The sequence below is a fragment of the Chromobacterium vaccinii genome, from assembly GCF_001855275.1.
Classification (GTDB): Bacteria; Pseudomonadota; Gammaproteobacteria; order Burkholderiales; family Chromobacteriaceae; genus Chromobacterium; species Chromobacterium vaccinii.
Window position 1 is genome coordinate 2470387 of record NZ_CP017707.1, and the last position, 55588, is coordinate 2525974.

The following is a 55588-nucleotide window of genomic DNA, read 5'->3' on the forward strand; positions in this document are numbered from 1 at the left end:
AAACAAGACATCTGGAGCATCGCCGGACTGGCGCTGGCGGTGGCTTTCTTCTCCGCCAGCCAGGACATCGTGCTGGACGCCTTCCGCCGCGAGATCCTCAGCGACGTCCAGCTGGGCCTGGGCAACACCGTACACATCAACGCCTACCGGCTGGCCGGCCTGGTGCCAGGCTCGCTGTCGCTGATCCTGGCTGACCACCTGGACTGGGGCAGCGTGTTCGTGGTCACCGCGCTGTTCATGCTGCCCGGCGCGCTGATGACGCTGATGGTGAAAGAGCCCGCCCAGGCTCCCGGCAGCCCGAAAACGCTGCGCGAAGCGGTGGTGGAGCCCTTCCACGAATTCCTCACCCGCCAGGGCTGGCAGGGCGCGCTGTGGATACTGGGCTTCATCTTCCTGTACAAGCTGGGCGACAGCATGGCCACCTCGCTGGCGACGCCGTTCTACCTCGACATGGGTTACGCCAAGTCGCAGATCGGCCTGGTGGCCAAGCACGCGGCGCTGTGGCCGGCGGTGATAGGCGGCCTGCTGGGCGGCCTGTGGATGATCAAGCTGGGCATCAACCGCGCGCTGTGGGCCTTCGGCGTGGTGCAGGTGGTGTCGATTCTGGGCTTCGCCTGGCTGTCCAGCTACGGACGCTTCGGCAGCGTCGGCGCGACGGAGCTGTCCATGCTGGCGGTGGTGATCGCCTTTGAGGCGCTGGGCGTCGGCCTCGGCACCGCGGCCTTCGTCGCCTTCATCGCCCGCAGCACCCATCCGGCCTACACTGCCACCCAGTTCGCGCTGTTCACCAGCCTGGCGGCGGTGCCGCGCACGCTGGCCAACGCCGCCACCGGCTACATCGTCGACTCGGTGGGCTGGACCTCGTTCTTCTTCCTGTGCACGGCGCTGGCGCTGCCCGGGATGATGCTGCTGGTGCGGGTGGCGCCGTGGGGCGACGACCCCGCGCCGGAAAAAGCCTGAGCCGCCGGGCTACAGCCGGCAATTCTCGACGCCATCCTCCTGCCGGCACTGGCGGATGTTGCCGTCCTGGTCCAGCTTCAGCATCCACTCCTCCAGGCCCGATCCGGTTTTGGCCCTGGCCTCGATGATGAAGCTGGCTTGATCGATATTGTCCGAGGACGGTCCGGCGCTGCTGAAGCCGATCACGAAGGCGCCGGTTTCCAGCACCGGCAGCGGCGGCCAGGACAGCGGTCCTTCCTGATGGTAAACGCCGCGCAGTTGGTACCAGCGCTGCATGAAGTGGCCGTTTTCCATCAGGGCTGCCCTGGCCTCCTCCATCCGCGCCCGCTGCAGGTACTGCCGATAGCTCGGCACCGCCAGCGCCAGCAGGATGGCCAGAATGGCCATGCAGCCGGCCAGCTCCATCAGGCTGAATCCCTGTCCCAGGCCCCGCCTCACTCCGCCACCTCGCGCCAGTCCAGCCGCCGCCCTTCGTCCGCATCCTGGCCCACCCGGTACCAGCTTTGCAGCGTCACCACGCTGAGCGGATGATGGCCCCAGGCGCGCACCGTGATCCGGTACAGCCTGTCCTTGGCCGCCTCGCCGAAACGCGGGTCGACCAGTTCCACCACGTAGCGCGGATTGGCCCAGCTGAGCGCGCCGCCGCGCACCCGCTGCGGGCAGCCGGTCTGCGGCAATCCCGGCTCCAGCGCGTATTCGCGACTGTTGCCGCAGGGATGCAGCAGCAGCTGGCCTCCGACGCGGCGCCGGTGAGGCGGAGCCATCGGTTCGCACAGGCCCTTGCCTTCGGTCCCCTCGCAACTGGGCGGGAACAGCCTGCCCTCCCCATATAGCTTCGCCGGATCCGCGGCATCCAGCCCCAGGCGGCGGTCCATCCGCCACACCCACTGCTCCGCGCCCGACAAGGCCTGGCGGGCCAGCATCTCGGCTCGCTGCCTGTCCTGGGCATTGGCCGCCAACCGGCCCGCGCCGGTCAGCTGGCGCGACGAAGTCAGCACCAGCAAGCCCAACACGGCCAGCAGCGACATCACCAGCGGCAGCGCGCCGCCGCCCTGGCACCGCGCGTTCACGGCGACACCCCGCAAGGCGGAACCGGCTCCAACGCCAGATCCAGACTCAACAGACTCACCTCGTTCTCCTTGTCGTCGGGATACCATGCCAAACTCACGCGGGCGGCCTGCGGCGATAGCCCGGAAGGCCACTGCGACGCTTCCCGCCAGCTCCAGCGGGCGGACTCGCCGCAACCGTCCCGCGCCAACAGCTGCAAACCCAGGCGCTGCACGCCGTCCAGCAAAACCCTCTCCTCGCCATCGGCCAAACCGCCCTCGGCGTCCCGCGCCAGCAACCGATGGCCGCGCGCGGCCGCTTCCAGACGGTAGCGCCGCTCCCGCGGCAGCCACAGCTGCAACGAGGACAGGTGCACACCCTCCGCCCGCGGCGACACCGGCAACGGCGGCGTCAGCGCCAGTTCCGGCGCGCCGGCTTCGCCCCTCCAGTGGGCGCGGCTTCCCTGCAGCGCATAGCCGCCGCCGCAACTGCCCAGCCAGACGCTGGACCACGGCCGCCAGGCCTCTGACGGCTGCGGCGCCAAGCTCACGCCGGCCAAGTCGTCTCCGGACCGGTTGACGCGGACGATCTCCAGCTCCCGCCCCGGCAATTGCAGCCGCCATTCTCCGGCGGAGAAATCGCCGGCCCGCCACGGCCGCGACCTGCACCCCGAACGCCCATGGCCGGCCAGATCCCTCGCCAGTTGCCGCAACGCCCAGCGCGCGTCCTGGCTCCGGCCCAGCCTTTGCTCGGCCGCGCTCACCCCGCGCTGCACCGCGGCCAGCGCGGTCAGCGACAAAACCAGCACCAGCGACGTCAGCGCCGCCGCCAGCAACACGCTCAGCAGCAGGGCGCCGCGTTGCCGCTCAGGGCCGCAGCGGCCAGACACCCGCATGCTCCCGCCAGCCGCCGTCCAGCCGGGTGCGCCATGCCACCCGTATCGCCAACTCGCCTTTGCCGTCGCAGCCCGGCTTGTCCAGCGTCGGCCGCACCCGGCTGTCGCCGCGGCAAACAACGCCGCGCGCCTGTTCGCTCCGGCCTGCCTGGCGCAGCTCATGCTTGAAGCGAACAAGATTGGCGTCGGCGAGCTGCTGCGCCGAGCAACCGACCGCGCACCCGCCGCCGGCGCGATGGTCGTCGTAGCCCTGCTCCAGATACAGCGGCCACAAGCTTTCCGGACTGGCCAGGATGGCGCTGGAGAGGTTGACGGCCGCGTCGCCGATGCGGCTGCCCAGTTCGGTTTCCCGCGCATGCAGCAAGGCGCGCGCCTGAACGCCGCTGAAGGCCAGCACCGCCGCCATCCAGATCAGCAATGCGACCAGCGCCTCGATCAGGCTGAATCCCCGCTCAGGCGCAGGCATCGCCCGCCTCCCCCAGCCGGGCCCGGCCGTTGGCCGTCACGGTCAGCGTTAGACACTGGCTGCGGCCGTTCAGATAGAAACGCATCGCCTTCGATGCCTGCAGCCGTCCCTCGGCCGTCAGCGCCAGTTGCCTGGCGTCCGCGCGCACCGCCACCCGGTCGCCGTCGAACATCGCCAGGCGCAGGCGCTCGCCGCTGTCGTAATAGCCGTTGGCCGCGCCCTGATCCGCATACACCAGCGCCCCCTCGGGCCAGGATTGTCCGCTGCCTCCCTGCTGCGGCAGGCAGCCCTGCAACTCGCGGTTCACTTTCAGATTGGCCGCGCACAGATACACCGGCCGGTTGAGCCGCAAGGCCTCGGCGCGCGCATACTCCAGGCAGCCCATCAACGCCATCGCCTGGCCGCGCAGCCGTTGCCGCTCCACAGCCTGTCCCAGCGCGGGCAGCGCCAGGCAGGCGCCGATGGCGGCGATCGCCAGCGCGGCCATCATTTCCAGCAAGCTCAATCCAGCCTGACACGGCTTGTCCATCGCGTGCCCCGTTCCGATATGGGAAGTCGCCAGTCTGAGAGCGCCGACGCCGACGCTCAGCGCCGCCTGTACCAAAGCCGGAGCCGCCGCGCGGCGCTCATATCCGAAAGTGCAGGTCGACGCTGACGCAAAAACAAAACGGCGCCGAATGGCGCCGTTCCGGACGGATGCGATGGATGCGTCAGTGCGCGGCTTCCCAGCTGTCGCCGGCGCCGACCTCGGCCAGCAGCGGCACCTTCAGTTCAGCCGCGCCAGCCATGATTTCCGGCAGACGGCGCTTGACCAGTTCCAGCTCGGCCTGCGGCACTTCCAGCACCAGCTCATCATGCACCTGCATGATCAGCTTGCTCTGCAAACCGTCGCTCTCCAGCCAGCCCTGCACCGCGATCATCGCCAGCTTGATCAGATCGGCGGCGGTGCCCTGCATCGGCGCGTTGATCGCCGCGCGCTCGGCGCCTGCGCGCCGGCCCGGGTTGCTAAGCTTGATGTCCGGCAAATACAGGCGGCGGCCGAACACGGTTTCGACATAGCCCTGCTCGCGCGCCTTCTCGCGCGTGGTCTGCATGTACTCGGCCACGCCCGGGTAGCGCATGAAGTAGCGATCGATGTACTGCTGGGCGGCGCTGCGCTCGATGTCCAGCTGAGCGGCCAAACCAAACGCGCTCATGCCGTAGATCAGGCCGAAGTTGATCGCCTTGGCGGCGCGGCGCTGGTCAGACGTCACCGCCGCCAGCTCCACGCCGAACACCTCGGCCGCGGTGGCGCGGTGGATGTCCTCGCCGCTGGCGAACGCCTTCAACATGCCCTCGTCGTCGGACAGGTGGGCCATGATGCGCAGCTCGATCTGCGAATAGTCGGCCGACACGATCTGCCAGCCGGCCGGCGCGATGAAGGCCTCGCGCACGCGGCGGCCCTCGGCGGTGCGCACCGGGATGTTCTGCAGGTTCGGGTCATTGCTGGCCAGGCGGCCGGTGATCGCCACCGCCTGTGCATAAGTCGTATGCACGCGGCCGGTCTGTGGATAAATCAGCGTCGGCAGCTTGTCGGTATAGGTGGACTTCAGCTTGGCCAGCCCGCGGTATTCCAGGATGCACTTCGGCAGCGGGTGGTCCAGCGCCAGCTGCTCCAGCACCGACTCGTCGGTGGAATAGCCGCCGCTCGGCGTTTTCTTGACGCCCTTGGTCGGGATCGCCAGCTTGCCGAACAGGATTTCCTGCAGCTGCTTCGGCGAGTTCAGGTTGAACGGCTGGCCGGCCAGTTCGTAAGCCCGCTGCTCCAGCTCCAGCATCTGGCTGCCCAGCTGGTGGCTCTGCGCGACCAGCTTGTCGCGGTCGATCAGCACGCCGTGGCGTTCCATCTTGAACAGCACCTCGGCCACCGGCAGCTCGATATCGCGGTAGACCTTTTCCAGGTCGCCGCGAAGCTCGCCGGCGAAGAACTGGTTCAAGCGCAGCGTGATGTCGGCGTCTTCGGCAGAATAATTGGCCGCAGTGGCGACATCCACTTCGGCAAAGCCGATCTGCTTGGCGCCCTTGCCGCAGATATCCTCGTAGCTGACGGTGTTCTCGCCCAGATGGCGGCGCGCCAGGTCGTCCATATTGTGGCGCTGGTGGCTTTCCAGCACGTAGGAGGCCAGCATCGAATCATCGATGATCCCGCGCAGCGCGATGCCGTGGTTGGCCAGCACGTGGCAGTCGTACTTCAGGTTCTGGCCGCACTTCTTCCGGCTGGCGTCCTCCAACCACGGCTTGAGTTTGGCAAGGGTGGCGTCCAGCGGCAACTGCTCCGGCGCGCCGGCGTAATGGTGTTCCAGCGGCAAGTAGGCGGCATGGCCGGCCTCCACCGAGAAGCTGACGCCGACGATGCGCGCCTGCATCGGATCCAGGCTGGTGGTCTCGGTGTCGAACGACACCACCTGGGCCGCCGCCAGCTTGGCCAGCCAGGCGTCCAGCTGCGCGTCGGTGAGAATGGTTTCGTAATGGCGCGCCAGCGCGCCTTCAGCCGGGGCTGCCTTGTCCGACGACACGGCCGCCGGTTCGGCGAACATGTCGCCCTGGGCCTGATCGCCGCGCGGCGCGGCGGGCGCGTCCTCTCCGCGCTGGGCGACAGCCGGCATCTCTTCGCCCGCGGTCACCTCGCGGTAGAAGGTGCGGAAGCCCAGGTCCTGGAACAGCTCGGCCAGCCGCGGCTTGTCCTTCTGGCCGTGCTGCAGGCCCGGCAGGCCGTGCGGCAGATCGGTCTCCAGATTCACCTCGCAATCGATGGTGATCAGCCGCTTGCCCATCGGCAGCCAGTCCAGCGCGGCGCGCAGGTTCTCGCCCACCTTGCCGCCGACGCTGCCTGCCTGGGCGACGATGGCGTCCAGGCTGCCGTATTCCTCCAACCACTTCACCGCAGTCTTCGGCCCGCACTTGTCGACGCCGGGCACGTTGTCCACCTTGTCGCCGATCAGGGTCAGGTAGTCGATGATCCGGTTCGGCGGCACGCCGAACTTCTCCTTCACTCCGGCCTCGTCCAGCAGCTCGTTGGTCATGGTGTTGACCAGGGTGACGTCCTGCGTCACCAGCTGCGCCATGTCCTTGTCGCCGGTGGAAACGATCACCTTCATGCCGGCCGCCGCCCCCAGGCGCGCCAGCGTGCCGATCACGTCGTCGGCCTCCACTCCCGGCACCACCAGCATCGGCCAGCCGGATGCTTGCACCACGTCGTGGACCGCCGTAATCTGGGAAGCAAGCTCCTCGGGCATCGACGGGCGATTGGCCTTGTATTCGGGGTACAGGTCGTCGCGGAAGGTCTTGCCCTTCGCGTCGAAGACGCAGGCGCTATAATCGAATTCAACTTCTTTCTCCAGCCGCCTGAGCATGTTCACCATGCCATAGACAGCCCCCACCGGGCGGCCATCCGGGGAACGCAAATCGGGCATCGCGTGAAAGGCGCGGTACAAGTAAGAAGAGCCGTCGATCAATAACAATGTTTTCATAAAGAGGCAGAAGTATGAGCTTGTCCGATAAGTTGCCGCAGACCAGTGACCGTCACGCCATGATGCAGCGCTTCCGTTCCCGCGAGGCCTGGCACGTGATGAAGATATTGTCGGAGTTTGTCGAGTCGGCCGAGGAACTGCAAGGCATTACCCCGGCGGTGAGCATATTCGGCAGCGCGCGCACGCCGCGCGATCATAAATACTACAAATTGACCGAAGACGTGGCGCGCCGCCTCTCCGACTCCGGTTTCTCGGTGATATCCGGCGGCGGCCCCGGCATCATGGAAGCCGCCAACAAGGGGGCATTTTACGGCAGAAGTCCGTCAGTGGCGCTCAACATCGTGCTGCCGCACGAACAAAAACCCAACGATTACCAGGATCTGTCGGTCAAATTCAACCACTTCTTCAGCCGCAAGGTGATGTTCGTCAAACACGCCATCGCCTACGTGGTGATGCCCGGCGGCTTCGGCACGCTGGACGAGATGTTCGAGGCGCTGACGCTGATCCAGACCGGCAAGAGCCGCAAAATTCCGATCATCCTGTGCTGCCACGAGTTCTGGACCGGCCTGCTGGACTGGGTGAAAGACCGCCTGGTCAGCGAAGGCATGATCAACCCGGACGACCTCAACCTGATCCAGCTGATCGACGACCCGCAGCAAATCGTCGACACCATTTTCAAACACTACGAAACCCGCGGCTTCGACGCGCTGCCCGAAGAACGCGAACAGTTGCTCAACCTGTAGTCTGCTTGCGGTCTTTTTCCGGCGGCCGCCGTTTTCCGCCGGACGCAGGGCTCGAAAACGCCTCTCCGCAGTATCATGGGCGTCCGACCAAGCCATGCGCCGGCGGAAAACCGCCACTGAAGGCCGCCCAGCCATCAGGCCGTCGGACGAGACTTGGTGTCTCCCTGCCGGGGCGCTCCGTCTCCATCCAACCTGGAGGAGGCCGCGCCGCTTGCAAAAGCATCGTAAACAGACGCTTAAAACCACATACGAAAAAGGACAAACCATGCGCCGCCTCACCGCCCTGCTTCTTCTCTTGCCATTGGCCTCCGCAGTGGCCGCCGAAGCGACCACCATCCCACCCAAGGCCGTGGTGCCTCCGCCGCCTGCGATCAGCCCGTCCAACGCCGCCGAGGCTGAACCGGAAGTGCGCCTGATCCAGAAGGGCGACGAGAAAATCGAGGAATACCGCCTGAACGGCCAGCTGTACATGGTCAAGGTCACGCCGGCCCACGGGGTGCCTTACTACCTGATAGACGACAATGGCTCCGGCAACATGAGGCAGATCGACCCCGCCACCCGCATCGTGATCCCGCGCTGGGTTCTGGTGCGATTCTGACGGAGGCGGCATGTCGGTTTACACCACGGTCGGCCAGGAATCGCTGCGACACTGGCTTCAAGGCTACGCGCTGGGACAATTGCAGGAGCTGCAAGGCATCGCGGCGGGCATCACCAACACCAATTACTTCGTCACCACCTCCCACGGCCGCTACGTGCTGACGCTGTTCGAAACCCTGCGGCTCGACGAACTGCCCTACTACCTGACGCTGATGAGCCATCTGGCCAGGCACGGCGTCGCCTGCCCGGCGCCGATCGCCGACCACACCGACAGCTTCGCCTCGATGCTGGCCGGCAAGCCTGCCTGCCTGGTCAGCTGCCTGTCAGGAAAAGACGTCAGCCATCCCAACCCCGATCAATGCCGCGCGGTCGGCGAGATGCTGGCCCAGATGCACAAGGCTGGCGCCACCTTCCCGCTGCAGATGGCGAATCCGCGCGGCCCGCGCTGGTGGAGCCGGACCGCCCGGCAGCTGTATCCCCAGATGCCAGCCGACCAAGCCGCGCTGCTGAGCGAGGAAATCCAGTTCCAGGATGGCCATCGCTTCGACCACCTGCCCAGCGGCGTGATCCACGCCGACCTGTTCCGCGACAATGTTTTGTTGGATGAAAACCACATCAGCGGCTTCATCGACTTTTATTACGCCTGCAACGACATCCTGCTGTACGACGTGGCCATCGCCGTCAATGACTGGGCCCGGCGCGACGATGGCGAACTGGACGACGAATTGGCGCTAGCCTTCCTGGAAGGTTATCAGTCCGAACGGACGCTGGAAGCCGCCGAACGCGACTGCTGGCCTGTCATGCTAAGGGCCGCCGCGCTTCGCTTCTGGGTATCGCGGCTGCAGGACCAATACCAGCCGGCAAGCGGAGAACTCACCTACACCAAGGATCCGGCCGTGTTCCAACGCTTGCTGCTGGCCCATCGCCAGAGGCAGGATTTCTGGTTGGCGTAACCCTGTCCAAACGCAGTATTGCGCGAGGCGAGCATGGGATTCACGATAACGTCATCAGATCTGCCTTGAAAAATGTGAAGATTCACATATCATCAAAAGCGAGTAGTAGCCTGATAACTGAATTTCTGTGAGTCAACTTTTGAGCAAAGGGTTCACCATGCTGCTGAAAAAAATCGTCATCCTCGCCCTCGCCTCCATGCTGGCTACTTCCGCCTTTGCGGCTGAGGAAGCCGGCGCTACTTCCGCTGCGGGCTCGTCGGCTGCAGGCACCACCAGCGCCGCCGCCGCAGGCGCTGCCGGCACCACTGCCGGCATCGCCGGTCTCAGCGTAGGCACCATCGCCGCCATCGGCGCAGCCGTCGCCGCAGCTGTTGCCGTCTCCAGCAACAGCAACTCTTCGTCAAGCCACTCGGCGGCGACCCACCACTAAGCAGCCCAGCAGTATCGGCAAGCCAAGCGGCCCGACTTAAAAAGTTGGATCGCTTGGCTTAGCTTGGCTTTCGCTTTAAAGCCCCTGTCCATTACGGGCTTGTCTTGCAAAAAATTAATGCCTTTGTCATTTAATTAAATAAAAAATTAACCGTACCCATAAAACAGCAAAAACCTTGCACCTAGCTTCACTTGACATTAGGGGGCCGCCTTTGGGCGCGCATATTAAGTAGCACCAGCTACATCCAAGCTTGGACCGCGGTACATGCATAATAAATCCAGGTCTTATCTGGTCACGGGGGCTTTATGGGGGGGACTGCCGTTGTTCCTCGCCTGCAACGCATTTGCCCAGCCATCGCTGACAGGGCAAATCGGTTATATCAACATGCCGTCGGCTCGCGTCGGCGAAGACGGCACCTTCAGCCTAGGCTATGGCTACGACAAGCCATACGGCATTCTCTGGACCTCGACTACCGTACTGCCATGGCTTGAGGTATCTGGACGCTACACATCGATCTCCGGCGTGCCCGGCTTCACCGACTCTCAATATGGCGGGGGCTATGGTCGCTTTAAAGACAAAGCGATCGATTTGAAATTCCGCTTGCTGGAAGAGTCGTCTTTTCTGCCGGAAATTGGACTCGGCATGACCGACATACAGGGAACCCGGCTGTGGAAAGGTTCTTATCTCGTAGCTAGCAAAAATGTGCTGCCCGGGCTTGAGACTTCTGTTGGCGTGGGTTCAGGCCGTATTCAAGGCGCATTCGGCGGCATCCGTTACACGCCAGCCGTTCTGCCCAATTGGTCGCTGGTTGCCGAGTATGACGCCAACAACTATCGCCAAGATCCTTTTTCAAGCCAGACCTCCGCTGCGCAAAGAAATAAAGGACCTGCAATTGGCCTGGAATACCAGTGGGGCTGGCTGGGGCTTCAAGTCGCCCGGCAGAAAACCCACACCAGCGTCAACGCCAGGCTGGACATTCCGCTCAACCTGAAAGAATTTGTCCCCAAGATACAAGAGCCAGCCTATTTCACCGGGGCTCCGGATCTGCCATCCCGTCCCACCCTGGCGCAATGGCAAAGCGATTCGGACCGGGCGCAGCAACTGGCCACCGCCCTCGGCAAACAGGACTTCAAGAACATTCGAATCGCGATGCAGCGCGACAGCCTGGTCATGGAACTGGGCAACGGTCGCATCTCCAATGTCGGCAGGGCAGTCGGCCGGGCCGTGCGTACCGCCCTCTATTTCGCTCCGCTGGAAACCCGCGAAATCAAGGTGGTTTACACCGAACAGGAACAGCCCGTCGCAACTTACAGTTTCTATGATCTCGCCACGCTTAACGATTATCTGCTGGGAAAGGTCAACCGTAGCCGCTTCCTGCAAACGGTCAATATCAAGCCCGGCCGCGACGAAGAAGTTCAGCCTCTGGACAGCCGAACGCTGGCGCAGACACTCCGCGAAGGCATAGATGTCAATCTGCTGACCAACCCGGAAGGAGACTTGATCCAAGTCACCAGCGACGATACCGAAGACAATCGCTTCCATCTCGCGCCCAAAATGGGTGCCTATTTCAACGACCCCAGCGGCGCCCTCCATTACGACATCATGGCGGAAGCCACCTACAAGCGCCGCATGGGCAAGGGCCTGTATCTGGACAGCGCGCTGAGCGCCAACCTGTACAACACCATCACCGAGGTCAAGCAGCCTTCGAACAGCCTGCTGCCCCATGTCCGTTCCGACATCGCCGATTACAAACGCGTCAAAACCCCGAAGCTGAACCGCCTGCTGCTCAATCAGTACATGAACATGTCGCCGAGCACATACGCCCGCGTTTCAGTCGGACTGTACGAGGAAATGTTCCGCGGCGCCGGCGGACAAATTCTGTACTACCCCAACGCCAACAAGAACTGGGCGGTGGACCTAGCGGTCGACGCGCTGCAGCAACGCGACGTCCAAGGCTGGTTCGGCAAACGCGACTACCAAACCGTCACCGCGCTGGCCTCGCTGCATTACCAACTGCCGATGGGCATCACGGCGACGATGCGCGGCGGCCGCTTCCTGGCCAAGGACGATGGCGTCCGACTGGAAATCAAACGCCGTTTCCGTTCCGGCATCGAGGCGGGCTTCTGGTACACCAAAACCAATGGCAACGACATCACCAGTCCCGGCACGCCGGCGAAGCCGTATAGCGACAAGGGCCTGTTCTTTTCCATTCCGCTGAACAGCCTGCTGACTCTGGACAATCGCACAGTCGGAAACTTTTCCCTTGCCCCATGGACCCGCGACGTAGGGCAAATGGTGATGTCGCCGGGCGATCTCTATGAAATGCTGAGCGATCCCAAACGCGACATCGACAGCTACGACGGTCTTGGCAATTTCGCCGAGAGGCCGGACGAGCAGAACCTGCCGCAAGTCACGCCGCCTCAACCCAGCTACCATCCCTGGCCTGTGATCCGCCTGCGCCTGGAGGACAGCGGCAATCGCTGGCTGGAGTTGGATGACAAGGGCGCAGCGCTGGCCGCCGCCGCCGTCGCCACGTTCGCCGCAGCAGGTCTGGATCGTCCGGTAGACCGGTTTTTCAGCAAACGTCAGGACAACCGCCTGATCCGGAACTGGGGCAAGCTGGGCAAGGATCTTCCCATCGCCGCGGCCGCTCTGTCCGGCGCCGCGTTCGCGCTGGGCGACGACAGGCTGAGCAATACCGGGCTGATCGCGCTGGAGTCGAGCGTCGCCGCCGTCGCCGGCAACTCGGTTCTGAAACTAGCCGTCAATCGCGCCCGTCCTGGCAGCGGCGGCGACAGCACATGGCGCACCCAGGAGCCGGGAGAATCGCGGCTGCAAAGCAGCTTCACCTCCAACCACTCCGCCGTGCTGTTCGCCTCCGTCACGCCGTTCGCCAAGGAATACGATCAACCCTGGCTATATGGCGTGGCCGCGCTGGGCGCTGCGGGGCGAGCGGCCAGCCGCGACCACTGGCTGTCCGACGTCACGGCAGGCGGCCTGCTTGGCTACGCGATGGGTAATTGGCTGTGGCAAGCCCAACGCAACGACAGCCGATACCGCAGCAGCCTGATCGCCACGCCCAAACAGCTGGGCATGCAAATAGAAGTCCCTCTCCGATAAGTCTGAACAATAGGAACCCCGACCATGACTGCGCGTATCCTGAAATCGAGTGGAAAATCCCTTCTGGCGCTCTGCCTGCTGAGCAGCAGCATCCATCTGCATGCGGCGGGATCCGGAACCGTCAATTATCCGAACCCCAGCATGCCCAGCTACGAGGCCGACAACCTAAATGGTCTTCCATCGATAAATAACATGCCATCGTCCGCCCAGGCGCCGGACAAGAAGTCCGGCGACAGCCGGTCGCAATACTTGTCAGGCTACCAGGTGGACGACAACGGTTATGCAATCAATGCGCTTGATGGAAAACCCAAGCTCCCCCCCTTCACCGACTACGTGCGAAAAGCCACGGAACAGACGCTGCCGCTATTCGGCAGCCGCTTGTTCCGCAACCCCGGCAACGCCTTCGAGGCAGCGGACGGCGTGCAGGTCAATCCGGACTACGTGATCGGCAGCGGCGACCAATTGCAGGTCAAGGGCTGGGGCATGGTGGATATCGACCTGACTTTGACAGTCGATCGCAACGGCGCTATTTACCTTCCGCGGGTAGGCAGCGTCGCCGTGGCGGGCGTGCGCTACCGGGATCTTCAGGCGACGCTCAAGAAGAGCGTCAGCCGCGTCTTCAACAATTTCGACCTCAGCGTCAGCCTGCTGCAAAGCCGGGCGGTCCAGGTCTATGTCGTCGGCCACGCGCGCCAGCCCGGCAGCTATACGCTGAACGCGATGAGCACCCTGTTCAACGCCGTGCTGAAGGCAGGGGGACCGGACGACAGCGGCAGCCTGCGCAACGTGACCCTGATGCGGGATGGCCGCGCCGTCGCCAAGGTCGACCTGTACGGCATCCTGGTGAACGGCGACAAATCCGCCGATCAGACCTTGCGCGACGGCGACGTGGTCCAGATTCCCGCAGCCGGCCCGCGCGTCGCCCTGCTGGGCGACGTCAAGACGCCGGCCATCTACGAATTCCGCCCCGGCGAAACCGCCAGCGACCTGCTGCACTGGGCCGGCGGCCTGGAGTCCGCCGCCGAAGGCAAGGAGCTGCTGCTGGAAAAAAGCGTGGACAACCGCTTCGTCAACCTCGTTCGCAACCAGAGCTCCACCCAGGGGCTGAGCGCCGTCGCGCTGAACGCGGGTGACATCTTCCGCCTGCATGTCCCGGGCGCGCAGGCAGTCGGCGTGCTGCGGGGGGATGAGTTCGTCACCGTAGGCGGAGAGGTCAAGCAGACCGGCACCTTCCAGATCCGCCGCGGAGAGACGTTGCGCCAGCTGATCATGCGCTTGGGCGGCGTGGATGAAGACGGCTACGTCTTCGCGACCATCATGAAGCGGGAAAGCATACGCCTGATGCAACAGCAAAAACTGGACGAGGTCGCCAATCGTTTTGAAAAGGAACTGGAGCAAACCGCGTCCTTGAGGCTGGCGAAACTCACAGACAAGGACACCATCGCTGCCGTCAATGCAGAAGTCGAAGGCCAGCGCCAGATCGCGAAGAAAATGCGCGCGGTCAAATCGGAAGGGCGCGTGGTACTGGAACTGAAAGACGCGGACGCTCAGGCCAAGGACTTGCCTGATCTGGAGCTGCAGGATGGCGACCAAATCGAGATTCCCCGCCGCCCGGGCACCGTCTACGTACTGGGCGCCGTCTACCAGAACAATGCCTTCATCTACCGTCCCCAGCGTTCGGTTGGCGATTATGTGTCGCTAGCCGGAGGCGTGATGAACTCCGGCGACAAGTCGTCCACCTATGTATTGCGCGCCGACGGCACCGTCGCCAGCAGCGACAGCGGCGGCTGGTTCTCCGGCGTCAGCGGCAAGCGGGTCAATCCGGGCGACACCATCGTAGTTCCGGAAGAGCTCAATAGCGGCAGTTGGACCCAATCCCTGAAGGAATGGACCAGCATTCTGTACCAGTTCGGCCTCGGCGCTGCCGGCCTGAAGGTATTGAAATAAGCTCCGATCTCCAGCATGAGGGAATGAATCATGACAAGCCAGACACATAACCAGGCAGGCGACGAAGTCAATCTGCTGGCACTGCTGTCCATGCTGCAGAAGTACAAGCGCTGGATCGCCATCAGCACCGTGCTGTTCGGCAGCGCCGCATTAGCTTACGGCCTGCTGGCCAAGCCCATCTTCACCGCCAGCAGCTCCATCATGCCTCCCCAGCAGCAGAGCAGCGGCATGGGCGCGCTGCTGGGACAACTGGGAGGGCTGGCCGGCATGGCGGGAGGGATCAGCGGCTTGAAAAATCCCAACGATCTCTATATCGGCATGCTGCAAAGCCGCACCATCGCCGACCGCCTGATCAAGCGCCTCCAGTTGAAGGAGCGTTATCAGCAGAAAACGCTGGACGGGGCCCGTCAAGCCCTGAAAAGCCGGACAGTCATCATCAATGGCAAAGATGGACTGATCAACATCAATGTCGACGACCCCGATCCTCGATTCGCGGCCCAGCTCGCCAACGCCTACATCGACGAACTGAAACAGTTGAATCAGGTTCTGGCCATGACGGATGCCGCCAAACGGCGTCTATTCTTCGAGCAACAGCTGAAACAAGCCAAAGAGCAATTGACCAGCGCGGAAACCGCCCTGCGCCAAACCCAGGAAAAAACCGGCCTGATCCAACCGGAAGGCCAGCTGCCCGCCATTGTCGGCTCAGTGACTCAGCTGCGCGCCAGCATCGCCGCCAAGGAGGTTCAACTGGAGGCGATGCGCAGCTACGCCACGCAGCAGAATCCGCTATACATCCGCACGGAGCAGGAGTTGAGCGGGCTGCGCGAACAACTGACAAAACTGGAAACGGGAAAAGAGGGGCGCGGCGACCTGATGGTCCCCACCGGAAAAATGGCGCAAAGCGGCCTGGAATACCTGCGCCGCCTGAGAGAAGTCAAATATCAGGAAACCATTTTCGAGCTATTGGCCAAGCAATACGAGCTGGCCAAGATGGATGAAGCCAAGGATTCGTCGTTGATCCAGGTGTTGGACAGCGCTGTGCCCCCGGAACTGAAAAGCAAGCCCAGCCGCAGCCTGATCCTGGCCACCGGATTGCTGCTGGGCTTTCTGTTTGGCGCCGTGGGCTCCTTGCTGCACGCCAAGTTCTTCGGGGACAGGCAAACCCTCAAACGGCCCGAGCCGGCTCCCGCTCTCGCGCTGCGCAACGAGCATTGAAAAACCCGGCCGACCTTCCCGTCGGCTCACGCCCTCTCCGCCGCCTGAATCCGCCGCCGATACCCCATCCGGCAGATGAATCCCAATACCAGCAGCAGATTCATCACCAGGGCCAGCCTCAAGGGGCTGGCCCAAGCCAGGGGCGCGATCGCGCCGGCCACCAGACTGGACACCATGGTCTGGCAAAAGCCCTGCAGCGACGACGCGGTCCCGCGCAGCGCCGGAAACTGATCCATCAGGTTCAACGTGATAGACGGCGCCGCCAGCGACATGCCGGTGGTGTACAGCGCCAGCGGCAGCACCGCCCACGGCAGCGTCTGCTCGGCGGCAAACAGGTTGTACGCCAGATTGGCCAGCGCCGCGGCGAACATCAGCAGATAAGCGCGCGACACCACCTCCCGCGGCGAGAAATGTCCGGCCATGCGCCCTGACAGATAAGCGCCGAACATGATCCCCGACACCGCCGGCCCGAACAGCCACAGAAACTCGGTCGGCCCCAGATGCAGGTGCTGCATCAAAAAGACCGGCGCCGACGGCACATACAGGAAGAAGCCGGCGAAATTGAACGACACCGCCGCGGTCAGCAACTGGAAATTGACCGTGCGCCCGACCGTCCAATAACTGGCCAGCAGAGGGCGCGGATGCAAGGGCTGCCGCGCCGCCTTCGGATGGGTCTCCGGCAGGCCGAACCAGCACAGCGCGAACAGCGCGAAGCCGATAAGCGCCATGAACGCGAAGATGGAATGCCAGCCGAAAGCGCCGAACAGCCAGCCGCCCACCACCGGCGCGATCGCCGGCGACAGCGAAAACAACATGGTCACCTGAGACATCAGCCGCTGCGCCGCCGCGCCTTCCAGCCGGTCGCGGATGATGGCCCGGCCGACCACCAGGCCGGCGCCGCCGCACAACCCCTGCAGCGCGCGGAACAACAATAACTGGCCCAGGGTATCGGACAACGCGCACCCGACGGAAGCCAGGCCGAACAGCAGCGTGGTCGCCAGTATCACCGGCCGGCGGCCCACCGCGTCCGAAATCGAGCCATGCCACAGCATCATCAACGCGTAGCAGAACAGATAGACCGTCAGCGCCTGCTGCATTTCCAGCGGCGACGCGGACAGCGTGGAGCCGATGGCCCGCATCGCCGGCAGGAAGGTGTCGATGGAAAACGGGCCCAGGGTGGACAAGCCGGCCAGCAGCGCGGCCAAGCCGAAGTGTGTGCGGGAAGAGCGGGACATGACGTAAGAATCTCGGATAATGTTCGAATGGTAACGGTTGATGCCGCGCTTGCCAAACCCAGTCGGGAAACTTGGCAGGCCGGCGCTTTCATGCCACGATGCGCGCCCCTTCCCAACCCACAAACAGCGGGTTATGCTGCCAATCATGCCGCAGCGGCCCGGATCAACCACAAGGGAGAAGCCACATGATCCGTCTCTACCACAATCCCAAGTGCTCGAAATCCCGCGCCGCCCTCAGCCTGCTGGAAGAAGCCGGCGCCGAGGTCGAAGTCATCGAATACCTGAAGCATCCCCCCAGCTATGAAGAGTTGGACCAGTTGCTGGGCATGCTGGGCCTGGAGCCTCGCGAGCTGATGCGCCAGAAAGAGGAGGAATACGCCGACCTCTACCTGGACGACATCACGCTGGAACGCAAGCACCTGATCGCCGCGATGGTGGACAACCCCAGCCTGATCGAACGCCCCATCGCCATCGCCGGCGGCCGCGCCGTGATCGGCCGCCCGCCCGAGCAGGTGCTCAAGCTGCTGGGCGAATAAACCCATGCGGCGGCGGCCCTCCCGCAGCCGCCGCGCCTTTTCCTTCCCGCCTCTCTCTTTCTAGCCTCTCCCGCCCGGATTTCCCTGCAGCCACCAGATAAACCATTGTCATTTCGCCACACTTTCCCTGTCCATTTCATTAGCAGGATTACTATTACTTGAAAAATAATACCGTACGTTACTAAAATGGCGGCATGAGTCCAAACAAGTCCTTTTCCCAGTTGGAGCAGGCGATCAGCCGCGTCGAAGCCCGCTTCCCCGGCGTGCCACGCCAGGAAGTGATCCTGACCCGCCTGATCTTCCACATCGTGCCGCGGCTGACCGCCCATTTGTGCGAGTGCCTGAAGCAGCACGGCCTCAACGAGACGGTGTGGATGGCGCTGCTCGCCTTGTACGCCTGTCCGAACCAGATGCTGAATCCGTCGGATATCAGCGAAACGCTGGATTCCTCGCGCACCAACGCCACCCGCATCGCGGATGAATTGGTGAAGAACGGCTGGGCCGCCCGCTCGGCCAGCGCCGAGGACAGGCGCAAGATCGTGCTGGAGCTGACACCCGCCGGCGTGGCGCTGGTGGAAGGCCTGCTGCCCTACTCGCGCGAAATCCATCGCTCGCTGTGGACGGACTTCGAGGCCGATGAGAAAGCCGAACTGGAACGGCTGATGCGCAAGCTGCTGAGTAAGCTCGGCGGCTGAGCCCGCGCTTTTTCGCTCACATAATAACTTGGGTGATTATCTACTGGATTAATCAGCCCCGGACCGACATGCATCATTGATGGAGACCGACAAGGTGAACAAGAAATCCTGGCCACAAGCCGCCGGGGTGTTGCTGATCAGCGCTGTGCTGAGCGGCTGCGCCAGCTTCGGCACAGACGCCGCCCCCGACCAGATGGTGGGCGCCGACCAGCTCAAGCTGGCCGTCGCCGGCCAACAGAACGTCCGCGCCGACTGGTGGCGCCAATTGAACGACCCCGAGCTCGACCGCCTGGTGGAGGCGACGCTGAAAGACTCGCCGTCGCTGAAGCTGGCCGACGCGCGCCTGCGCCAGGCGCGCGCCGCCGTCGGCATCGTGGAAAGCAAGGACGGCCCGCAGCTGGACGCGCTCGCCAACGCCGTGCAGATCCACGCCGACCCGCTCAAAGCCATCCCGCACAACGACAAGGACTACATCAACGCCTACACCGCGGCGCTGATGGGCAGTTGGGAATTCGACTTCTGGGGCAAGAACCACGCGGCCGTCAGCGCCGCGCTCGGCCAGCAGCAGGCCATCGCCTACGAAGGCCAGCAGACCCGCTTGCTGCTGACCCAGGCCGTGGTCGCTCAGTACACCCAGCTGCAGCGCAGCCTGGCCCAGTCCAAGCTGCTGTCCCAACGCCTGGCCATCGCCCAGAGCCGCCAGAAGCTGACCCAGGCCCGCATCAACGCCGGCCTGCTGCCGGGCGACAACCAGCGCGGCAACGAAGTGTCGATCGAGCGGCTGCAACAGCAGCAAAGCGCGCTGGACAACGACATCGCCCGCAGCCGCCACGCGCTGGCCGCGCTGACCGGCCAGGCGCCGCAGCAACAGGACGGCCTGAACCCGGGCCAACTGGACGCCGCGCCGGAGCCGGCGCTGGACAAGCTGGACGCCAACCTGCTGGGCCGCCGTCCCGACATCGCCGCCCAGCGCGCCCGCGTCGAATCGATGTCCGCCTCGGTCAAGGAAGCGCGCGCCGAGTTCTACCCCAACGTCAAGCTGACCGTGTTCGCCGGCCAGAGCTCGCTGCAAATGGACCAGCTGTGGAAGAGCGAATCGTCGCTGTGGGGCTTCATGCCGGCCATCAGCCTGCCGATCTTCCACTCCGGCCAGCTGCAGTCCAACCTGTCCAAGCAGCAGGCCGGCTACGACATGGCGGTGCAGCAATACAACCAGGCGGTGTTCGACGCGCTGCGCGACGCCTCCGACGCGGTGTCCGGCTGGCAGAACAGCCAGCGCCAGCTGCGGCAGACCGAACGCGCGCTGCAAAGCAGCCGCAAAGCCAATGACTCGATGGCCGCCCGCCTGCGCGCCGGCCTGATCAACAAACTGTCGCTGCTGGACTCTCAGGACGCGCTGCTGAGCCAGCAATCCTCCAACATCGACGCCAAGGCCGCCAGCCGCCTGGCCTGGGCCACCCTGAACACCGCATTGGGCGGCGGTTTCGACAACCAGACCGCCACCCGCTAAGGACACACATCAAATGGATCAGAAACTGGAAACCGCGAAGAGCCGCAAACGCAACCTGCTGGTGGCCACCACCCTGTTCGCCGCCATCGCCATCGGCTACGGCGCTTACTGGTCATTGGTGCTGAGCCACCAGGAAGACACCGACGACGCCTATGTCGGCGGCCACCTGGTGCAGGTCACCCCGGAAGTGGGCGGCACCGTCGCCAAGATCCTGGTCGACGACACCGTGGCGGTGAAGGCCGGCCAGGTGCTGGTCAGCTACGACAACAGCGACGCCCAGCTGGCCTTCGAGCGCGCCCGCAACGAATTCGCCCAGACCGTGCGCCAGACCCGCCAGCTGATGGCCAACAGCCTGCAGCTGGATGCCCAGGTGGCGCTGCGCCAGGCCGAGCTGTCCCGCGCCGAATCCGACCTGAAACGCCGCAAGCAGCTGGCCGGCAGCGAGGCGATGTCCGCCGAAGAACTGGGACACGCGAGCGACGCCGCCGCCGCCGCCCAGGCCGCGCTGGCCGCCGCGCAGGAACAGGCCAAGGCCGGCCTGGCGCTGGTGGGCAAGGACGAGCTCGCGCATCAGCCGGCGGTCAAAGCCGCCGCCAGCCGCCTGAAGGAAGCCTGGCTCGCGCTGCAGCGCACCGAGATCAAGTCGCCGGTGAACGGCACCGTCGCCCGCCGCAACGTGCAGGTGGGCCAGCGCGTCGCCGCCGGCACGCCGCTGATGGCCGTGGTGCCGCTGGAGCACCTGTGGGTGGACGCCAACTTCAAGGAAGGCCAGCTGGCCAAGATCCGCATCGGCCAGCCGGTGGAGCTGAAGTCCGACCTGTACGGCGGCAAGGTGGTCTACCACGGCAAGGTGCAGGGCCTGTCCGCCGGCACCGGCAGCGCCTTCTCGCTGCTGCCGGCGCAGAACGCCACCGGCAACTGGATCAAGGTGGTGCAGCGCGTGCCGGTTCGCATCGCGCTCGACCCCAAGGATCTGCAGGAGCACCCGCTGCGCGTCGGCCTGTCGATCGACGCGGTGGTGGACACCAGCAACCAGGACGGCAAATCGCTGGCCGAAGCCGCCCCGGCAACCGTGGTCAGCGAACACAACGGCACCCTGCCCGACCTGAAGCAGGCCGATAAGCTGGTCGCCGAAATCCTGGCCGCCAACGCCGGCAAGTAAGGACGCCCACCCATGAACCATCCGCCACTGAGCGGCTCGAAACTGGTCTGGATCACGCTGGCGCTGTCGATGTCGGTGTTCATGCAAGTGCTGGACACCACCATCGCCAACGTGGCGCTGCCCACCATTTCGGGCAACCTCGGCGCCGCCACCAGCCAGGGCACCTGGGTGATCACCTCGTTCGGCGTCGCCAACGCCATCGCCGTGCCGCTGACCGGCTGGCTGGCCAAGCGCTTCGGCGAGGTGAAGCTGTTCACCGCGTCCACGCTGCTGTTCGTGCTGACCTCCTGGCTGTGCGGCATGTCCGGCAGCCTGGAAATGCTGATCTTCTTCCGCGTGCTGCAAGGCGCGGTGGCCGGTCCGATGATTCCGCTGTCGCAGAGCCTGCTGCTGTCGTGCTACCCGCCGGCCAAGAAGAGCATGGCGCTGGCGCTATGGGCGATGACGGTGATCGTCGCGCCGGTGTTCGGCCCGATTCTGGGCGGCGTGATCAGCGACAACTGGCACTGGGGCTGGATTTTCTTCATCAACGTGCCGGTGGGCCTCGCCGCCGCCTTCATCTCCTGGCGCATCCTGAAAAGCCGCGAAACCGACACTTTCGACCTGCCCATCGACAAGCTCGGCCTGGCCTTGCTGGTGATCGGCGTCGGCTCGCTGCAGATGGTACTGGACCGCGGCAAGGAGCTGGACTGGTTCAACTCCGCCGAGGTCGTCACCCTGGCGGTGATCGCCTTCCTGGCGCTGACTTATCTGGTGATCTGGGAACTGGGCGAGGAGCACCCCATCGTCGACCTGTCGCTGTTCAGCCAGCGAAACTTCACCGTCGGCACCGTCGCGATCAGCCTGGGCTTCATGCTGTACTTCGGCGCCGTGGTGCTGCTGCCCTTGATGCTGCAAACCCAACTGGGCTACACCGCCACCTGGGCCGGCCTCGCCGCCGCGCCGATCGGCCTGATCCCGGTGGTGCTGTCGCCGATCATCGGCAAGAACGCCCACCGCTGGGACATGCGTTGGGTAGTGACGGTGAGCTTCAGCATCTACGCCATCTGCTTCTTCTGGCGCAGCAACTTCAACACCGACATGGACTTTTCCTACGTGGTGTGGCCGCAGGTGGTGCAGGGCATAGGCGTGGCCTGCTTCTTCATGCCGCTGACGACGATCACGCTGTCCGGCCTGCATCCGTCGCGGATCGCCAGCGCGTCCAGCCTGTCGAACTTCCTGCGCATCCTGGCGGGCAGCATCGGCACCTCGATCACGACGACGATGTGGGACCGCCGCGAAGCGCAACACCACTCCAAGCTGACCGAGCATGTGACGCAGTACGATCCGGCCTCGGTATCGTGGTTCGACACCATGGGCAAGCTGGGTTTGGGCCCCAGCCAGCAACAGGCGCTGACCCAGCTGCAGATCACCAAGCAGGGCTACATCATGGCCGCCAACGAGATCTTCTGGGTTTCCGGCATCCTGTTCGTGCTGCTGATCGCGCTGGTCTGGTTCGCCAAGCCGCCTTTCACGGCGGCCGGCGGCGATAGCGGCGCGCACTAGGACAGGCCGACGCCGCCTTGCCTCGTGGCTTTCTTGGCCTATACGGTTCCGGCTGAAAAACGGGCAAGACCTAGCGGTCTTGCCCGTTTTCATTTCAGATGGCGGTCAAAGGCCGCCATCCCTCGGCCGATCGCCTTGTCGCGGTGCTGGACGCGGTACAGCGTCCGGGTCAACCGCGGCAGGTCGGCGTCCACCTCCACCACGCTGCCGGCGGCCAGCAGATCGGCCACCACGTGCCGCGACAGGCAGCTGACGCCCAGCCCCGCCGCCACCGCATGCTTGATCGCCTCGGAATGGCCCAGCTCCATGCTGATCGATAGCCGCATCAGGTGCGGCAGCAGCACCCGCTCCACTTCCTCCCGGGTGCCGGAACCGGCTTCGCGCAGTATCCACTCCGCCTCGGCCAGCTCCGCCGCCGCCACCTTGCGGCCGGCCAACGGATGCGACACGGCGGCGAACACCAGCAACTCGTCCTGCCGCCAGGGGCTGGCCAACAGTTCCGGATGGTGGCACGGCCCCTCGATCAGGCCGAAATCGACGCGGAACGCCGCCACCGCCTCGACGATGTCGCGGGTATTGGCCACCTCCAGCTCCAGCCGCGCCTGCGGCCAATCCCGGCGGAAAGCGGCCAGCAGCGGCGGCAGCAGGTAGTTGGCGATGGTGGTGCTGGCGCCGATGCGCAAGGCCAGCCCGCCGCCGTCGAACAGGCCCTGGACATCCCCGGCGGCGTCCAGCAGCGCGCGGGCGCGCGGCAGCAGCAGGCGGCCGTGCTCGTTGATCAGCAGCCGCCGCCCGACGCGGTCGAACAGCTTGGCGCCCAGCCCCTGCTCCAGCTTGTCCAGCGCCTGGCTGGCGGCCGACTGCGTCAGCGCCACCCGCTCCGCCGCGCGCGTCACCGTGTCCAATTCCGCCACCGCGACGAACACCTCTAGTTCCCTCAGGCTGATGCGCAGGCTCATGCCGGCTCCTAAGCAGTTTTATTAATGATATCTATTAATTTTATCCGTTTTTTTACTTATCAACAGTGGCGTATCTTGGACATATACCAAAGAGGCATTAGCATATGACCAATTATCGCAACCTGATTCCCGGCCTGGCGCTGTCGCTGGGCCTGGCCGGCGCGGCCATCTGGGCCGCGGAGCTGCCGGCGATGAAAAGCCTGGGCCTGTCCGCCCTCACCCTCGCCATCGTCGGCGGCATGATCGTCGGCAACACTATCTACCGTTTCATCGCCGAGCCCAGCCACCACGGCGTCACCTTCTCCAAGCAGAAGCTGCTGCGCGCCGGCATCATCCTGTTCGGCTTCAAGCTGACTTTCCAGGACATCGCCGCCGTCGGCTTCTCCGGCGTGCTGATCGACGCGCTGGTGCTGACCTCCACCTTCCTGCTGGCTTTCTGGCTGGGCCGCAAAAAACTGGGCCTGGATGAGCAAAGCGTGATCCTGATCGGCGCCGGCAGCTCGATCTGCGGCGCGGCCGCGGTGCTGGCCACCGAGCCGGTGATCAAGGCCCACGCGGAGAAAGTGGCCGTCGCGGTGGCCACCGTGGTGGTGTTCGGCACCGCCGCGATGTTCCTGTGGCCGCTGATGTACGACGCGGTGCGCCACCTGGGCATCTCCGAATTCAGCTACGGCCTGTTCGCCGGCTCCACCATCCACGAAGTGGCGCAGGCCGTCGCCGCCGGCAAATCGGTCAGCGACGCGGCGATGAACACCGCGGTGATCACCAAGATGATCCGCGTGATGATGCTGGCGCCGTTCCTGATCGGCCTGTCCGCCTGGCTGGCCGCCAAGCACAGCGGCGGCAAAACGCAAAAGCAGCCGATCTCCATCCCCTGGTTCGCCGTCGCCTTCCTCGCCGTGGCCGGTTTCAACTCCTTCGACCTGCTGCCGCGCGCGCTGCTGCAACAGATCATCTCGCTGGACAACCTGCTCTTGGCCGCCGCGATGGGCGCGCTGGGCCTGACCACCCACATCTCGGCCATCCGCCAGGCCGGCGCCAAGCCGCTGCTGTTGGCCAGCGCGCTGTTCGGCTGGCTGATCGTCGGCGGCGGCCTGATCAACGCCGGCGTCGCGGCGCTGCTGCATTGACGCCCCTCCACGCCAAGAAAGTACGCATGAAAAAACGCCCGGCGAAACCGGGCGTTTTTCTATGCCGAGCCGCCAGGGCTCAACATGGGCACTTCTTCACGCTCTTGCCGCCATAGCGCTGCTCCTGGCAGTAGCGGAAGAACGCCTCGCGGCTCATCACCTGGGCCTCGGGGTCGAAACGGCGGCGGCTGCTGACATAGACGTCGTAGTCGCGCTGTCCCACCATCAATCGGGCGGTATGCACCACCGCCCGCCACAGTTCAGCCATTGGCGCCTCCCTCCCGGTATACCGCCGGCACTTCCTTGGCCGTCACCCACTTCACCGCCAGCGACTTGCGGATCACCTGGATGCCGAACACCAGCATCGCCAGCACCACCGCCATGAACAGCGCGGTCAGCGTGGCGTCCACATAATCATTGAAGATGATCTGCTGCATTTGCGCCATGTTCTTCGCCGGCGCCAACACCTCGCCCTTGGCGGCGGCGGCGGAGAACTTGTCGGCGTGGGCCAGGAAGCTGATCTTGGGGCTGGAATGGAACAGTTTTTGCCAACCGGCGGTCAGCGTGGCCAGCAGCAGCCAGACGGTGGGAAGCGCGGTCACCCACACGTAGCGCGTCTTCTGCATTTTCACCAGCACCACGGTGGCCAGCGTCAGCGCGATGCCGGCCAGCATCTGGTTGGCGATGCCGAACAGCGGCCACAAGGTGTTGATGCCGCCCAGCGGGTCCACCACGCCCTGGTACAGGAAGTAGCCCCAGGCAGCGACGGCGAGGCCGGTGGCGACGAAGTTGGCCACCCAAGACTCGGTGTTGGCCATCGGCTTGATGAACACGCCCAGCAGGTCCTGAATCATGAAGCGCAGCACGCGGGTGCCGGCGTCTACGGTGGTGAGGATGAACAGCGCTTCGAACAGGATGGCGAAGTGGTACCAGAACGCCATCATGGTCTTGCCGCCGATCACGCCGGACAGGATGTGGGCCATGCCCACCGCCAGCGTCGGCGCGCCGCCGGCGCGCGACAGCACGGTATGCTCGCCGACGTCGGCCGCCAGCTGGGTCAGCGCGTCCGGCGTGATGACGAAGCCCCAGCCGGAGATCACCTGGGCGGCCTCCGCCGCGGTCTTGCCGATCAGGGCCGCCGGGCTGTTCATCGCGAAATAGACGCCCGGGTCCAGCACGCAGGCGGCGATCAGCGCCATGATGGCGACGAAGCTTTCCACCAGCATCGCGCCGTAGCCGATCATGCGGGCGTGGGATTCGTTCTCGATCAGCTTGGGCGTGGTGCCGGAAGCCACCAGCGAGTGGAAGCCGGACACCGCGCCGCAGGCGATGGTGATGAACAGGAAGGGGAACAGGTTGCCGGCGAATACCGGGCCGCTGCCATCGATGAACTTGGTGACGGACGGCATGTGCAGCGGCGGCGCCACGATCAGGATGCCGATGGCCAGGCCGACGATGGTGCCGATCTTGAGGAAGGTGGACAGGTAATCGCGCGGCGCCAGCAGCAGCCACACCGGCAGCACCGAGGCGATGAAGCCGTAGCCGATCAGCGTCCAGGCCAGCGTGGTGCCCTTCAGCGTGAACAGCGGCGCCAGCGTCGCGCTCTTGGCGACGTCCCCGCCGTAGACGATGGCCAGCATCAACAGGATGAAGCCCAGCACCGACACCTCGCCGATCTTGCCCGGACGGATGAAGCGGGTGTACACGCCCATGAACAGCGCGATCGGAATGGTGCAGGCGATGGTGAAGGTGCCCCACGGACTGTCGGCCAGCGCCTTGACCACCACCAGCGCCAGCACCGCCAGCAGGATCACCATGATCATCAGCACGCCGATGGAGGCGATCACGCCGGCGATGTCGCCCATCTCCTGGCGTATCATCTCGCCCAGCGACTTGCCGTCGCGGCGCATCGACAGGAACAGGATGAGGAAGTCCTGCACCGCGCCCGCCAGCATCACCCCGACCAGGATCCACAAGGTGCCCGGCAGGTAGCCCATCTGCGCGGCCAGCACCGGGCCCACCAGCGGGCCGGCGCCGGCGATGGCGGCGAAGTGGTGGCCGAACACCACCCACTTGTTGGTGGGCACGTAATCGAGCCCGTCGTTGAATTTCTCGGCCGGTGTCAGCCGACGCGCGTCGAGCTCCAGCACTTTTTCGGCGATGAAGCGGCCATAGAAGCGGTAGGCGATCGCGTAGACCGACAAGGCGGCCACCACCAGCCATACCGCGTTGATCGTCTCGCCGCGGTTGAGCGCCATCACGGCGAAGGCCGTCGCCCCCGCCAGCGCCACCAGCAGCCAGACCACGCACTGTTTGACCTGTTGCATAAGGAAGTCCCTGTTCTCTCTATTTCTCCCGGCGCTTGCGGCGGCAGCCCATCTGTCCGCCGCGATCCGGCTTGGGTACTGCTGCTTTGATTCTGTCGGCATAGCCGCCGAAACACAAGCCTGCCAGCCCGAACGGCCCGTGTTACTATTTTTGCTGGGAAATCGGGATACCTCGCAATGCCACAACACATTCTGATTGTCGAAGACGACGCCAGACTGGCCGAACTGATCGCCGCCTACCTGACCAAGCACGGTTACCAGGTCAGCCTGCACGGACGCGGCGACACCGCGCCTGCCTTCATCCTGGAAACCCGTCCGGACCTGGTGGTGCTGGACGTGATGCTGCCGGGCAAGGAAGGCTTCGACGTCTGCCGCGATGTCCGCCCCCACTACGGCGGCCGCATCCTGATGATGACCGCGCGCGACGAAGACGTGGACGAGATTCTGGGCCTGGAGCTGGGCGCCGACGACTATCTGGCCAAGCCGGTGGAACCGCGCCGGCTGCTGGCCCGCATCCGCGCGCTGTTGCGCCGCAGCGGCGGCGCCCGCCAGGAGAGCGGCGGCGTCGCCATCGAAAACGACGGCATCATCTTCGGCCAGTTCAGCATCAGCCAGGCCACCCGCGAAGCGTTGCTGGGCGACGAGCAGATCGAGCTGACCACCGCCGAGTTCGACCTGTTGTGGCTGCTGGCCACCCACGCCGGCCAGGTGCTGTCGCGCGACGACATCATGAGCGAGCTGCGCGGCATAGGCTTCGACGGCCTCGACCGCTCGATCGACGCCCGCATCTCGCGGCTGCGCCGCAAGCTGGGCGACAATCCGGACGCGCCGGCGCGGATCAAGACCGTGCGCGGCAAAGGTTATTTGTTTTCTCGCAGCGACTGGGAATAGCTGATGCCGTCCAAGAACCTGCGCGGCTGGCTGCGCCCGTCGCTGGGAACGCTGTTCGCCCGCTACTTTCTGATCACCATGCTGATACAGCTGTTGATCATCATCGGCTTCGGCTTCCTGGTAACCAAGCTGTACGAGAAGAGCGACCAGGCCGGCAAGACCCTGTTCATGCGCGGCACCGTGATGTTGATCCAGGACAGGCTGCGGGAGCAGCCGCCGCAGCGCTGGAACGCCGAGCTGGCCTCCATCGCCAGCCGCTTCAGCTACCCGATCCGGCTGCTTGACCAGCCGCCCGCCGAGCTGGACGACAAGGCGCTGGCGGTGCTGGGCCACGGCCAGTCCTACCTCGACGCGGACAGCCAAATCCTGTACGCGTCGGCGCCGTCGCGCTCCAGGCTGCTGGCGCTGGGGCCGCTGGACATGCAGTCCAGCGACAGCAACTGGATCAGCGAAGACATCGAGGTGCTGCTGATCTGGATGTTGCTGTCCGGCGCCACGCTGGGCACCCTGCTGTACTTCATCCTGCGCCCGCTGTGGACCGACCTGCTGGAAGTGCGGCGCACCGCCGAAGTGTTCGCCGAGGGCGATTTCAGCGCCCGCGCCCGCTCGGCCAAGAGCCGGCTGTTCGCGCCGCTGCCGCTGGCCTTCAACAGCATGGCCTCGCGGCTGGAGCGCCAGCTGGAAACCCGCCAGGCGCTGTCGCACGCCATCGCCCATGAAATCCGCACGCCCATCGCCCGGCTGCGCTTCGGCCTGACCATGCTGGAGGAGGAGGAAGACCCGACGGAGTGGAAGCGCTACCGCGACGGCATGGAGCGCGACATGCTGGAACTGGAAGAACTGATCAGCACCAGCATGGAATTCGCCAAGCTGCGCCGCAGCGAGGTGCCGCTGCACCTGGAAACCGTGGACCTGTTCGACTGGTTCGACGACCTGATCGACCTGGTCACGCCGCTGAAGCCGCCGCACTTGTCGCTGTCGCTGGAATGCCCGCGCGAAGACGGCGCCTTCGACCGCAAGCTGATGTACATCGCCACCCGCAACCTGCTGCTGAACGCGTTCAAGTACGCCCACTCGCAAGTGAGGATGCGGGTCTATCACCAGGGCTCTCAATTGATCATGGAAGTGGACGACGACGGTTGCGGCATCCCGGAGGAAGACCGCGACAAAGTGTTCGAGCCCTTTCTGAGGCTGGACCGCAGCCGCGACCGCGCCACCGGCGGCCATGGCCTGGGCCTGTCCTTCGTGCGCTTGATCGCCGAGCACCACCACGGCCACGCCAGCGCCGGCTCCAGCGAGCTGGGCGGCGCGCGTTTTCGCATGATCATTGCGCAGCCGGCCCCTTGCGGGCAATAAGTCACTCATTGTCACAAAGCATCGACAGGAAGCCCACAGACCGCTCGCCGCCATTTGCCGATAATTCCCATCATTAGAAATGACAGGAATATGCAGAATGGTTTCCTCACGACCGGCGGCGTTGCTGGTGCATGGACTCGGCGGCACGGCCTATGATCTGGGCGCGCTGGGCCGCACCCTGGAAGACGCCGACATCGTTACCCACTCCCCGGTGCTGCCCGGTCACGGCGGCTCGCCGGAAGACCTGCTCGGCGTAGGCTGGGAGGATTGGGTGGAAAGCATTCGCGCCGAATACCGCGCGCTGAAGGCCAAGCACAAAGTGGTTCACCTGGCCGGCGTCTGCCTGGGCGGCCTGGTGGCGCTGGAAGTGGCGCGCCGCGAGAAGCATCAGGACAAGCTGGCGCTGTACGCGCCGCCGGTGTTTCTGGACGGCTGGAGCCTGCCCAAGCTGACCTGGCTGCGCCACGCGGTGTATCACGTTCCCCGGCTGGCCAAGAAAATGCGCGTGCCAGAGGTGTCGCCGTTCGGCATCAAGAACGCCCGCATCCGCAAGGCGATCCAGCAGCGTTTCGAGCGCGGCGACCGCTTCCACTACGCCTACATCCCGCTGATGTGCATCCGTGAAGTGGACCGCCTGCGCCGCCAGTTGCTGCCGCGTCTGGCCGAAATCACCTGTCCCACGCTGATCGTCCACGCCGACGAGGACGACATCACCAGCCCGCGTTCCGCCCACCACCTGATGCAATACCTGGGCGGCCCGGTGGACTTCATGCCGCTGTCCAACAGCTATCACATGGTGATGGTGGACAATGAGCGCGCCGAAGTGCTGCAGCGCAGCCTGAAGTTCTTCAACAGCCAACCCAAGCCGACGCAACCGGTCGAGCAGGCCTGCGGCTGGACCGCATTCGCGGCGGCCTGAGGCCTCCCTCCCCAGCAAACAAAACCGCCCGCAACCTGCGGGCGGTTTTGTTTGCGCCCGGATCCTAGAGACAAGTCCCGGCCAACCTCTTCATGACAAATTGTTCATGTAAGTCCTGTTTTACATTTAGTTACAGAACCTACTCTCACCCTCATCACAAGCCAGACAAATCCGCCGCGTTCTTCCTAGAGAATGTTTACTCTATTAATAAAACCTAATGATTAAAATGAAACACATCATTATCGCATCCGTGTTGAGCCTGTCCGCCCTGACCGCCCACGCCGCCGACAACGGCGCCTACGTGTTCGGCAACCTGGGATACAACGCCAGCAAAATGAAAATGTTCGGCGATACCGGAGGCGTGCAACTGCAAAACAACAAAGCGGGCGGCGCCAGCTGGGAAATCGGCGCCGGCTACCGCATCAGCCCCTACCTGGCGACTGAACTGTCCTACGCCGATTTCGGCAAGATGCAAGGCGACATCGCCACCCCTCGCGGCACCCTCACGCCGTCGATTGCTCTGCGCGCCGAGCGCGTGGCTGTCCTCGGCATTCTGCCGGTGGCGGACAATCTGGAAGTGTTTGGCAAACTCAGCCTGAACAATGTTCATGCCGACACCAAGCTGCAGGGTCCCGCGGGCGCCATCTCCGAGAAGAAAAGCAATGTCAAAGCCGGCGTAGGCTTCGGCGCCAGCTACGCCGTCAACAAGAGCTTGTCCGTGCGCGGCGAATACGAATACATCGCCGCCCGTTACCAGGCAGGGGACGATGCAGGCCTGAAAACCAATGGCATCAATCTGTTCAAAGCCGGCCTGAGCTACCAGTTCTAAGCCGTGCCGATTGCCCGCCGCCCGGCGGGCAATTTTCATTCCCCCTCCGCCTCATCGCCGCGATGCCGCCTCTGCTACAATCTGCCCCAACTTCCTTGCGAGACAGATTCCACCATGAGCCACCCGCATAGCGACGCCGTCAAATCCTTCCTGCTGGACCTCCAAGACCGCATCTGCGCGGCACTGGAACAGGCCGACGGCAAAGCCCAGTTCGCCGAAGACGCCTGGAACCGCGAAGCCGGCGGCGGCGGGCGCAGCCGGGTGCTGAAGGATGGCGAGATGTTCGAGCAGGCCGGCGTCAACTTTTCCCACGTCCACGGCGACGCGTTGCCAGCGTCCGCCACCGCGCACCGGCCTGAGCTGGCCGGCCGCCGCTTCGAGGCGATGGGCGTGTCGCTGGTGATACACCCTTCCAATCCGCACGTGCCCACCAGCCACGCCAACGTGCGCTTCTTCATCGCGGAAAAGGACGGCGAGGCGCCGGTGTGGTGGTTCGGCGGCGGCTTCGACCTGACCCCGTATTACCCGCAAGAAGAAGACGCCGTGCACTGGCATACGGTGGCGCGCGATTTGTGCGCGCCGTTCGGCGGCGAGGTCTATCCGCGCTACAAGAAATGGTGCGACGAATACTTCCACCTGAAGCACCGCAACGAGGCGCGCGGCATCGGCGGCCTGTTCTTCGACGACCTCAACGAATGGGGCTTCGACCAGAGCTTCGCCTTCACCCGCGCGGTCGGCGACGGCTATCTGGACGCCTACCTGCCCATCGTCGCCCGGCGCAAGGAACAGGCCTGGGGCGACCGCGAACGCCAGTTCCAGCTATACCGCCGCGGACGCTACGTCGAGTTCAACCTGGTCTGGGACCGCGGCACGCTGTTCGGCTTGCAGTCGGGCGGCCGCACCGAATCCATCCTGATGTCGATGCCGCCGCTGGTGCGCTGGGAATACGGCTACCAGCCAGAGCCGGGCAGCCCGGAGGCCAGGCTGTACACCGACTTCCTGCCGCCGCGCGATTGGGTGTGAGCCGCCGCCGGTTACAAACGGGCAACGCACAGGGGCCGGCGGATCGGTTATCCTAGCCAGTTCGCTTTTTGACCGATTTCGATCGACGATTCCGGAATACCGATGCACACCACCAAGGCCACCGTCGTGCCGCGCGCGCAGGAGATCGCGCTGTGGCTGCTGTTCGCGCTGATCTGGTTCGGCAGCCTGGGCTACCGCGGCCTGATCCATGCCGACGAGGGCCGCTACGCGACGATCTCGCTGTTCATGCTGCACAGCGGCGACTGGATCACGCCCCGCCTCAACGGCCTGCTCTATTTCGAGAAGCCCATCCTGCAATACTGGATGGGGGCGTTGAGCTTCGCCGCCTTCGGCGTCAACGAATTCGCCGCCCGCTTCTGGCCGGGACTGACCGGCTTCCTCAGCGTGGCGGCGGTGTCGCTGACCGCTCGGCGGCTGTGGGGCATCGACGCCGGGCGCTACGCGGCGTTGGCCGCCGGCGGCATGGCGTGGATCGTCGCCAACAGCCATTTCCTGTCGCTGGACATGGGCGTCAGCTTCTTCCTGACGGTAGCCTTGTGCGGCTTCCTGCTGGCGCAGCGCGAGGAGGCGGCCCGCGAGGAAACCCGCTGGGCGATGTGGCTGACCTGGGCGGCGATGGCCGGCGCGGTGCTCAGCAAGGGCCTGATCGGCCTGTTGATCCCCGGCGCCACGCTGGTGCTGTACAGCCTGGTCAACTGGCAATGGTCATTCTGGAAACGGATGCACTGGCTCAGCGGCCTGGCGCTGTTCTTCGCGCTCACCGCGCCGTGGTTCGTGCTGGTTTCGGAGCGCAATCCGGACTTCGCCCACTTCTTCTTCATCCGCGAGCACTTCGAGCGCTTCCTCACCACCGAGCACAAGCGCACCGGCGCGCCGTGGTACTTCGCGCCCTATTTGATCCTGGGCCTGCTGCCGTGGACCACGCTGCTGCCGCGCATGGTCAAGGACGCCTGGGCCGACCGAACCGCCGGCCTGCGCGTCGGCCGCCTGCTGCTGATCTGGTGCGTGTTCATCTTCGCCTTCTTCAGCAAGTCCAGCTCCAAGCTGCCGTCCTACATCCTGCCGATGTTCCCGGCGCTGGCGCTGATGCTGGCCCATAGCCTCAGCCGGATGCAGCCGGCCGAGCTGAAGAAACACATCCTGCTGCCCGCGCTGCTGTGGCTGGCGCTGCTGGCAGCCTGGCCATTAGCCGGCCGCTTCGCCAGCGTCGACTCGCCGCCGGAGGTGATCCTGCCCTTCGCCCATTTCATCGCCGCCGGCGCGGCGGCGTTCCTGATCGCGGCGGCCTTGGCCTGGCGCGCGCTGGGGAAGCAGCGGATGCTGGCCGCCCTCGCCGCGCTGTCCTTCGGCAGCCTGATCGCGGTGACGCTGGCGGCCAGCGGCCACGACAGCTACGGCCGTCTGAAGGGCAGCAAGGAGATCGTCGCGCAGATCCAGCCCTACCTGACGCCGGACAGCGAAATCTACTCGGTCCGCTACTACGATCAGACCTTCCCCTACTATGTCGGCCGACCGGTGACGCTGGTGGACTTCGTCGACGAGTTCGAGTTCGGCGAGGGGCAGGAGCCGCAACGCTGGATGCCGCGCCTCGAACAATTCGCCGCACGCTGGCGCGCCGCGCCCAAGGCGGTGGCGATGCTGGGCGACGACACTTACCGGGAATTGCAAAAGCAGGGCCTGCCGATGAAGGTGATCTACCAGGACCCGCGGCGGATGGTGGTGGCGAAACCGTAACCCCTCCCTGGCAGAGACTGGGAAGCAAGCTTTGGATATGAATGAATGAAACTGATTGAATTCGGATTGATACTGTTCGGCGTGCTGCTCAACGCCGCCGCGCAGCTGTGTTTGAAAGCCGGCGTGCGCCAGATCGGCCACTTCGACTTCTCGCTGGCCAACGCCTGGCCGACGGCCTGGTCGCTGGCCACCAACCTGCCCATCATCGGCGGCCTGTCCTGCTACGCGATCAGCGTGGTGGTGTGGATCATGGCGCTGTCGCGGGTAGAAGTCAGCGTCGCCTACCCGATGCTGTCCATCGGCTACGTGGTCAACGCGCTCCTGGCTTACTGGATGTTCGGCGAAGCGCTGGCCGCGCAGAAGCTCGTCGGCATCGCCGTCATCATCGTCGGCGTGGTGCTGGTCGCCCGCAGCTGATTTTCGCAAAGGTCCGACATGGAATTCCTGCCTTTCACCCGTCCCGCGATAGACGAGGACACCATCGCCGCCGTCGGCGACGTGCTGCGCTCCGGCTGGATCACCACCGGTCCGCGCTGCCAGCAGTTGGAAGCCGAGCTGTCGGCCTTCTGCGGCGGCCGCCCGGTGCGGCTGGCGGCGTCGGCCACCGCCGCGCTGGAAATGGCGCTGCAGATCGCCGGCATCGGTCCCGGCGATGAAGTCATCACCTGCCCGCTGAGCTGGATCGCCACCGCCAACGTCATCATGAAGGTGGGCGCGACGCCGGTGTTCGTCGACGCCGACCCGGCCACCCGCAACATCGACCTGGCCAAGATCGAAGCCGCGATTACGCCGAACACCCGCGCCATCATCCCGGTGGACCTGGCCGGCCTGCCGGTGGACCGCGACCGGCTGTACGACATCGCCCGCCGCCACAAGCTGCGGGTGGTGGAAGACGCCGCTCAGTCCATGGGCGCCGGCTGGAACGGCCAGGCCATCGGCCGCGGCGGCGACCTGGTGTCGTTCAGCTTCCACGCCAACAAGAACATGACCAGCGGCGAAGGCGGCTGCCTGGTGCTGAACAACGCGGAAGAGGCGCGACTGTTCGAGAAACTGCGGCTGCAAGGCGTCACCCGGCTGCCGGACGGCACCATGGACGTGGACGTGCTGGGCGGCAAGGCCAACATGACCGACATCGCCGCGGCGATCGGCCTCGGCCAGTTGAAAAAGCTGGATGGCTTCAACGCCCGCCGCCGCGAGCTGGCCCGGCTGTATTTCCAGCATTTCGACCGCTCGCTGGGCTGCGAACTGCCGCCGGAAGACTTTGTGAACAGCAACTGGCACATGTTCCAGCCGCTGTTGCCGCTGGAGCGGATGCGCGTCAGCCGCGGCGAGTTCATCGCCCGGATGAAGGCGGAGAACATCGGCGTCGGCGTCCACTATCCGGCGATGCACCTGTTCGCGCTGTTCCGCGACAAAGGCTACGCCAAAGGGCAATATCCAGTAGCCGAAGACATCGGCGCCCGCACCGTCACGCTGCCGCTGTTCCCTGGCATGCGCGACGAAGACGTGCTTCGCGTCTGCCAAACCTTCAGCGCCGCGCTGCGCGCCGTTTTACACTGAGATACATGAATACCGACATCAATCTTTCCGTCGTCATCCCGGTCTACAACGAGCAGGACGTGCTGCAGGCGCTGTTCGACCGCTTGTACCCGGCGTTGGACGCGCTGAACCTGCGCTACGAGATCGTGTTCATCAACGACGGCAGCCGCGACAAGAGCGCGGCGATGCTGGCCGACCAGTTTGCCCAGCGCCCCGACGTCACCCGCGTGGTGCTGTTCAACGGCAACTTCGGCCAGCACCGCGCCATCCTCGCCGGCTTCGAACACAGCCGCGGCGAGCGCGTGGTGACGCTGGACGCCGATCTGCAGAATCCGCCGGAAGACATCCGGCTGCTGCTGGCCGAGATGGACAAGGGCCACGACTACGTCGGCTCCATCCGCCGCCAGCGCAACGACAGCATGTGGCGCCACCTGGCCAGCCGGGCGATGAACCGCCTGCGCGAGAAGCTCACCCGGATCAAGATGACCGATCAGGGCTGCATGATGCGCGCCTACAGCCGCCGCATCATCGACACCATCAACCAGTGCAACGAGCTGCATACCTTCATTCCGGCGCTGGCCTACCAGTTCTCGCAGCACCCGACCGAGATCGTCGTCGGCCATGAGGAGCGCTTCGCCGGCGAGTCCAAGTACTCGCTGTACAGCCTGATCCGGCTGAACTTCGACCTGATGACCGGCTTCTCCATCGTCCCGCTGCAATGGTTCTCGCTGATGGGCATGGCGGTGTCGGCCGGCTCCGGCCTGCTGGTGGTCTACCTGCTGCTGCGCCGGCTGATCCTGGGGCCGGAAGTGGGCGGCGTGTTCACGCTGTTCGCCCTCGCTTTCTTCCTGATCGGCCTCGCGCTGTTCGGCATCGGCCTGTTGGGCGAGTACATCGGCCGCATCTACCAGGAAGTGCGCTCGCGCCCGCGCTACGTGATCCAGGCGGTGCTGGAGCGGAAAGAGAGCCAGGCATGAGCCGCGCCGTCGTCTTCGCCTACCACAACGTCGGCGTGCGCTGTCTGAAGGCGCTGATCGGCCGCGGCGTGGAGGTCGCGCTGGTGGTCACCCACCAGGACAACCCGAACGAGAACATCTGGTTCGCCAGCGTGTCCCAAGTCGCCCGCGATTACGGCATCCCGGTCATCACGCCGGACGATCCCAACGCGCCGGAAGTGGTGGAGCAGGTCCAGGCTTGCCAGGCCGATTTCCTGTTCTCCTTCTACTACCGCCACATGCTGAAGGCGCCGCTCTTGGAGGCCGCCCGGCGCGGCGCGTACAATATGCACGGCTCGCTGCTGCCCAAGTACCGCGGCCGGGTGCCGATCAACTGGGCCGTCATCCACGGCGAGACCGAAACCGGCGCCACGCTGCACCAGATGAACGTCAAGCCGGACAACGGCCCGGTCGTCGACCAGATGGCGGTGCCCATCCTGCCGGACGACTCCGCCGACGAGGTGTTCGCCAAGGTGACCGTCGCAGCCGAAATGGTGCTGTGGCGCAGCCTGCCCGGCCTGATCGCCGGCGACGCGCCGCACGTCCAGCAGGATCTCAGCCTGGGCGGCTACTTCGGCGGCCGCAAGCCGGAAGACGGCCGCATCGACGCGCTGGCCTCGGCCGAGCGGCTGCACGATTTCGCGCGCGCGCTGACCCGGCCGTTCCCCGGCGCTTTCGCCGACACCGCCGCCGGCCGCCTGCTATTGTGGAAAACGCTGCGGGCGGGCAGCGCAGTACCGACAGAACGCGCCGAGCTGCGCTGCGCCGACAGCCGCCTGTGGCTGCATTGCGCCGACGGCGGCCGCCTGGCGGTGCTGGAGGCCGAGCTGGCCGGCCAGCCGCTGACCGCCGACAACTTCGCCGCCCGCGTCGCCGCCGACGCGCTGGCGTTGTGAACCGATTACCGAATTCGATTTTCCGCCCGCGGGCGGTTGAGGACATCCAATGAAAAAAGTACTGATCCTGGGCGTGAACGGCTTCATCGGCCACCACCTGACCAAACGCATCATCGAGACCACCGACTGGCACATCTACGGCATGGACATGCACGATGACCGCGTGGCCGAGTGGAAAGACCATCCGCGCTTCCACTTCTTCGAAGGCGACATCACCATCAACAAGGAGTGGATCGAATACCACGTGAAGAAGTGCGACGTGGTGCTGCCGCTGGTGGCCATCGCCACCCCGTCCACCTACGTCAACAACCCGCTGCGCGTGTTCGAGCTGGACTTCGAGGCCAACCTGCCCATCGTCCGCCAGTGCGTGCAGTACAAGAAGCACCTGGTGTTCCCGTCCACCTCGGAAGTGTACGGCATGAGCCAGGACGCCGAGTTCGACCCGGAAAACTCCCAGCTGGTCTACGGCCCGATCAACAAGCCGCGCTGGATCTACGCCTGCTCCAAGCAGCTGATGGACCGCGTGATCCACGCCTACGCGATGGAAGAAGGCCTGAACTACACGCTGTTCCGCCCGTTCAACTGGATCGGCGGCGGCCTGGACAACATCAATACGCCGAAGGAAGGCTCCAGCCGCGTGATCACCCAGTTCCTGGGCCACATCGTCCGCGGCGAGACCATCAAGCTGGTTGACGGCGGCCATCAGAAGCGCGCCTTCACCTATGTCGACGACGGCATCAGCGCGCTGATGAAAATCATCGAGAACAAGGACGGCAAGGCCTCCGGCCAGATCTACAACATCGGCAACCCGGTCAACAACTACTCGATCCGGGAACTGGCGCAAATGATGCTGGACCTGGCGCGCGTCTATCCGGAATACCAGCTGAACGCCGACAAGGTGCAAGTGGTGGAAACCACCTCCGGCCAGTACTACGGCAACGGCTACCAGGACGTGCAGAACCGCGTGCCGAAAATCGCCAACACCATGGCCGATCTGGACTGGAAGCCGACGGTGACCATGGCCGACGCCTTGCGCGGCATCTACGACTACTACCGCGACCAGGTGGCGGCCAGCCGCGACCTGTCGGAGTAAAGCACTACCCGGCAGGCCGATCAACGATATATAGCGGATATTTGATCGGCAGCCACCTTAAGCCCCTTTTGCCCGAGCCGGTGAAACACTCTTGGGCCGGGGGCCTTTGAGCCGCCGTTTTTTTGATCGGCGGCGCCTGGCTCAAGAGTGTTTCATCGGGGTTTCTCGGGCCGTAGGGGTCGCCTGGGATTGCTAAGGGGCTGGCGAGACAGCCCCTTGCCCGTCCGGCGGGCGGAACCGCCATCGAAATCATCGTCCGCGCAGCGGACTCCATTTCTTTCCGCTATCGAACCGTCCCTGAAGAAAAGCGTTCTCTCCACACCAATCGAATCTTTCCTTCACGCGCCGCCACATCAAGATCGTCCCCTACTCCCCAACCTGGCCGCAACGCTTCCAAGCCGAGCGTCAGTCGATCCTGTCCGCCCTCGGCCCGCTGGCCGACGCCTGAGCGATCGAGCACATCGGCAGCACCGCCGTGCCCGGCCTCGCCGCCAAACCCATCATCGACATCATGCTAGGACTGCCCGCTCTCAACGACATAGCGCCGTATATCCCGGCTCTGAAATCGGCAGGCTTCCATCTTCAGCCGCAGATGGCCGCCGCCATGCCGGATCGGCATGACTTCGCCAAACCGGCCGCCCATCCGCGCGAAGTCCATCTGCACGCGGTGGCGCTGGACAGCGCCTTCTGGCGCGACAAGCTGGCCTTCCGCGACGCGCTGCGCGCCGATGAACCACTGGCCGGGCAATATGCCGATCTGAAACGGCAACTGGCGTACGATCACAGTGGCGACCGCGCCGCGTACACTGACGCGAAGAGCGGATTTATCGCCTCCGTGTTGGCGATGGCGGCCGGAAAACCGCACGGCAAGCCCGCCGCGCGGTAAACTCGCCAGCGATTCCGAATACTTGAACCTGCCATAACAATGAAAAAACTCGCCCTGAAGATAGACGTCGACACCTGGCGCGGCACCCGCGAAGGCGTGCCGCGGCTGATGGAGGCGCTGAAGCGGCATGACGCCGGCGCCACCTTCCTGTTCAGCCTGGGCCCGGACCACACCGGCCGCGCGATCAAGCGCGTGTTCCGCCCCGGCTTCCTGTCCAAGGTGTCGCGCACCTCCGTCGTCGAACACTACGGCATCCGCACGCTGCTGTACGGCACCGTGCTGCCGGGCCCGGACATCGGCCGCCGCGAGGCGGCCCTGCTCCGCGGCGTGCGCGACGCCGGCTTCGAGGTGGGCATCCATTGCTGGGACCACATCAAGTGGCAGGACTACGTCGCCGGCAAGGACGCGGCCTGGACCCGCGCCGAGATGCACAAGGCCGCCCGGCGCTTCCGCGAGATCTTCGGCGAGGAGGCCCGCACCCACGGCGCCGCCGGCTGGCAGATCAACGACGCGGCGCTGGCCTACCAGCAGGAGCTGGGCATGCGCTACGCGTCCGACGGCCGCGGCAGCCACCCGTTCCAGCCGCTGGACGCCGCCGGCCGGCCGCTGGGCGTGCCGCAGCTGCCGACCACGCTGCCGACGCTGGACGAGCTGATCGGCCTGGATGGCCTGAGCAACGACAACGTCCACGAGCGCCTGCTGCAGCTGACCGAGGCCGAGACCGCCACCGGCCACGTCTACACGCTGCACGCGGAGCTGGAAGGCATGCGGCTGATGGAAGTGTTCGAGCGCCTGCTCGCCGGCTGGAAGCGGCAAGGCTATCAGCTGGTCAGCTGCGTCGATCTGTTCGACAGCCAGGATCTCGCCAAGCTGCCGTCCGGCCGGGTGGTGATGGGAGAGATTCCCGGCCGCAGCGGCACGCTGGCGCTGCAGGCCTGATCCGCCTTGCCGAACGCCCCGTCCGCGCGGGGCGTTTTGCATGGAAGGGCTATGCTGAAAAAAGCCTACCCCTACCGGAAACGCCGTCATGGACATCGCCAACCTCGAACGCCTTCTGCTGATCAGCCTGGCCTTCCACTACGCCGTGTTGATCCTCTGGTTCTGCCTGTTTTTCTTCCGCCGCGGCTGGCTGTACCGGCTGCACAGCCGCTGGTTCAGCCTATCCGAGCCGGCGTTCGATCTGCTCAACTACGGCGGCATCGGCCTGTACAAGATCCTGGTGTTCGTGTTCAACCTGGCGCCGCTGCTGGCGCTGTGGCTGGCATCCCGCTGACATCCGCCCCACTGGCATCGCCCAAGCTAAGCCCTTGCATCCATTCGCGGGCTGAGCCGCTCGCGCCATGGGGGATGCGGACGCTGGAAGGCGCGGGCCGACGGTGGTCTACACTTCAGCCATATCCTTCGGTCGAGCACCGCCGATGCGCGCGCTTTGCGGCTTCCTCCTCTGCCTGGCCGGCCCCACCGCCCACGCGATCTCCCTGCTCGGCGGCATCGCGCCGCCGTATGTTCTCGCCGCGCCGCCGGCTCAGGGCTTTGCCGTGGCAGTGGCGCAGGAAGCCGCCAGACGCCTGGGCCAACCGCTGCAAGTCTCGGTGCAGCCGCTAAGCCGGGTGCTCACCATAGGCTCGGCCCAGGCCCGAGCGCTGATCGTGCCGCCCTGCCGCACGCCGCAGCGGGAACCGCTGCTGCGCTGGGTCGCTCCGCTGGTGGACGAGGAGTTTCTGCTGATAGGCCAGGCCGCCGGCAAGCCGCCATCCGGCGGCGGACACATCGGCGTGGTCCGCGACTCTGTCGGCCTGGAACTGGCCCGGCGGCTGCCCGGCGCGACGATAGAACTGGCCGGCGACGAAACCCTCAACGCCCGCAAGCTGGCCGCCGGCCATATCGACGCCTGGCTGGCGGCATGGAACAGCGCCCGCTACGCCCAGCAGCAAGCCGGCCTGCCGCCGAGCGGATTGCGGCGCGGCCAGGTGCAGCTGCGTTGCACCACCTATCTGGCGGCCACCCGCAATATTCCCGAAGCCGAGCTGGCACCCTGGCGGCTCGCCATCGACGCCATGCGGCGCGACGGCACCTTGCGGAGACTGACCCAACGCTACGACATCGTCACGCCAACCCGGCTGCCGGCCGGGGACGCGGCGCGATAGCCGCGACGCTCCTCCGTCTCCCTCAGATACCTGCCCCAAACGCCAAGATCCCGCGCGGCCGGCCAGCGCTCCTGTTCGCCAGATTGCAATATTCACAAAAGCTAAAAATGCTTAATAATTTATGACAAAATGGTCATTGATGCTCAAAACCATCATGAGGCCCGCCATGATCACGCTCAATACCGTCCGCGCCGAATCCGCGTCGTCCGCCACGCAGGCCCCCAGCGCCCCGCGCCCGCAGACGGATGGCGCCGCTCCGCCGGCCGCCATCGCCGCCGCCACGGTCGGCATCTCCCCCTTGGCCCGCTTGCTGGCCGACAGCGCGCAACTGATGGAAAGCAGAGCGGCCGGCATGAGCGCCGCGGAGAGGCAAGGCCTGGCCGAGCAAGCGATGAACGAGATCAGCGGGCCCGCCTATCATGCCCGCCAGGACGAATACAACAACCAGATGCCCAAAGGCGGCGATGCGGAACGGCTGCAACTGGCCGCCTCCTCCACGGCCTTCCTGCAGGCCCGCCAGGGAGGCGCCATGAGCGCCGCCAATCCCTTCTCCGGCCTGAGCCGCGAGCAGCTGGCCGCCATCGTCAACGACGACAGCGGACGCTATACCGTCAATGAGCGGCGCGCCGCCGACTATGCCGCCAGCGACCAGGAACAAGCCTGGCGCCGCCAGGCCGTGCAGGCCGCCCGCGCCGAATACGAAAGCACCGGCAGCCGCCGCGGCTTCTTCGAAGAAGTACTGCGCCACTACCAGGGGCTGCCGACATTCGAGCAGGCGCGCTACCCGTCCGACTACGTCGAGCAATTGCAAAACCGCATCCGCCTGGAGCCCAAGCTAGACAACGGCGATCAAGACGACTCGCTGTGGTTCCCCGTCCGCCAGCTGGACAACCCTCCGATTTCCAACCCGCAAGCCACACAAGCATGACACTCAAGCACATTCTGACCGCGCTCGCGCTGTCAACGGTCGCCACCGGCGCGCTGGCCGGCCCGGCCGTCACCATCACCTTCAAGAACCTGGGCCAAAAGGACGTGACTTACCAGCCTATCGGCAAAAACGAGAACGAAACCTACGCCAACGCCGCGCCCAAGCCCATCAAGGTGGTCAAGGCCCAGTCCAGCGACACTTATCTGGTCAGCAGCCCGCTCAGCCCCGACGTCAACTACGCCTTCGTTCGCTACACCGACGGCGCGCGCCAGTGCGAATTCCGCACCACCTTCGTCAATGTGCCCAAGCCGGGCGGCCTGTTGAACAATGGCGTGATTCCCAAAGTGCCGCAGTGGAACAAGACCGCCACCGGCAGCGGCGGCGCGTTCTGCAATGCCGAAATCACCTACTACAACATGGCCACGCTGGAGTGGTCGGTCGAGTTCACCATGCGCTGAGGCGCGTAGCCGAACAAACGCAAACGGCGACGGTCTCGCGACCGCCGCCGTTTTTGTTGCCGCCGGAGCCGGCTTACAGCTCGCGCTTGTTCAGGAACAGCGTCAGGCTGAGCCCGCCCTCGCCGTCGTTCTGCGATTGGATGTTCTTCAAGGTGATGCCCGACGGCAGCAGCACGCTGATGCCATGGCCGACGCCGTAGCGCGACAGCGTCTTCTCCAGTTGCTTGGCCACGCCCTTGGCCGGCAGCCTGGCTTCGTCGTCCAGCTCGAAGCCGTACGACTCCGCCGCGCTGCCCAGCGCCACTTCCACCTGCTCGCGCGGCACGAAGCGCTCGGCGGCTGCGGTCAGCGCCTTGGCCTGCACCTCCTCCGGCTGGCTTTCCACCAACTGCAGCAATTCGTCCTTGAAGCGCGCTTGTTGCATCGGGTCTTCAATCTCGCCCGACAGCTGCTCCACCACGCTGGCCAGCATCTTGCTGCTGGACGCCTTGTCCGGCACCCGCAGCGCCTTCAGGAAATCGTCCAGCCAGAACTTGGCCTCGCGGCTCAGGCGGTCCACCGCGTACACCGTCGGGCCGTGCTCCAGAATCAGCGCGCCCTTGTCTATCAAACGCGGATTGATGCCGGAGGCGTGGCTGATGTCGAACACGCCGGCACCGTCGATGATGGTGAGGAAGTCGTCGCGGATCTCGGACTTGAACACGCCCAGCGCGCGCATGTCGCGGTCGCCGTCGGACAAGCCGGCGAACTGGATCACCAGCAGGTCGCCGGCGCTGATATTGGGGTGCTGCGAACGGCCGTACAGATGCTTGGCGATGCGCTGCGACACCTCGAGGAAATCCACCTCGCCGCGGAAGAACTGGCGGGTGTAATGGTAGATCTCGTTCAGGTTGAGATCGGTCTCGTGGACGAACTGGTGCTTCTTGCGATCGGAGACGATGCCCTTCAGATAGCCGTCCAGCAACAGGCCGGAAACCGCCTCGTCCACCATCGTGGTGCGCTCGGACAGCTGCAGCGGCTCGCCGCGCGTCGGGTTGCCCACCCGGTGCACCACCATGCACTCCACTCTAGATTCCGCTATCACCATCGCCGCGCTCCCGCAAAAGAATGCGCGATTATTGTCGCGCCCCGCCGGCTTGGCAAGCGCCGCCGGCCAGACTGTCGGCGAGAAAATCCACCAGCAGCCTCACCTTGGGGCTGAGCTGGCGATTGTGCGGGTACAGCGCCCAGATGCCCTCCTCCGGCTCGGCGTAGTCGGCCAGCACCTCCACCAGCGCGCCGCTCTCCAGGTAGGCCGCCACGTAGTAATCGGGCAACTGCGCCAGGCCCATGCCCCGCACCGCGGCCTCGGCCAGCGGCGCGGCGGTGCTGCAGCGCATCCGGCCCTGCACCCGGAAGGTCTGCCGGCGGCCGTTCACCTGCAGATGCCAGCCGTCGTTGCCGATCTGCAGGCACTGGTGCTGCAGCAACTCCTGCGGCCGCCGCGGCGCGCCGTGGCGGGCCAGGTAGTCCGGCGACGCGCAGACGTGATGGCGCCGCTGCCCCAATTTGCGCGCCATCAGCGAGGAGTCGGTCAGGCGGCCTATCCGTATCGCCAGATCGTAGCCGTCGTGCACCAGGTCTTGCACCTGGTTGGACAGATCCAGGCTCACCTCCAGCAGCGGATAGCGCTGCATGAACTCCAGCACCAGCGGCGCGATATGGCTGTGGCCATAGGCCAGCGGCGCGGTCAGCTTCAGCTGGCCTTGCGGCTCGGCCTGCAACTGCGACACCGCCTGCTCGGCGTCCGCCAGCGACTCCAGCAACTGGCGGCAGTGCGTCAAATACAACTCGCCGGCCTCGGTCAGGCTGAGCTGGCGGGTGGTGCGGTACAGCAGCCGCGCGCCCAGCCTCTCTTCCAGCTGGCCCACCTGGCGGCTGACCTGGGCGATGGAGATGCCCAGCCGCCGGGCTGCCCGGGTAAAGCTGCCGCTATCGGCCACGGCGGCGAATTCCTGCATTCCTTCCCAACTGGCCATTTTTTCTCCATGGAAAAAATCATTTACCAATCTGGCCGATTATCGACAACCAGCAAAAAAATACAATGGTCGATTATCCAAATACCCGTCAACGTGGAAAAGGAATCGCTGATGAGCCAGGACATCATCCGCTGCAAGGCCGCCGTGGCCTGGGCCGCCGGTCAGCCGCTGAGTATTGAAGAAGTGGAAGTGCAGCCGCCTCGCGCTGGCGAGGTGCGGGTGAAAATGGTGGCTACCGGCGTGTGCCACACTGACGCCTTCACCCTGTCCGGCGAAGACCCGGAAGGCGTGTTTCCCTGCATCCTGGGCCATGAAGGCGGCGGCATCGTAGAATCCGTCGGCCCCGGCGTCAGCAGCGTGGCGGTGGGCGACCACGTGATTCCCCTCTACACCCCGGAATGCCGCGAGTGCAAATTCTGTCTGTCCGGCAAAACCAATCTGTGCCAGAAGATCCGCGCCACCCAGGGCAAGGGCCTGATGCCGGACGGCACCAGCCGCTTCTCCAAGGACGGCAAGCCCATCTACCACTACATGGGCACCTCCACTTTCAGCGAATACACGGTGCTGCCGGAAATCTCGCTGGCCAAGGTGAACAAGGCCGCGCCGCTGGAAGAAGTGTGCCTGCTGGGCTGCGGCGTCACCACCGGCATGGGCGCGGTGGTCAACACCGCCAAGGTCAAGGCCGGCGACAGCGTGGCCATCTTCGGCCTGGGCGGCATCGGCCTGTCCGCCATCATCGGCGCGCGCATGGCCGGCGCCGGCCGCATCATCGGCATCGACATCAACGAAGGCAAGTTCGAGCTGGCGAAGAAGCTGGGCGCCACCGACTGCGTCAACCCCAGCCATTTCGACAAGCCGATCCAGGATGTGATCGTGGAGATGACCGACGGCGGCGTCGATTTCTCCTTCGAGTGCATCGGCAACGTCAAGGTGATGCGCGCGGCGCTGGAATGCTGCCACAAGGGTTGGGGCGAATCGGTGATCATAGGCGTGGCCGGCGCCGGCCAGGAAATCTCCACCCGCCCGTTCCAGCTGGTGACCGGCCGGGTATGGCGCGGCTCCGCCTTCGGCGGCGTGCGCGGCCGCACCGAGCTGCCGGAATACGTGGAGCGCTATCTGAAGGGCGAATTCCGCCTGGACGACTTCATCACCCACACCATGCCGCTGGAGCGAGTCAACGAGGCCTTCGAGCTGATGCACGAGGGCAAGAGCATCCGTTCGGTGATCCATTACGCGCCGGAGCCGGCATGAGCGGGCTTGAGAAGATAGCCGACAACCTGGCCTTCGGCGGCCGCCAGCAGCAATGGCTGCACGACTCGGAAACGCTGTCCTGCCGGATGCGCTTCAGCGTGTACCTGCCGCCGGCGGCCGAGCACGGCAAGCTGCCGTGGCTGCTGTGGCTGTCCGGCCTCACCTGCACCGACGAGAACTTCAGCCACAAGGCCGGCGCGCAGCGGCTGGCGGCCGAGCTCGGCATCGCGCTGGTGATGCCGGACACCAGCCCGCGCGGCGAGAGCGTGGCCGACGATCCGGCCTACGATCTGGGCCAGGGCGCCGGCTTCTATCTCAACGCCGAGCGCGAGCCGTGGCGCGGCCACTACCGGATGTACGACTACGTCAGCCAGGAGCTGCCGGCGCTGTTGCGCCGCCATTTCCCGCTGAACGGCCGCTGCGCGATCGCCGGCCATTCGATGGGCGGCCACGGCGCGCTGGTCTGCGCTATGCGGCGGCCGCAGGACTACGTGTCGGCATCCGCCTTCAGCCCGATCTGCCAGCCCACCCAGGCGCCGTGGGGCCGCAAGGCCTTCGCCACCTACCTGGGCGACGACGAGGCGGCCTGGGCCGAATGGGACGCCAGCCTGCTGCTGGCCGAGCGCGGCTGCCCGCTGCCGCTCAGGGTGGACATCGGCCTGGCCGACGCCTTCCTGGCCGAGCAGCTGCGGCCGGACGCCCTGCAGCAGGCGGCGCGCCGCGGCGACGCGCGGCTGGAGCTGCACCGCCACGCCGGCTACGACCACAGCTACTATTTCGTCGCCAGCTTCATCGACGAGCACCTGCGTTTCCACGCCCGCCACCTGCTGGCCTGAGGCCGACCCAGGACGCAAAAAAAGCCAGGCTCGAGAGCCTGGCTTTTTTTTTGTTTGAGTCTGGTGGAGGGAGAAGGATTCGAACCTTCGAAGGCTTAGCCGCCGGATTTACAGTCCGGACCCGTTGACCGCTGGGGTAACCCCTCCAGAGCGGCGCATCTTATCGGCTCGCAATATAACTGTCAACACCTCGCGGCGCGCGAAAGCGCTTCGCGCCGGATCCCGCTTCCCGATCGATGCCTCCTCTGCCGGTCCGCCATCGAAACCGCAATCCGCATCGGCATGCCGTAGCGATGAGATTTGCGGCAAGAGCGATTCGGGCGCGATGCCCGTTCCCGCCCTTCACAGACGCTTACCCGCGCCGTTTTCTCCATGGAACGCCCTATTCAAGGCCAATGTCAGCAACATTGATGCATCGCTTCGTCGCCATCGGCTGATTCCCCTCCGCCGCCGGCTTCAAATCGGATGCCAGACCGCGGAAAAACGATGCATATTCCCAAGCCCGTTTCACGTCCCGCCCCTCAGCCCGCCAGGCTCGACAGCTTTCCGCTGTTCGAGAACCTGCCCCAGGATTTGATGCAGCATATCGAACGCCATGCCACGCCGGTCAACGGCAGGCAGAGCAAGCTGCTGTTCTTGCGAGGCGACACGGAAGAGTTCATCGCGCTGGTGCTGCAAGGCAACGTCTACCACACCCTGCAGGAACCGGACGGCCACGAGGTCATCATCGACCGCTCAGGCCCCGGAGAAATAGTCGGGGAAAGCGCGCTGCTGCACTTGAGCCGCCGAAACTGCACCGCGCAACTGAGCCGCGACTGCCGTCTGCTGCTGCTGGATCAGAAGCATTTCCGCGCCTTGCAAGACGCGCCTCAACTGATGTCCCGCATCCAGCAGCAACTGTGCCGACGGTTGCAGCGCATCAGCAACTTCGTCGAAACCGTCTGTCTTTATCGGCTGGAGGCCCGGTTGGCCAGGCATCTGTTGATGGAGATCGATCTTCGCGGCCATCCCGGCCCCAACGGCCCCATCCTGCTGCTGAACATGAACCAGGCCATACTCGCCTCCATGCTCAACGCCAGCCGCCCTCGGCTTAACGCGCAGCTTAAGCAATGGCAGCGCAGTGGGTTGATCCAGCTGTCCCGCCACATGCTGCAAGTCTGCGACCCGGTCCGACTCAGACAGATCGCCCAATACCCAGATAGGCAAATTAAATATTTTAAATGATAAAAATATTTAAATGTCACATCGGTAACTGAGCGGATTTCCCAGCTTCGCCATCCTGCAATCCCCATTGTCATGAACGGATGGCGACATGCTTAACCAAAACGTTGTTTCCTCCTCCAATCTTGGCCACTGTTTCGAGCCGGTCTGGCGAGAAATCCACGCCAAGCTGCAGCGCCGCGCCCGCCACTTGTGCAAAGGAGATATCCATCGCGCCGACGAGTTGCTGTCGGACACCGCCCTCAAGGTCCACCTTTACCTGCAGCACTCTCCGGAGCGCGTGCAAAACCTGGCCGGATTCCTGTTCCTGGCCCTGAATCACGCGTTTCTGGATTTTGTCCGCAGCCAACGCCGGGAGGGACGGGTGATCGATCCGGATTCCGACCTGGATAGCGCCCCTGTCCATGCCCACGCCGGCGGCACCCCCACCCCGGAACAGCAGCTTTCTTTGAAACAGCAGCTCGCCTGGATGGACACGGCGCTCGCTGGGCTTAAGCCGCAACAGCAATTATTGTTCAAGCTGAAGTTCGAGGAAGACCTGTCCTATTCGCAGATCGCCTCGCTGCTGGGAATCAACGAAGCGCTGGCGCGCAAACGGGTGGAACTGCTGCGCAAATCGCTGCGCAAGCGGATGGAGCGGTAATGTTCGCGCCGCGCCTTGCCCGCAAGGCGATCCTGATTCTCCATCCCGCGCGTTCGCGGGACAGGCGCGGCGCCATTCCGGCGACAACCCGGATTTGTAACGCAGGGAAATTTTCACAGGGCCCATAGCGGCGCGTCCGTATGGCAAGCGCATGGCGCCTCTTCCCCATCAACCGCGATTCAGGAGCAATCATGGCAGACACCACAGTCAATGGACAAATCACCGACGCCGTCACCCAGACCAACGTCAAAGTCGTGGCCGAAGCTCCTGCCCAGGCCATGGCCGCGCTGTACCAAGTAGCCAGCCACTCGGCCGGTTTGGCGCTGCAAAACTCGGTGCACAGCCAGCAGGCGCTGAACCAGATCAACAGCGCGGTGATTTCCAAGGCGGTGTCCATGATCCTCTCTGTCGGCGAGAAGGTCTGACGCCCCGCGTCAAGGAGAACTGAACCATGGACTGGAAAGGAATATTCGGTTTGAAAAAACCGGCGACACCCGCAACGCCGGCTGCCGACACCGCGCAACCGAGCCCGCAAGGCAGCGGCAGCCCGCCGCCCCAGACGGATGCCGGCGCGAAATCCGCGTCGGACAGCGGCGCGGCGGCAAGCCCCCGGCAAGAGCCGGCAGGCGCCTCCCCCTCCGGCGGGCAGGCTTCCGCCCGGCCGAGCGACGCGGCATCCGCCCCGCCCTCCGCCAACCCCTTGCGCGAATTCACCGCCAAGCTCGGCATCTCTCCGACCGGAAGCGGGGACACCTCGGCGTTGAATAGCCAAATCGTGCAGGCGGTGCAGCTGACCAACAGCGAAACCGCCGCTTACGCCAGCAACCAGATCGCGGTCGCGCCCAACATGATGATCACCCAGGCCAGCGGCCTGGTGGCGCAAGCCGGCGCCAACTACTTCGACGGCGCCAGCAAACTGGCTCTCGCCAGCAAAAGCGTGCTGTTGAAAAACATGACTGAGAAGTTCGCCGCGGAGGACTTGAAGGGCGCCGCGGAAGACGCGCTGGGCATACTGATCACCGACCTGCTGGTCGGCACCGCCGCCGCGGCGGCGGCCGCCGCCGGCGCGATAGAAGCCGAAGCGGCGCACTTCGCCCTGGACAGGATAGACGAGAGTTTGAGCAAATATCAGGACTTGCTGGACAAACGCGGCGGTTGAGGGCGCCCTTCCGGCCGGCCTCAACGCCGGCGCGGAGCCCGCCGGCGACCTCCTCATCCGGAGCGTCCCACCGCCGCTCCGCGGCGCGCATCCGTCCTGCCCCGCCTCACAAACCGGCGGTTTGCGCGTCCAGCCATGAATACCTCCCTCAGCCAAACCGCCATGAGCCTGCCAGACCCAACGGACGCCCCCCGCGGCCCTCTCCCTGGGCTAAGCAAAAGTCCAGTGCATCTGCTGTCCGCCCTCGTCGCGCTGGCCACGGACAAGCTGTGGGACACGATACTGCCGGACATGGCCAGGCTTCTGCCTCCGCTGGAAAAGGAACGGTTTTTTCTGTGCGCCGGCCTGCTGCTGCTGGGCCTCATCACCCTCAGCGCCACCCTGACCCAACGCTGGGTGGACAGGGATGGGCTTGGCGTGGCCCTGGCCAAAGGGCTAGCCATGGGCATCCTGGCCGGTCTGCCATACTCATTTGGTTCCACCGCACTAGGGCTGATCTTCATCGGCTGGTCAGGCATCAACGAATTGCAGAAGTTTGAGCAGTGAATCTCATCGTCCCCCTGGAGAGTCAAACCATGCATCCAACACGCAATGCGTTCATCCGCCTGTCGCGCGCCGCGGCGTTGCTGGCGGCGCTGGCCTCAGGCCAGGCGCTGGCGGCAAGCGCGCCGCCACTGCCCGCGCTGGGCGCCGATCCCAAACAAAACACGGTATCCGGCCTCTCATCCGGCGCCTTCATGGCGGCCCAATACAGCGTCACCTATTCAGCCAGCGTAGCCGGCGCCGGCATCGTCGCCGGCGGCCCGTTCTATTGCGCCGGCCTGAACAAGCTGGGCGGCGCAGACCGCTTCATGCTGACCGCCAGCAATCAATGCATGCGGCCGCAAGGCGCTGCGCCCTCCGGCGCGGCCGCCTGGAAGGAGGCGCAGCAGTTCGCCCGGGACGGCGCCATCGACCCGGTGGACAACATCAAGCGCCAGCGGCTGTATATCTTCACCGGCGCGTCCGACAGCGTGGTCTATCCCAAGGTGGTGGCCCAGACGCGCGCCTTTTACCTGAACGCTGGCGTGCCGGAATCGCAGATACGCTACGTGGACACCGTCAATGCCGGCCACGCGCTGCTCACCTCCAACCCGGGGGACGAAGCCTGTCCCGTCAACGTGTCGCCCGCCGCCGGCAGCACCAAGACCAATCTCAACAACTGCGGCTTCATGCAATCGCAAGACATCCTGCGCCAACTGTACGGCAACGACCTGAAGCCGCCGGAGGCCAAATTGTCCGGCGAACTGCTGGACTTCGACCAGACCGAATTCTCCCAGAGCCGCTACACCGGTTTGTCCGACATCGGCCATGTCTACGTCCCGGCGGCTTGCCGCAAGCAGAGCTGCCGCGTGCACGTGGTATTCCACGGCTGCACTCAGGAAGACAGCCGCATCGGCAACCGCTACTACACCAGCACCGGCTACAACCAGATGGCCGACCGCAACCGCATCATCGTGCTGTACCCGCAGATCCGCACCGACCCCAAGCGCAACCCGCAAGGTTGCTGGGACTTCTGGGGCTATAGCAGCAAGGATCCGGTCCGGCCCGACTTCTACGCCCGAACCGCGCCGCAGATGTCCGCCATCCGCGCGATGGTGGAGCGTCTGGACAGCCCTCTCCAATGAAAAGGAAACTCGATATGGAAGCGCATCCGCTGAACGCCTGGCTGCAAAACGGCGAAACCGGCTGGCAAGCCTGGCACCCGATGTTCCGCCAATTCTTTTTCGCCGGCATCCCCGCCCACGACGACTGGAAAGGCAGGCTGCAAACCGGACTGGAACAGCGCCAGCGGCTGGATGAATGGCAGCAAGGCGAAAGCAGCCAATGGCGGCAAGCATGGCGTCAGCATATTGACGCCGACGGCTGGCTCGACTATTGCCAGCAATGCCAGGACATCAGCCAGCAATTCGGCCATCAGTTGCTGAACTGGCAGTTGAAGCTGATCACCTTGTGGCGGGAGCAAAGCTACGAACTGCTGCGCAATCTGCTGGACTCCCGCGGCGGCGCCGACGACCTGCTGGCCGTCAACGCGCTGCACCAGCGCGCCCGGCAAAACATGGGCGTGCACCAGGAGGATCTGCAACAGCTGCTGACCGGCTTCTCCCCCGCCCTGCTCGATTCCCTGCGGCAATTCCTGGCGCCCAAGTCCGAGTCGCCAACCAACTGATCCGCGCCGCCGGCCGCCCCCCGCGGCCGGTTTCCGCCTCCCGCTTCACAAGCGGCCTTCCCGCTCGTCCTGCTGTCAGCCCGCAGGCAACGCCTCGCGCGCCGATTTCCCATCCATTCCGTCCGGAGAAACGCCATGCATGACGCCCCTCGCCATCCGAACTCCCCGCCTGCCCGTCGCCTGGGCAAGACCAGACCCGCCAGCGCCGCTTCGCGCCGCCGTTGCAACGGCCTCCCCGCGCTGCGCGTCCAAGTCCGAGGAGATCGCAATGGCTGACGACACGCTCCACCCCGACTTGCGCCAGATCTCGGAACAATATCTGGGCAGGGCGCTGCAAGCGGAAGAAATGGAACAGCTGCTCGCCCTGCAGCAAAACATTCAAAGCCAGCCTCCCGCGCCTCTGGGCGCCGCCCAGCAAGCGAAACAGCAAGCGCAGCTGGCGATCACCCAAAACCAGGCCAAGGCCGGATCCAGCGTGAAGGAGATCCTTCAGGCGATTCAGACCGGCTCCGCCAAGGCGCTGCAAGTGCAGGAAACCGAAGAGCAGGCGATTCTCAAGCTGCTGGAGAGCAGCAAGACCCTGGCCGAATTGCGCCCCGCGGCATTGCAGCAGGGCGGCGCCGGCCTGCGGCCGAGCACCCAGCTGGTCATGGCGCAGATCGGCGAACAACTAACCAAGCTGGCGCGCGCGGAAGTGAAAACATGCTTCGAGCAATACTTCGGCCCGCTGAATCAGCAACTGCAGATGCTGGTGGCCCGCATGGAGGCGAAAGAGCGCGCCGCCGCCCTCAACGCGCCCGCAGCAACCGCCCCCGGCATCGAACCGCCCGCCCCATCTCCGGGCATGCCGCCTGACGCGCAAGAGATTCACAAGCCGATCGACTAGGCGTCCATTCAGCAGCGCGAACGGTCGACGGCCAGTCGATAATCCCGCCCCGATCCTCGCGCGCTCTCAATCCAACCTGAAGGAGGCAACACATGGCCACTATCGTGAACGAGCAAATCACCGATGCCGTCACCCAAACCAACGTCAAGGTACTGGCCGAGTCCCCGGCCATGGCGATGGGCTCCATCTTCCAGACCATGGCCCACTCCACCGGCATCCTGTTCGAGAACGCCACCTCGGCGCAGCAGCAACAAAACACGCTGGCGCAAAGCGCCGCCAACATGGGCGTGATGCAGATCTACAGCCTGGATACGATGGCGGGCGCCGCCGGCACCGAAAAAATGTCGCAGGCCGGCATCGCCGACAACCTGACCAGCCTGTTGACCGTGCTGCAGTCCTTCCGCCGCTAATCGCCCTCTTCCCGAAACAAGGAGTCACGTAAATGGCAACCACCGTCAATCCGCAGATCACCGACGCCGTCACCCAAACCAACGTCAAGGTGCTCGCCGAATCGCCCGCCATGGCGATGGGCTCCATCTTCCAGACCATGGCCCACTCCACCGGCATCCTGTTCGAAAACGCCATCTCGTCGCAGCAACAGCAAAACACGCTGGCCCAAAGCTCCACCAATATGGGCGTGATGCAGGTGTACAGCATGGACACCATGGCAGGGGCCGCCGGCACCGAAAAAGTCGGCCAGGGCGGCATCGCCGACAACCTGACCAGCCTGCTGACCGTGCTGCAAAGCTACCAACGCTAATCCCCCACCCATAAACCAGGAGCAGTGAAATGGCACTAGACCAAATCACCGACGCCGTCACCCAATCCAACGTGAAAGTGCTCGGCGAAGCGCCCGCCATGGCGATGGGTTCCATCTACCAGACCATGGCCCACTCCACCGGCATTCTGTTCCAGAACGCCGTGGCGGCCCAGCAGCAACAAAACACGCTGGCTCAAGCGGCGGCCAACCAGGGCATCATGCAGATCTACAGCCTGAATACCATGGCCGGCGCCGCCGCCACCGAAAAAGTCGGCCAGGGCGGCATTGCCGACAACCTGACCAGCCTGTTGACCGTGCTGCAAAGCTTCATGCGCTGATTCCCGTCCCGCCCTCACGCTGACGTCCCTCGCCCCGGCGACGGGACGTTTTTTTTCATCGCGAAGCAGCCGGCCACCGCCTCTATCGCCGCCCTCACCCGCGCCACCCGCTGCAAATCCGGATGCAATACCAGCCACATGTCCACCGGATCCACCCGATCCGGCCACACCCGCTCCAGCCCGGCGTCCTGATCGGCGATGAAGCAGGACAGCATGGCGATGCCCATGCCGGCCAGCGCCGCCTGCCGCAGGGCCAGCTGCGAATTGGCCTGCAGCGCGATGCGCGCCTGGTCCACGCTTTCGCCGCACAGCCGCTGCCAGTGGCGCGGCACGGTGTCGCGCGGGAACATCAGCAGCTCGTGGCCGGCGAAGCCGTCGCCGGGCTGCGGCCGCCCGCGCCGCGCCAGGTAGTCCGGCGACGCGTACAGGCTCATGTCGATGGCGGCCAGCTTGCGCACCAGCACCTCGCCCTTGTCCGGCCGCAGGCTGCGGATGGCGAAATCCACCTCGCCGGCCGCCACGTCGCTGAGCGACAAGCCGGTCAGCAGCGTGAACTCCAGCTCAGGATGCCGCCGCGACAGCTCGGCCAGCGCCGGAATGACGAAAGCCTCGGCCACAGTGTCGGTGGCGGCGATGCGCACCGGCCCGGCCAGCTGGCGGTCGCTGTGCGCGGCCTTGCGGCTGAAGGCGTCGGCGGCGGCTTCCATTCGCTCGGCGTCGGCCAGCAGCATCGCGCCGGACTCGCTCAGCTGGTAGCCCTGCGGCGTGCGCAAAAACAGCCGTCCGCCGATCTCGGCCTCGAAGGCCTGCAGGCGCCGGCCCACCGTGGCCTGGTCCACGCCCAACTGCTGCGCGGCGGCGCGCAGCGTGCCCGCGCGGACGAGTGTCAAAAAATAACGGGCGTTGTCCCAGTTCATTTTGCGCCTGCCTGCTACTGAATAGATGCGAAATTGCATCACCATTCATCATATTTGTCTATTTTTTCGCATTATGTTCTCGCCTAGCATGGCCGGCATGTTTCTTCCGAAGACTTCATCCATGTCCGACTCCAAGCCAATCCAGACCGGCCTGCCCACCCTGCTGGCGCTCAGCGCCGGCATGTTCATGGCGGTGCTGGACACCAATATCGTCAACCTGGCGCTGCCCGCGCTGCAACGCAGCCTGAACGCCAGCCTCAGCCAGCTCACCTGGATCGTGGACGCCTACGCGCTGGGCTTCGCCGGCCTGATGCTCAGCGCCGGCTGGCTGGCCGACCGCTTCGGCCCCAGGCGGATGCTGGCCTGGGGGCTGGCTCTGTTCGTGCTGGCCTCGCTGCTGTGCGGACTGGCGCCCGGCGCGCAAACGCTGATCCTCTTCCGGCTGCTGCAAGGCATGGCCGCCGCGCTGTTCATCCCCAGCTCGCTCGGCCTGCTGCGCCACGCCTTTCCCCATCCCGCCGAGCGCGCGCGCGCCGTCGGCCTGTACGGCGGCCTGTCCGCCAGCGCCGCGGCGGCGGGTCCGGTGCTGGGCGGCCTGCTGCTGGGGCCGCTGGGCTGGCGCGGCGCTTTCCTGATCAATGTGCCCATTGGCCT

The 55588-nt window shown here is 65.0% G+C and carries 58 protein-coding genes and 1 tRNA gene (2 of these 59 running past the window's edge); 45 read left to right on the top strand and 14 right to left on the bottom strand.

Translation table 11 applies throughout. The annotated features are described in order from the left end of the window. Positions 1–960 carry the 3' portion of an AmpG family muropeptide MFS transporter gene (locus BKX93_RS11455; protein WP_046156160.1) on the top strand. The gene continues 318 nt to the left of window position 1, outside the view, so only the last 960 of its 1278 coding nucleotides appear in the window; its start codon lies beyond the left edge, outside the window; it ends in the stop codon at positions 958–960. 9 nt (positions 961–969) lie between these two features. Here the strand turns inward: BKX93_RS11455 and BKX93_RS11460 are convergent, their stop codons facing one another. The 6 genes from BKX93_RS11460 to polA form a co-directional block, all read right to left on the bottom strand. Continuing rightward, positions 970–1398, bottom strand: coding sequence for a type IV pilin protein (locus tag BKX93_RS11460; RefSeq protein ID WP_144408776.1), 429 nt, complete (start codon positions 1396–1398; stop codon positions 970–972). Next, on the bottom strand, positions 1395–2030 hold the full coding sequence (locus tag BKX93_RS25130; RefSeq protein WP_052717458.1) for a pilus assembly PilX family protein: 636 nt from the start codon (positions 2028–2030) through the stop codon (positions 1395–1397). The genes BKX93_RS11460 and BKX93_RS25130 overlap by 4 nt, the downstream gene beginning before the upstream one ends. Beyond that, positions 2027–2902 (bottom strand): hypothetical protein, encoded by an 876-nt coding sequence (locus BKX93_RS25135; RefSeq protein ID WP_046167351.1) that lies wholly within the window; start codon positions 2900–2902, stop codon positions 2027–2029. The genes BKX93_RS25130 and BKX93_RS25135 overlap by 4 nt, the downstream gene beginning before the upstream one ends. Further along, positions 2874–3368 (bottom strand): PilV family protein, encoded by a 495-nt coding sequence (locus BKX93_RS11475; RefSeq protein ID WP_070979883.1) that lies wholly within the window; start codon positions 3366–3368, stop codon positions 2874–2876. The genes BKX93_RS25135 and BKX93_RS11475 overlap by 29 nt, the downstream gene beginning before the upstream one ends. Next, a complete protein-coding gene (locus BKX93_RS11480; protein ID WP_046167350.1) occupies positions 3355–3897 on the bottom strand; it encodes a GspH/FimT family pseudopilin in 543 nt (180 codons plus the stop codon). Before BKX93_RS11480 ends, BKX93_RS11475 begins: the two co-directional genes overlap by 14 nt. A gap of 181 nt (positions 3898–4078) precedes the next feature. Beyond that, positions 4079–6877, bottom strand: a complete 2799-nt coding sequence (polA, locus tag BKX93_RS11485; RefSeq protein ID WP_083340519.1) for a DNA polymerase I — start codon at positions 6875–6877, stop codon at positions 4079–4081. A gap of 14 nt (positions 6878–6891) precedes the next feature. Between polA and BKX93_RS11490 the strand changes: the two genes are divergently transcribed. The 7 genes from BKX93_RS11490 (at position 6892) to BKX93_RS11520 (ending at position 15882) form a co-directional block, all read left to right on the top strand. Next, entirely contained in the window at positions 6892–7620 is a 729-nt protein-coding gene (locus tag BKX93_RS11490) for an LOG family protein (protein WP_046156155.1), read from the top strand. 265 nt (positions 7621–7885) lie between these two features. After that, complete coding sequence (locus BKX93_RS11495; protein ID WP_046167349.1) at positions 7886–8218, top strand: DUF2782 domain-containing protein; 333 nt, start codon at positions 7886–7888, stop codon at positions 8216–8218. Positions 8219–8228: 10 nt separating this feature from the next. Then, positions 8229–9170 (top strand): homoserine kinase, encoded by a 942-nt coding sequence (locus BKX93_RS11500; protein WP_046167348.1) that lies wholly within the window; start codon positions 8229–8231, stop codon positions 9168–9170. A 157-nt stretch (positions 9171–9327) separates the two neighbouring features. After that, positions 9328–9600, top strand: coding sequence for a hypothetical protein (locus BKX93_RS11505; protein WP_070979885.1), 273 nt, complete (start codon positions 9328–9330; stop codon positions 9598–9600). Positions 9601–9864: 264 nt separating this feature from the next. Beyond that, positions 9865–12720 (top strand): YjbH domain-containing protein, encoded by a 2856-nt coding sequence (locus tag BKX93_RS11510; RefSeq protein ID WP_070979886.1) that lies wholly within the window; start codon positions 9865–9867, stop codon positions 12718–12720. Positions 12721–12744: 24 nt separating this feature from the next. Beyond that, positions 12745–14667, top strand: a complete 1923-nt coding sequence (locus BKX93_RS11515; RefSeq protein ID WP_070979888.1) for an SLBB domain-containing protein — start codon at positions 12745–12747, stop codon at positions 14665–14667. Positions 14668–14697: 30 nt separating this feature from the next. Next, positions 14698–15882, top strand: coding sequence for a GumC family protein (locus tag BKX93_RS11520; protein ID WP_070979890.1), 1185 nt, complete (start codon positions 14698–14700; stop codon positions 15880–15882). 26 nt (positions 15883–15908) lie between these two features. Here the strand turns inward: BKX93_RS11520 and BKX93_RS11525 are convergent, their stop codons facing one another. Then, the gene (locus BKX93_RS11525; RefSeq protein WP_046167621.1) at positions 15909–17117 is read right to left on the bottom strand and encodes a multidrug effflux MFS transporter; all 1209 of its coding nucleotides are present in this window, start codon (positions 17115–17117) and stop codon (positions 15909–15911) included. Positions 17118–17302: 185 nt separating this feature from the next. On the opposite strand from BKX93_RS11525, the gene arsC reads away from it, so the two are divergent. The 5 genes from arsC (at position 17303) to BKX93_RS11550 (ending at position 22565) form a co-directional block, all read left to right on the top strand. Further along, on the top strand, positions 17303–17653 hold the full coding sequence (arsC, locus tag BKX93_RS11530; protein ID WP_021476885.1) for an arsenate reductase (glutaredoxin): 351 nt from the start codon (positions 17303–17305) through the stop codon (positions 17651–17653). Positions 17654–17847: 194 nt separating this feature from the next. Further along, positions 17848–18348 carry a MarR family transcriptional regulator gene (locus BKX93_RS11535; RefSeq protein ID WP_046156148.1) on the top strand — a complete coding sequence of 167 codons (501 nt, stop codon included), beginning with the start codon at positions 17848–17850 and terminating at the stop codon, positions 18346–18348. A 94-nt stretch (positions 18349–18442) separates the two neighbouring features. Continuing rightward, complete coding sequence (locus tag BKX93_RS11540) at positions 18443–19858, top strand: efflux transporter outer membrane subunit (RefSeq protein ID WP_244887266.1); 1416 nt, start codon at positions 18443–18445, stop codon at positions 19856–19858. A gap of 13 nt (positions 19859–19871) precedes the next feature. Further along, positions 19872–21020: an EmrA/EmrK family multidrug efflux transporter periplasmic adaptor subunit gene (locus tag BKX93_RS11545; protein ID WP_070979894.1), complete on the top strand. Its 1149-nt coding sequence runs from the start codon at positions 19872–19874 to the stop codon at positions 21018–21020. Between the two features lie 12 nt (positions 21021–21032). Beyond that, positions 21033–22565, top strand: coding sequence for a DHA2 family efflux MFS transporter permease subunit (locus tag BKX93_RS11550; RefSeq protein WP_070979895.1), 1533 nt, complete (start codon positions 21033–21035; stop codon positions 22563–22565). An 89-nt stretch (positions 22566–22654) separates the two neighbouring features. Here the strand turns inward: BKX93_RS11550 and BKX93_RS11555 are convergent, their stop codons facing one another. Then, the gene (locus tag BKX93_RS11555) at positions 22655–23524 is read right to left on the bottom strand and encodes a LysR family transcriptional regulator (RefSeq protein ID WP_021476890.1); all 870 of its coding nucleotides are present in this window, start codon (positions 23522–23524) and stop codon (positions 22655–22657) included. A 104-nt stretch (positions 23525–23628) separates the two neighbouring features. Between BKX93_RS11555 and BKX93_RS11560 the strand changes: the two genes are divergently transcribed. Continuing rightward, on the top strand, positions 23629–24654 hold the full coding sequence (locus tag BKX93_RS11560; protein ID WP_046167625.1) for a YeiH family protein: 1026 nt from the start codon (positions 23629–23631) through the stop codon (positions 24652–24654). Between the two features lie 79 nt (positions 24655–24733). On the opposite strand, the gene BKX93_RS11565 is transcribed toward BKX93_RS11560, so the two are convergent. Beyond that, on the bottom strand, positions 24734–24922 hold the full coding sequence (locus BKX93_RS11565; RefSeq protein WP_021476892.1) for a YbdD/YjiX family protein: 189 nt from the start codon (positions 24920–24922) through the stop codon (positions 24734–24736). Then, entirely contained in the window at positions 24915–26981 is a 2067-nt protein-coding gene (locus BKX93_RS11570) for a carbon starvation CstA family protein (protein WP_070979897.1), read from the bottom strand. Before BKX93_RS11570 ends, BKX93_RS11565 begins: the two co-directional genes overlap by 8 nt. Positions 26982–27158: 177 nt before the next feature. Between BKX93_RS11570 and BKX93_RS11575 the strand changes: the two genes are divergently transcribed. From BKX93_RS11575 to BKX93_RS11655, 17 genes are all read left to right on the top strand, one after another. After that, on the top strand, positions 27159–27872 hold the full coding sequence (locus BKX93_RS11575; RefSeq protein ID WP_046156142.1) for a winged helix-turn-helix domain-containing protein: 714 nt from the start codon (positions 27159–27161) through the stop codon (positions 27870–27872). Between the two features lie 3 nt (positions 27873–27875). Continuing rightward, positions 27876–29228 (top strand): ATP-binding protein, encoded by a 1353-nt coding sequence (locus BKX93_RS11580; RefSeq protein WP_070979899.1) that lies wholly within the window; start codon positions 27876–27878, stop codon positions 29226–29228. Positions 29229–29325: 97 nt separating this feature from the next. Then, complete coding sequence (locus BKX93_RS11585) at positions 29326–30147, top strand: alpha/beta hydrolase (protein WP_046156140.1); 822 nt, start codon at positions 29326–29328, stop codon at positions 30145–30147. Positions 30148–30373: 226 nt separating this feature from the next. After that, positions 30374–30976: an outer membrane beta-barrel protein gene (locus BKX93_RS11590; RefSeq protein ID WP_070979901.1), complete on the top strand. Its 603-nt coding sequence runs from the start codon at positions 30374–30376 to the stop codon at positions 30974–30976. 114 nt (positions 30977–31090) lie between these two features. Next, a complete protein-coding gene (hemF, locus tag BKX93_RS11595) occupies positions 31091–31999 on the top strand; it encodes an oxygen-dependent coproporphyrinogen oxidase (protein ID WP_046156138.1) in 909 nt (302 codons plus the stop codon). A 102-nt stretch (positions 32000–32101) separates the two neighbouring features. After that, positions 32102–33754 (top strand): glycosyltransferase family 39 protein, encoded by a 1653-nt coding sequence (locus tag BKX93_RS11600; RefSeq protein ID WP_070979903.1) that lies wholly within the window; start codon positions 32102–32104, stop codon positions 33752–33754. A 45-nt stretch (positions 33755–33799) separates the two neighbouring features. After that, the gene (locus tag BKX93_RS11605) at positions 33800–34171 is read left to right on the top strand and encodes an SMR family transporter (RefSeq protein WP_021476900.1); all 372 of its coding nucleotides are present in this window, start codon (positions 33800–33802) and stop codon (positions 34169–34171) included. Between the two features lie 18 nt (positions 34172–34189). Next, positions 34190–35314: a DegT/DnrJ/EryC1/StrS family aminotransferase gene (locus tag BKX93_RS11610; RefSeq protein WP_070979905.1), complete on the top strand. Its 1125-nt coding sequence runs from the start codon at positions 34190–34192 to the stop codon at positions 35312–35314. A gap of 5 nt (positions 35315–35319) precedes the next feature. Then, entirely contained in the window at positions 35320–36270 is a 951-nt protein-coding gene (locus BKX93_RS11615) for a glycosyltransferase (RefSeq protein WP_046167629.1), read from the top strand. Continuing rightward, a complete protein-coding gene (locus tag BKX93_RS11620; RefSeq protein WP_070979907.1) occupies positions 36267–37184 on the top strand; it encodes a formyltransferase in 918 nt (305 codons plus the stop codon). The genes BKX93_RS11615 and BKX93_RS11620 overlap by 4 nt, the downstream gene beginning before the upstream one ends. A gap of 49 nt (positions 37185–37233) precedes the next feature. Beyond that, positions 37234–38277: a bifunctional UDP-4-keto-pentose/UDP-xylose synthase gene (locus BKX93_RS11625; RefSeq protein ID WP_052717499.1), complete on the top strand. Its 1044-nt coding sequence runs from the start codon at positions 37234–37236 to the stop codon at positions 38275–38277. Between the two features lie 460 nt (positions 38278–38737). Continuing rightward, entirely contained in the window at positions 38738–39163 is a 426-nt protein-coding gene (locus BKX93_RS11630; RefSeq protein ID WP_425304950.1) for a GrpB family protein, read from the top strand. 39 nt (positions 39164–39202) lie between these two features. After that, on the top strand, positions 39203–40102 hold the full coding sequence (locus BKX93_RS11635; protein ID WP_070979909.1) for a 4-deoxy-4-formamido-L-arabinose-phosphoundecaprenol deformylase: 900 nt from the start codon (positions 39203–39205) through the stop codon (positions 40100–40102). An 88-nt stretch (positions 40103–40190) separates the two neighbouring features. Next, complete coding sequence (locus BKX93_RS11640; RefSeq protein ID WP_046167632.1) at positions 40191–40436, top strand: DUF6868 family protein; 246 nt, start codon at positions 40191–40193, stop codon at positions 40434–40436. Positions 40437–40581: 145 nt separating this feature from the next. Then, entirely contained in the window at positions 40582–41310 is a 729-nt protein-coding gene (locus tag BKX93_RS11645; protein WP_070979911.1) for a substrate-binding periplasmic protein, read from the top strand. 166 nt (positions 41311–41476) lie between these two features. After that, complete coding sequence (locus BKX93_RS11650; RefSeq protein ID WP_070979912.1) at positions 41477–42238, top strand: hypothetical protein; 762 nt, start codon at positions 41477–41479, stop codon at positions 42236–42238. After that, the gene (locus BKX93_RS11655; RefSeq protein WP_046167634.1) at positions 42235–42696 is read left to right on the top strand and encodes a hypothetical protein; all 462 of its coding nucleotides are present in this window, start codon (positions 42235–42237) and stop codon (positions 42694–42696) included. The genes BKX93_RS11650 and BKX93_RS11655 overlap by 4 nt, the downstream gene beginning before the upstream one ends. 73 nt (positions 42697–42769) lie before the next feature. Here the strand turns inward: BKX93_RS11655 and BKX93_RS11660 are convergent, their stop codons facing one another. Together BKX93_RS11660 and BKX93_RS11665 are read right to left on the bottom strand one after the other, a co-directional pair. Continuing rightward, the gene (locus BKX93_RS11660; RefSeq protein WP_046156128.1) at positions 42770–43783 is read right to left on the bottom strand and encodes a nucleoid-associated protein; all 1014 of its coding nucleotides are present in this window, start codon (positions 43781–43783) and stop codon (positions 42770–42772) included. A gap of 28 nt (positions 43784–43811) precedes the next feature. Continuing rightward, complete coding sequence (locus BKX93_RS11665) at positions 43812–44714, bottom strand: LysR substrate-binding domain-containing protein (protein WP_046167635.1); 903 nt, start codon at positions 44712–44714, stop codon at positions 43812–43814. Positions 44715–44825: 111 nt separating this feature from the next. Here BKX93_RS11665 and BKX93_RS11670 point away from each other — a divergent pair, with 111 nt between their 5' ends. Together BKX93_RS11670 and fghA are read left to right on the top strand one after the other, a co-directional pair. Then, positions 44826–45965, top strand: coding sequence for an S-(hydroxymethyl)glutathione dehydrogenase/class III alcohol dehydrogenase (locus tag BKX93_RS11670; RefSeq protein ID WP_070979914.1), 1140 nt, complete (start codon positions 44826–44828; stop codon positions 45963–45965). Beyond that, on the top strand, positions 45962–46801 hold the full coding sequence (gene fghA, locus BKX93_RS11675) for an S-formylglutathione hydrolase (RefSeq protein ID WP_070979916.1): 840 nt from the start codon (positions 45962–45964) through the stop codon (positions 46799–46801). Before BKX93_RS11670 ends, fghA begins: the two co-directional genes overlap by 4 nt. 61 nt (positions 46802–46862) lie before the next feature. Here the strand turns inward: fghA and BKX93_RS11680 are convergent. After that, a tRNA-Tyr gene (locus tag BKX93_RS11680) sits at positions 46863–46948 on the bottom strand. Positions 46949–47287: 339 nt separating this feature from the next. On the opposite strand from BKX93_RS11680, the gene BKX93_RS11685 reads away from it, so the two are divergent. The 11 genes from BKX93_RS11685 (at position 47288) to BKX93_RS11735 (ending at position 54017) form a co-directional block, all read left to right on the top strand. Then, entirely contained in the window at positions 47288–48025 is a 738-nt protein-coding gene (locus BKX93_RS11685) for a Crp/Fnr family transcriptional regulator (RefSeq protein ID WP_046167637.1), read from the top strand. Positions 48026–48113: 88 nt separating this feature from the next. Continuing rightward, complete coding sequence (locus BKX93_RS11690) at positions 48114–48665, top strand: RNA polymerase sigma factor (protein ID WP_046156124.1); 552 nt, start codon at positions 48114–48116, stop codon at positions 48663–48665. Between the two features lie 191 nt (positions 48666–48856). Then, on the top strand, positions 48857–49090 hold the full coding sequence (locus BKX93_RS11695; RefSeq protein WP_021476918.1) for a RebB family R body protein: 234 nt from the start codon (positions 48857–48859) through the stop codon (positions 49088–49090). Positions 49091–49116: 26 nt separating this feature from the next. Further along, positions 49117–49824: a hypothetical protein gene (locus BKX93_RS25515; protein ID WP_046167638.1), complete on the top strand. Its 708-nt coding sequence runs from the start codon at positions 49117–49119 to the stop codon at positions 49822–49824. Positions 49825–50049: 225 nt separating this feature from the next. Beyond that, positions 50050–50370, top strand: coding sequence for a hypothetical protein (locus BKX93_RS11705; protein ID WP_046156122.1), 321 nt, complete (start codon positions 50050–50052; stop codon positions 50368–50370). 29 nt (positions 50371–50399) lie between these two features. Next, positions 50400–51491 (top strand): extracellular catalytic domain type 2 short-chain-length polyhydroxyalkanoate depolymerase, encoded by a 1092-nt coding sequence (locus BKX93_RS11710; RefSeq protein WP_070979918.1) that lies wholly within the window; start codon positions 50400–50402, stop codon positions 51489–51491. Positions 51492–51505: 14 nt separating this feature from the next. Further along, on the top strand, positions 51506–52033 hold the full coding sequence (locus BKX93_RS11715) for a hypothetical protein (protein WP_070979919.1): 528 nt from the start codon (positions 51506–51508) through the stop codon (positions 52031–52033). Between the two features lie 268 nt (positions 52034–52301). Continuing rightward, complete coding sequence (locus BKX93_RS11720; protein WP_052729171.1) at positions 52302–52919, top strand: hypothetical protein; 618 nt, start codon at positions 52302–52304, stop codon at positions 52917–52919. A gap of 92 nt (positions 52920–53011) precedes the next feature. Beyond that, positions 53012–53329, top strand: a complete 318-nt coding sequence (locus BKX93_RS11725) for a RebB family R body protein (RefSeq protein WP_046156119.1) — start codon at positions 53012–53014, stop codon at positions 53327–53329. A 32-nt stretch (positions 53330–53361) separates the two neighbouring features. After that, on the top strand, positions 53362–53679 hold the full coding sequence (locus BKX93_RS11730; protein ID WP_021476925.1) for a RebB family R body protein: 318 nt from the start codon (positions 53362–53364) through the stop codon (positions 53677–53679). 29 nt (positions 53680–53708) lie between these two features. Further along, on the top strand, positions 53709–54017 hold the full coding sequence (locus tag BKX93_RS11735; protein WP_021476926.1) for a RebB family R body protein: 309 nt from the start codon (positions 53709–53711) through the stop codon (positions 54015–54017). Positions 54018–54031: 14 nt separating this feature from the next. On the opposite strand, the gene BKX93_RS11740 is transcribed toward BKX93_RS11735, so the two are convergent. Then, entirely contained in the window at positions 54032–54934 is a 903-nt protein-coding gene (locus BKX93_RS11740) for a LysR family transcriptional regulator (protein WP_046156118.1), read from the bottom strand. Positions 54935–55055: 121 nt separating this feature from the next. Between BKX93_RS11740 and BKX93_RS11745 the strand changes: the two genes are divergently transcribed. Beyond that, positions 55056–55588, top strand: partial view of an MFS transporter gene (locus tag BKX93_RS11745; RefSeq protein WP_070979921.1) — the start only. 847 nt of this gene lie beyond the right edge of the window; the window shows 533 of its 1380 coding nt (coding positions 1–533); it begins with the start codon at positions 55056–55058; the stop codon falls past the right edge of the window.

Bases quoted from the DNA above. Each gene is read 5' to 3' on its own strand.
- BKX93_RS25135 (WP_046167351.1), bottom strand. From the start codon at position 2,902: ATGCGGGTGTCTGGCCGCTGCGGCCCTGAGCGGCAACGCGGCGCCCTG.
- BKX93_RS11475 (WP_070979883.1), bottom strand. From the start codon at position 3,368: ATGCCTGCGCCTGAGCGGGGATTCAGCCTGATCGAGGCGCTGGTCGCA.
- BKX93_RS11480 (WP_046167350.1), bottom strand. From the start codon at position 3,897: ATGGACAAGCCGTGTCAGGCTGGATTGAGCTTGCTGGAAATGATGGCC.
- polA (WP_083340519.1), bottom strand. From the start codon at position 6,877: ATGAAAACATTGTTATTGATCGACGGCTCTTCTTACTTGTACCGCGCC.
- BKX93_RS11490 (WP_046156155.1), top strand. From the start codon at position 6,892: ATGAGCTTGTCCGATAAGTTGCCGCAGACCAGTGACCGTCACGCCATG.
- BKX93_RS11495 (WP_046167349.1), top strand. From the start codon at position 7,886: ATGCGCCGCCTCACCGCCCTGCTTCTTCTCTTGCCATTGGCCTCCGCA.
- BKX93_RS11500 (WP_046167348.1), top strand. From the start codon at position 8,229: ATGTCGGTTTACACCACGGTCGGCCAGGAATCGCTGCGACACTGGCTT.
- BKX93_RS11505 (WP_070979885.1), top strand. From the start codon at position 9,328: ATGCTGCTGAAAAAAATCGTCATCCTCGCCCTCGCCTCCATGCTGGCT.
- BKX93_RS11510 (WP_070979886.1), top strand. From the start codon at position 9,865: ATGCATAATAAATCCAGGTCTTATCTGGTCACGGGGGCTTTATGGGGG.
- BKX93_RS11515 (WP_070979888.1), top strand. From the start codon at position 12,745: ATGACTGCGCGTATCCTGAAATCGAGTGGAAAATCCCTTCTGGCGCTC.
- BKX93_RS11520 (WP_070979890.1), top strand. From the start codon at position 14,698: ATGACAAGCCAGACACATAACCAGGCAGGCGACGAAGTCAATCTGCTG.
- BKX93_RS11525 (WP_046167621.1), bottom strand. From the start codon at position 17,117: ATGTCCCGCTCTTCCCGCACACACTTCGGCTTGGCCGCGCTGCTGGCC.
- arsC (WP_021476885.1), top strand. From the start codon at position 17,303: ATGATCCGTCTCTACCACAATCCCAAGTGCTCGAAATCCCGCGCCGCC.
- BKX93_RS11535 (WP_046156148.1), top strand. From the start codon at position 17,848: ATGAGTCCAAACAAGTCCTTTTCCCAGTTGGAGCAGGCGATCAGCCGC.
- BKX93_RS11545 (WP_070979894.1), top strand. From the start codon at position 19,872: ATGGATCAGAAACTGGAAACCGCGAAGAGCCGCAAACGCAACCTGCTG.
- BKX93_RS11550 (WP_070979895.1), top strand. From the start codon at position 21,033: ATGAACCATCCGCCACTGAGCGGCTCGAAACTGGTCTGGATCACGCTG.
- BKX93_RS11555 (WP_021476890.1), bottom strand. From the start codon at position 23,524: ATGAGCCTGCGCATCAGCCTGAGGGAACTAGAGGTGTTCGTCGCGGTG.
- BKX93_RS11560 (WP_046167625.1), top strand. From the start codon at position 23,629: ATGACCAATTATCGCAACCTGATTCCCGGCCTGGCGCTGTCGCTGGGC.
- BKX93_RS11565 (WP_021476892.1), bottom strand. From the start codon at position 24,922: ATGGCTGAACTGTGGCGGGCGGTGGTGCATACCGCCCGATTGATGGTG.
- BKX93_RS11570 (WP_070979897.1), bottom strand. From the start codon at position 26,981: ATGCAACAGGTCAAACAGTGCGTGGTCTGGCTGCTGGTGGCGCTGGCG.
- BKX93_RS11575 (WP_046156142.1), top strand. From the start codon at position 27,159: ATGCCACAACACATTCTGATTGTCGAAGACGACGCCAGACTGGCCGAA.
- BKX93_RS11580 (WP_070979899.1), top strand. From the start codon at position 27,876: ATGCCGTCCAAGAACCTGCGCGGCTGGCTGCGCCCGTCGCTGGGAACG.
- BKX93_RS11585 (WP_046156140.1), top strand. From the start codon at position 29,326: ATGGTTTCCTCACGACCGGCGGCGTTGCTGGTGCATGGACTCGGCGGC.
- BKX93_RS11590 (WP_070979901.1), top strand. From the start codon at position 30,374: ATGAAACACATCATTATCGCATCCGTGTTGAGCCTGTCCGCCCTGACC.
- hemF (WP_046156138.1), top strand. From the start codon at position 31,091: ATGAGCCACCCGCATAGCGACGCCGTCAAATCCTTCCTGCTGGACCTC.
- BKX93_RS11600 (WP_070979903.1), top strand. From the start codon at position 32,102: ATGCACACCACCAAGGCCACCGTCGTGCCGCGCGCGCAGGAGATCGCG.
- BKX93_RS11605 (WP_021476900.1), top strand. From the start codon at position 33,800: ATGAAACTGATTGAATTCGGATTGATACTGTTCGGCGTGCTGCTCAAC.
- BKX93_RS11610 (WP_070979905.1), top strand. From the start codon at position 34,190: ATGGAATTCCTGCCTTTCACCCGTCCCGCGATAGACGAGGACACCATC.
- BKX93_RS11615 (WP_046167629.1), top strand. From the start codon at position 35,320: ATGAATACCGACATCAATCTTTCCGTCGTCATCCCGGTCTACAACGAG.
- BKX93_RS11620 (WP_070979907.1), top strand. From the start codon at position 36,267: ATGAGCCGCGCCGTCGTCTTCGCCTACCACAACGTCGGCGTGCGCTGT.
- BKX93_RS11625 (WP_052717499.1), top strand. From the start codon at position 37,234: ATGAAAAAAGTACTGATCCTGGGCGTGAACGGCTTCATCGGCCACCAC.
- BKX93_RS11635 (WP_070979909.1), top strand. From the start codon at position 39,203: ATGAAAAAACTCGCCCTGAAGATAGACGTCGACACCTGGCGCGGCACC.
- BKX93_RS11640 (WP_046167632.1), top strand. From the start codon at position 40,191: ATGGACATCGCCAACCTCGAACGCCTTCTGCTGATCAGCCTGGCCTTC.
- BKX93_RS11645 (WP_070979911.1), top strand. From the start codon at position 40,582: ATGCGCGCGCTTTGCGGCTTCCTCCTCTGCCTGGCCGGCCCCACCGCC.
- BKX93_RS11650 (WP_070979912.1), top strand. From the start codon at position 41,477: ATGATCACGCTCAATACCGTCCGCGCCGAATCCGCGTCGTCCGCCACG.
- BKX93_RS11655 (WP_046167634.1), top strand. From the start codon at position 42,235: ATGACACTCAAGCACATTCTGACCGCGCTCGCGCTGTCAACGGTCGCC.
- BKX93_RS11660 (WP_046156128.1), bottom strand. From the start codon at position 43,783: ATGGTGATAGCGGAATCTAGAGTGGAGTGCATGGTGGTGCACCGGGTG.
- BKX93_RS11665 (WP_046167635.1), bottom strand. From the start codon at position 44,714: ATGGCCAGTTGGGAAGGAATGCAGGAATTCGCCGCCGTGGCCGATAGC.
- BKX93_RS11670 (WP_070979914.1), top strand. From the start codon at position 44,826: ATGAGCCAGGACATCATCCGCTGCAAGGCCGCCGTGGCCTGGGCCGCC.
- fghA (WP_070979916.1), top strand. From the start codon at position 45,962: ATGAGCGGGCTTGAGAAGATAGCCGACAACCTGGCCTTCGGCGGCCGC.
- BKX93_RS11685 (WP_046167637.1), top strand. From the start codon at position 47,288: ATGCATATTCCCAAGCCCGTTTCACGTCCCGCCCCTCAGCCCGCCAGG.
- BKX93_RS11690 (WP_046156124.1), top strand. From the start codon at position 48,114: ATGCTTAACCAAAACGTTGTTTCCTCCTCCAATCTTGGCCACTGTTTC.
- BKX93_RS11695 (WP_021476918.1), top strand. From the start codon at position 48,857: ATGGCAGACACCACAGTCAATGGACAAATCACCGACGCCGTCACCCAG.
- BKX93_RS25515 (WP_046167638.1), top strand. From the start codon at position 49,117: ATGGACTGGAAAGGAATATTCGGTTTGAAAAAACCGGCGACACCCGCA.
- BKX93_RS11710 (WP_070979918.1), top strand. From the start codon at position 50,400: ATGCATCCAACACGCAATGCGTTCATCCGCCTGTCGCGCGCCGCGGCG.
- BKX93_RS11715 (WP_070979919.1), top strand. From the start codon at position 51,506: ATGGAAGCGCATCCGCTGAACGCCTGGCTGCAAAACGGCGAAACCGGC.
- BKX93_RS11720 (WP_052729171.1), top strand. From the start codon at position 52,302: ATGGCTGACGACACGCTCCACCCCGACTTGCGCCAGATCTCGGAACAA.
- BKX93_RS11725 (WP_046156119.1), top strand. From the start codon at position 53,012: ATGGCCACTATCGTGAACGAGCAAATCACCGATGCCGTCACCCAAACC.
- BKX93_RS11730 (WP_021476925.1), top strand. From the start codon at position 53,362: ATGGCAACCACCGTCAATCCGCAGATCACCGACGCCGTCACCCAAACC.
- BKX93_RS11735 (WP_021476926.1), top strand. From the start codon at position 53,709: ATGGCACTAGACCAAATCACCGACGCCGTCACCCAATCCAACGTGAAA.
- BKX93_RS11740 (WP_046156118.1), bottom strand. From the start codon at position 54,934: ATGAACTGGGACAACGCCCGTTATTTTTTGACACTCGTCCGCGCGGGC.